51 protein-coding genes, 3 tRNA genes and 2 pseudogenes (1 of these 56 running past the window's edge) are annotated in these 57131 nt (G+C 67.5%); 20 read left to right on the forward strand and 36 right to left on the reverse strand.

Annotated features, from left to right (window positions below):
• Positions 1-159: 159 nt before the first annotated feature.
• Positions 160-235 (forward strand) — tRNA-Cys (locus C461_RS13065).
• 115 nt (positions 236-350) lie between these two features.
• Here C461_RS13065 and C461_RS13070 read toward each other — a convergent pair.
• Positions 351-1154 carry a DUF7839 domain-containing protein gene (locus C461_RS13070; protein ID WP_008001993.1) on the reverse strand — a complete coding sequence of 268 codons (804 nt, stop codon included), beginning with the start codon at positions 1152-1154 and terminating at the stop codon, positions 351-353.
• Between the two features lie 300 nt (positions 1155-1454).
• Here C461_RS13070 and C461_RS13075 point away from each other — a divergent pair, with 300 nt between their 5' ends.
• Together C461_RS13075 and C461_RS13080 are read left to right on the forward strand one after the other, a co-directional pair.
• The gene (locus C461_RS13075) at positions 1455-2261 is read left to right on the forward strand and encodes a hypothetical protein (protein ID WP_008001995.1); all 807 of its coding nucleotides are present in this window, start codon (positions 1455-1457) and stop codon (positions 2259-2261) included.
• Positions 2262-2365: 104 nt separating this feature from the next.
• Complete coding sequence (locus tag C461_RS13080; protein WP_008001996.1) at positions 2366-2575, forward strand: hypothetical protein; 210 nt, start codon at positions 2366-2368, stop codon at positions 2573-2575.
• Positions 2576-2603: 28 nt separating this feature from the next.
• Here C461_RS13080 and C461_RS15885 read toward each other — a convergent pair whose 3' ends face one another.
• Positions 2604-2756 carry a hypothetical protein gene (locus tag C461_RS15885; protein ID WP_008001997.1) on the reverse strand — a complete coding sequence of 51 codons (153 nt, stop codon included), beginning with the start codon at positions 2754-2756 and terminating at the stop codon, positions 2604-2606.
• A gap of 159 nt (positions 2757-2915) precedes the next feature.
• On the opposite strand from C461_RS15885, the gene C461_RS13085 reads away from it, so the two are divergent.
• Both C461_RS13085 and C461_RS13090 read left to right on the forward strand, forming a co-directional pair.
• Entirely contained in the window at positions 2916-3530 is a 615-nt protein-coding gene (locus tag C461_RS13085; RefSeq protein WP_008002000.1) for a VOC family protein, read from the forward strand.
• The gene (locus tag C461_RS13090) at positions 3527-4222 is read left to right on the forward strand and encodes an alpha/beta hydrolase (RefSeq protein WP_008002002.1); all 696 of its coding nucleotides are present in this window, start codon (positions 3527-3529) and stop codon (positions 4220-4222) included. The genes C461_RS13085 and C461_RS13090 overlap by 4 nt, the downstream gene beginning before the upstream one ends.
• 15 nt (positions 4223-4237) lie before the next feature.
• On the opposite strand, the gene C461_RS13095 is transcribed toward C461_RS13090, so the two are convergent.
• Genes C461_RS13095 through C461_RS13110 form a run of 4 tightly spaced genes read right to left on the reverse strand, consistent with a single transcriptional unit; the run spans position 4238 to position 12213 of the window.
• Positions 4238-6313 carry a SpoVR family protein gene (locus C461_RS13095; protein WP_008002004.1) on the reverse strand — a complete coding sequence of 692 codons (2076 nt, stop codon included), beginning with the start codon at positions 6311-6313 and terminating at the stop codon, positions 4238-4240.
• Complete coding sequence (locus C461_RS13100; RefSeq protein ID WP_008002006.1) at positions 6310-7686, reverse strand: DUF444 family protein; 1377 nt, start codon at positions 7684-7686, stop codon at positions 6310-6312. The genes C461_RS13095 and C461_RS13100 overlap by 4 nt, the downstream gene beginning before the upstream one ends.
• Positions 7677-10136 carry a serine protein kinase PrkA gene (locus C461_RS13105; RefSeq protein ID WP_008002008.1) on the reverse strand — a complete coding sequence of 820 codons (2460 nt, stop codon included), beginning with the start codon at positions 10134-10136 and terminating at the stop codon, positions 7677-7679. The genes C461_RS13100 and C461_RS13105 overlap by 10 nt, the downstream gene beginning before the upstream one ends.
• Position 10137: 1 nt before the next feature.
• On the reverse strand, positions 10138-12213 hold the full coding sequence (locus C461_RS13110; RefSeq protein WP_008002010.1) for a PrkA family serine protein kinase: 2076 nt from the start codon (positions 12211-12213) through the stop codon (positions 10138-10140).
• A 346-nt stretch (positions 12214-12559) separates the two neighbouring features.
• Here C461_RS13110 and C461_RS13115 point away from each other — a divergent pair, with 346 nt between their 5' ends.
• The gene (locus tag C461_RS13115; protein WP_049906668.1) at positions 12560-13255 is read left to right on the forward strand and encodes a DUF1028 domain-containing protein; all 696 of its coding nucleotides are present in this window, start codon (positions 12560-12562) and stop codon (positions 13253-13255) included.
• Positions 13256-13263: 8 nt separating this feature from the next.
• Here C461_RS13115 and C461_RS13120 read toward each other — a convergent pair whose 3' ends face one another.
• Together C461_RS13120 and C461_RS13125 are read right to left on the reverse strand one after the other, a co-directional pair.
• Positions 13264-14100: an endonuclease/exonuclease/phosphatase family protein gene (locus tag C461_RS13120; RefSeq protein WP_008002014.1), complete on the reverse strand. Its 837-nt coding sequence runs from the start codon at positions 14098-14100 to the stop codon at positions 13264-13266.
• 87 nt (positions 14101-14187) lie between these two features.
• The gene (locus C461_RS13125) at positions 14188-14670 is read right to left on the reverse strand and encodes an RNA-binding protein (protein ID WP_008002016.1); all 483 of its coding nucleotides are present in this window, start codon (positions 14668-14670) and stop codon (positions 14188-14190) included.
• A gap of 156 nt (positions 14671-14826) precedes the next feature.
• Here C461_RS13125 and C461_RS13130 point away from each other — a divergent pair, with 156 nt between their 5' ends.
• From C461_RS13130 to C461_RS13140, 3 genes are all read left to right on the forward strand, one after another.
• Positions 14827-15438, forward strand: a complete 612-nt coding sequence (locus tag C461_RS13130) for a 2Fe-2S iron-sulfur cluster-binding protein (RefSeq protein ID WP_008002018.1) — start codon at positions 14827-14829, stop codon at positions 15436-15438.
• Between the two features lie 94 nt (positions 15439-15532).
• Entirely contained in the window at positions 15533-15910 is a 378-nt protein-coding gene (locus C461_RS13135; RefSeq protein WP_008002020.1) for a hypothetical protein, read from the forward strand.
• A 165-nt stretch (positions 15911-16075) separates the two neighbouring features.
• Positions 16076-16402 (forward strand): NifU family protein, encoded by a 327-nt coding sequence (locus tag C461_RS13140; RefSeq protein ID WP_008002021.1) that lies wholly within the window; start codon positions 16076-16078, stop codon positions 16400-16402.
• 64 nt (positions 16403-16466) lie between these two features.
• Here C461_RS13140 and C461_RS16310 read toward each other — a convergent pair.
• A pseudogene (locus C461_RS16310) lies at positions 16467-17177 on the reverse strand (DUF402 domain-containing protein); the annotation flags it as partial.
• Between the two features lie 891 nt (positions 17178-18068).
• Positions 18069-18458 carry a DUF7532 family protein gene (locus C461_RS13150; protein ID WP_008002022.1) on the reverse strand — a complete coding sequence of 130 codons (390 nt, stop codon included), beginning with the start codon at positions 18456-18458 and terminating at the stop codon, positions 18069-18071.
• Between the two features lie 135 nt (positions 18459-18593).
• On the opposite strand from C461_RS13150, the gene C461_RS13155 reads away from it, so the two are divergent.
• Positions 18594-19604: a PrsW family intramembrane metalloprotease gene (locus C461_RS13155; protein WP_008002023.1), complete on the forward strand. Its 1011-nt coding sequence runs from the start codon at positions 18594-18596 to the stop codon at positions 19602-19604.
• A gap of 10 nt (positions 19605-19614) precedes the next feature.
• On the opposite strand, the gene C461_RS13160 is transcribed toward C461_RS13155, so the two are convergent.
• From C461_RS13160 to C461_RS13175, 4 genes are all read right to left on the reverse strand, one after another.
• Positions 19615-20595, reverse strand: a complete 981-nt coding sequence (locus C461_RS13160; RefSeq protein ID WP_008002024.1) for an ROK family protein — start codon at positions 20593-20595, stop codon at positions 19615-19617.
• A 70-nt stretch (positions 20596-20665) separates the two neighbouring features.
• Positions 20666-21124, reverse strand: a complete 459-nt coding sequence (locus C461_RS13165) for a universal stress protein (RefSeq protein ID WP_008002025.1) — start codon at positions 21122-21124, stop codon at positions 20666-20668.
• A gap of 272 nt (positions 21125-21396) precedes the next feature.
• Positions 21397-21780, reverse strand: a complete 384-nt coding sequence (locus C461_RS13170; protein ID WP_008002026.1) for a DUF5611 family protein — start codon at positions 21778-21780, stop codon at positions 21397-21399.
• 89 nt (positions 21781-21869) lie between these two features.
• Positions 21870-23051 carry a DUF7093 family protein gene (locus C461_RS13175; RefSeq protein WP_008002027.1) on the reverse strand — a complete coding sequence of 394 codons (1182 nt, stop codon included), beginning with the start codon at positions 23049-23051 and terminating at the stop codon, positions 21870-21872.
• A 207-nt stretch (positions 23052-23258) separates the two neighbouring features.
• Between C461_RS13175 and C461_RS13180 the strand changes: the two genes are divergently transcribed.
• On the forward strand, positions 23259-23573 hold the full coding sequence (locus C461_RS13180; protein ID WP_008002028.1) for a 2Fe-2S iron-sulfur cluster-binding protein: 315 nt from the start codon (positions 23259-23261) through the stop codon (positions 23571-23573).
• Positions 23574-23796: 223 nt separating this feature from the next.
• Here C461_RS13180 and C461_RS13185 read toward each other — a convergent pair whose 3' ends face one another.
• Positions 23797-23991, reverse strand: a complete 195-nt coding sequence (locus tag C461_RS13185; protein ID WP_004048101.1) for a cold-shock protein — start codon at positions 23989-23991, stop codon at positions 23797-23799.
• Between the two features lie 246 nt (positions 23992-24237).
• On the opposite strand from C461_RS13185, the gene C461_RS13190 reads away from it, so the two are divergent.
• Together C461_RS13190 and C461_RS13195 are read left to right on the forward strand one after the other, a co-directional pair.
• Entirely contained in the window at positions 24238-24753 is a 516-nt protein-coding gene (locus tag C461_RS13190) for a hypothetical protein (RefSeq protein ID WP_152418404.1), read from the forward strand.
• A gap of 128 nt (positions 24754-24881) precedes the next feature.
• Positions 24882-26456: an HTTM domain-containing protein gene (locus C461_RS13195; RefSeq protein WP_008002034.1), complete on the forward strand. Its 1575-nt coding sequence runs from the start codon at positions 24882-24884 to the stop codon at positions 26454-26456.
• Positions 26457-26750: 294 nt separating this feature from the next.
• On the opposite strand, the gene C461_RS13200 is transcribed toward C461_RS13195, so the two are convergent.
• From C461_RS13200 to C461_RS13240, 9 genes are all read right to left on the reverse strand, one after another.
• Positions 26751-26824 (reverse strand) — tRNA-Phe (locus tag C461_RS13200).
• 139 nt (positions 26825-26963) lie between these two features.
• Positions 26964-27034 (reverse strand) — tRNA-Pro (locus C461_RS13205).
• Positions 27035-27146: 112 nt separating this feature from the next.
• Entirely contained in the window at positions 27147-28970 is a 1824-nt protein-coding gene (locus C461_RS13210) for an SLC13 family permease (RefSeq protein WP_193365814.1), read from the reverse strand.
• Positions 28971-29141: 171 nt separating this feature from the next.
• Positions 29142-31196: a DEAD/DEAH box helicase gene (locus tag C461_RS13215; RefSeq protein ID WP_008002036.1), complete on the reverse strand. Its 2055-nt coding sequence runs from the start codon at positions 31194-31196 to the stop codon at positions 29142-29144.
• 205 nt (positions 31197-31401) lie between these two features.
• A complete protein-coding gene (locus tag C461_RS13220) occupies positions 31402-31932 on the reverse strand; it encodes a 50S ribosomal protein L16 (RefSeq protein WP_008002037.1) in 531 nt (176 codons plus the stop codon).
• Positions 31933-32065: 133 nt separating this feature from the next.
• The gene (nucS, locus tag C461_RS13225) at positions 32066-32917 is read right to left on the reverse strand and encodes an endonuclease NucS (RefSeq protein WP_008002038.1); all 852 of its coding nucleotides are present in this window, start codon (positions 32915-32917) and stop codon (positions 32066-32068) included.
• A gap of 270 nt (positions 32918-33187) precedes the next feature.
• Positions 33188-34477, reverse strand: a complete 1290-nt coding sequence (locus C461_RS13230; protein ID WP_008002039.1) for an adenosylhomocysteinase — start codon at positions 34475-34477, stop codon at positions 33188-33190.
• A 140-nt stretch (positions 34478-34617) separates the two neighbouring features.
• Positions 34618-35985: a hypothetical protein gene (locus C461_RS13235; RefSeq protein WP_008002040.1), complete on the reverse strand. Its 1368-nt coding sequence runs from the start codon at positions 35983-35985 to the stop codon at positions 34618-34620.
• Positions 35986-36571: 586 nt separating this feature from the next.
• Positions 36572-37906 carry an amidohydrolase gene (locus C461_RS13240; protein ID WP_008002043.1) on the reverse strand — a complete coding sequence of 445 codons (1335 nt, stop codon included), beginning with the start codon at positions 37904-37906 and terminating at the stop codon, positions 36572-36574.
• 120 nt (positions 37907-38026) lie between these two features.
• On the opposite strand from C461_RS13240, the gene C461_RS13245 reads away from it, so the two are divergent.
• Together C461_RS13245 and C461_RS13250 are read left to right on the forward strand one after the other, a co-directional pair.
• A complete protein-coding gene (locus tag C461_RS13245; protein ID WP_008002044.1) occupies positions 38027-38371 on the forward strand; it encodes a dihydroneopterin aldolase family protein in 345 nt (114 codons plus the stop codon).
• A gap of 46 nt (positions 38372-38417) precedes the next feature.
• Positions 38418-38915, forward strand: coding sequence for a hypothetical protein (locus C461_RS13250; RefSeq protein WP_008002046.1), 498 nt, complete (start codon positions 38418-38420; stop codon positions 38913-38915).
• A gap of 65 nt (positions 38916-38980) precedes the next feature.
• Here C461_RS13250 and C461_RS13255 read toward each other — a convergent pair whose 3' ends face one another.
• From C461_RS13255 to C461_RS13280, 6 genes are all read right to left on the reverse strand, one after another.
• Positions 38981-40351: an ABC transporter ATP-binding protein gene (locus C461_RS13255; protein WP_008002047.1), complete on the reverse strand. Its 1371-nt coding sequence runs from the start codon at positions 40349-40351 to the stop codon at positions 38981-38983.
• Positions 40348-41466 (reverse strand): ABC transporter ATP-binding protein, encoded by a 1119-nt coding sequence (locus tag C461_RS13260; RefSeq protein ID WP_008002049.1) that lies wholly within the window; start codon positions 41464-41466, stop codon positions 40348-40350. The genes C461_RS13255 and C461_RS13260 overlap by 4 nt, the downstream gene beginning before the upstream one ends.
• 1 nt (position 41467) lies before the next feature.
• Positions 41468-42448 carry an ABC transporter permease gene (locus C461_RS13265; RefSeq protein ID WP_008002051.1) on the reverse strand — a complete coding sequence of 327 codons (981 nt, stop codon included), beginning with the start codon at positions 42446-42448 and terminating at the stop codon, positions 41468-41470.
• Complete coding sequence (locus C461_RS13270) at positions 42448-43443, reverse strand: ABC transporter permease (protein WP_008002054.1); 996 nt, start codon at positions 43441-43443, stop codon at positions 42448-42450. Before C461_RS13270 ends, C461_RS13265 begins: the two co-directional genes overlap by 1 nt.
• A gap of 267 nt (positions 43444-43710) precedes the next feature.
• A complete protein-coding gene (locus tag C461_RS13275; RefSeq protein WP_049906671.1) occupies positions 43711-45375 on the reverse strand; it encodes an ABC transporter substrate-binding protein in 1665 nt (554 codons plus the stop codon).
• Between the two features lie 284 nt (positions 45376-45659).
• On the reverse strand, positions 45660-47294 hold the full coding sequence (locus tag C461_RS13280; protein ID WP_008002058.1) for a GTPBP1 family GTP-binding protein: 1635 nt from the start codon (positions 47292-47294) through the stop codon (positions 45660-45662).
• Positions 47295-47533: 239 nt separating this feature from the next.
• On the opposite strand from C461_RS13280, the gene C461_RS13285 reads away from it, so the two are divergent.
• Together C461_RS13285 and C461_RS13290 are read left to right on the forward strand one after the other, a co-directional pair.
• Positions 47534-48382, forward strand: a complete 849-nt coding sequence (locus C461_RS13285; protein WP_008002060.1) for an HFX_2341 family transcriptional regulator domain-containing protein — start codon at positions 47534-47536, stop codon at positions 48380-48382.
• Positions 48383-48832: 450 nt separating this feature from the next.
• Entirely contained in the window at positions 48833-49294 is a 462-nt protein-coding gene (locus tag C461_RS13290) for a pyridoxamine 5'-phosphate oxidase family protein (RefSeq protein ID WP_008002062.1), read from the forward strand.
• Positions 49295-49411: 117 nt separating this feature from the next.
• Here C461_RS13290 and C461_RS13295 read toward each other — a convergent pair whose 3' ends face one another.
• The gene (locus C461_RS13295) at positions 49412-50416 is read right to left on the reverse strand and encodes a transcription initiation factor IIB (RefSeq protein ID WP_008002065.1); all 1005 of its coding nucleotides are present in this window, start codon (positions 50414-50416) and stop codon (positions 49412-49414) included.
• A gap of 163 nt (positions 50417-50579) precedes the next feature.
• On the opposite strand from C461_RS13295, the gene C461_RS13300 reads away from it, so the two are divergent.
• The gene (locus C461_RS13300; protein WP_049906673.1) at positions 50580-51107 is read left to right on the forward strand and encodes a DUF7858 family protein; all 528 of its coding nucleotides are present in this window, start codon (positions 50580-50582) and stop codon (positions 51105-51107) included.
• 120 nt (positions 51108-51227) lie between these two features.
• Here the strand turns inward: C461_RS13300 and C461_RS13305 are convergent, their stop codons facing one another.
• The 4 genes and pseudogenes from C461_RS13305 to rnz all read right to left on the reverse strand — a co-directional run bounded on the left by C461_RS13305 (position 51228) and on the right by rnz (position 54291).
• Positions 51228-52004 carry an AAA family ATPase gene (locus tag C461_RS13305; RefSeq protein WP_008002071.1) on the reverse strand — a complete coding sequence of 259 codons (777 nt, stop codon included), beginning with the start codon at positions 52002-52004 and terminating at the stop codon, positions 51228-51230.
• 64 nt (positions 52005-52068) lie between these two features.
• Complete coding sequence (locus tag C461_RS13310; protein WP_008002073.1) at positions 52069-52488, reverse strand: HIT family protein; 420 nt, start codon at positions 52486-52488, stop codon at positions 52069-52071.
• 256 nt (positions 52489-52744) lie between these two features.
• A pseudogene (locus tag C461_RS13315) lies at positions 52745-53245 on the reverse strand (hypothetical protein); the annotation flags it as partial.
• Between the two features lie 113 nt (positions 53246-53358).
• Positions 53359-54291, reverse strand: a complete 933-nt coding sequence (gene rnz / locus C461_RS13320; protein WP_008002077.1) for a ribonuclease Z — start codon at positions 54289-54291, stop codon at positions 53359-53361.
• Between the two features lie 101 nt (positions 54292-54392).
• On the opposite strand from rnz, the gene C461_RS13325 reads away from it, so the two are divergent.
• The gene (locus C461_RS13325) at positions 54393-54704 is read left to right on the forward strand and encodes a DUF7538 family protein (RefSeq protein WP_049906675.1); all 312 of its coding nucleotides are present in this window, start codon (positions 54393-54395) and stop codon (positions 54702-54704) included.
• Between the two features lie 112 nt (positions 54705-54816).
• Positions 54817-56763, forward strand: a complete 1947-nt coding sequence (locus C461_RS13330) for an ABC transporter ATP-binding protein (RefSeq protein WP_008002079.1) — start codon at positions 54817-54819, stop codon at positions 56761-56763.
• Positions 56764-56805: 42 nt separating this feature from the next.
• Here C461_RS13330 and C461_RS13335 read toward each other — a convergent pair whose 3' ends face one another.
• On the reverse strand, positions 56806-57131 hold the 3' portion of the coding sequence (locus tag C461_RS13335) for a DUF5789 family protein (RefSeq protein ID WP_008002080.1). 19 nt of this gene lie beyond the right edge of the window; the window shows 326 of its 345 coding nt (coding positions 20-345); the start codon falls outside the window, past its right edge; it ends in the stop codon at positions 56806-56808.

The raw sequence follows: 57131 nt of genomic DNA on the forward strand, positions 1-57131 counted from the left end.
GCCTACCCATTCATCGGGAGACATCTCCCAGACACAGCCCACGGACATCGCGTCCGTGGGCTGTTTGTATTTATAGAGCGAGCGAGAGCGTAGAGGAGTCAACACACCCACACCGCGACCGCTAGGCTTAAACGCCCAACTGCGGTACGTCCGATAGGCGCCAAGGTGGCAGAGTCTGGTCAGACGCAGCGGCCTGCAGAGCCGCCCAACGCCGGTTCAAATCCGGCCCTTGGCTTTTCACTTCGCGACCAGGACACGAGCGTCCGGTAGGTCGGTAATTACACTTACGTCCGCGTCTTGTGTTTCCATCCGGTAGCGGGTGCCTCTCCTTCTACCGGGAGCTAGTGTGCTCAGAGATCGATCGGGTCGAGCACTTCGTGCGGGATGTTCTCGTCGCGAAGCGTGGCCGTGTGCTGCGGGAGCTGATCGGCGACGACGACTAGCCGGATATCGAGCCCCCGTACTGCCGCCTCGGCGACCCCGTCGACTGTGCCGAAGCGAATATCAGGTCGGCGGTCGCTGCGTGCTACGAGCGCGTACGCTTCCGTGCCGGCGACCGCGAGCAGGGTATCACTCGACAGCCCTTCAGTGACGACTGCAGGGTTGAGAGGTGTGTCGTCGGTGACTGGCGGGACGGGTATCACCGTCACGGATCCCGTCTCATAATCGACCATTCCTTCGAAATCGGCAACGCCAACGGCCTCCCCTGCTGCTGCGCCAGTGACTGTGACTGCCTTCGCGGTCCCGCCTGCGGGATTAGCGTGGAGCACACCGTCGCGCATCACGAGTCCGACTTCGGACCCCTCGTCGATGTCGGCCATCGCAATCGCGGCATCGACGTCGACGCTCCCGAGGACATCGGAACTGACGCGATCGAGGTACGTTTGCAGGCTATCGGTGCGGGATATCAACCAATCAACTCCCTCTTTTGTCACTTCGTATCGACTCCGCCCCCCCTTCTTTACATAGCCGTGCTCGACGAGATCGCGCACGTAATCGCTCACAGCTTGCGAGGTGACTCCGATCGCCTCGGCGATCTCGTGTTGGCTCACCGCGGGCTGGCGCGCAGCGATTTCGACGAGCACCTGGTACCGTGTCGCGTCGCGCTTGCTGTCGAGGACCTCCGGCGGGGCTTCCCCTTCGGAATCTGCCATTGCGGTTATTTTTGGCTCCACAAGTAAAGTGCTATTGTCCCCATCAGCGCTCAGAACTGTCCTACGATACTTCTGAATATATGCTCTCAATGTGGGTTGTACTGACTCAATCATTATTGTAATAAACACGAGCCTGCTTGTTATCGCACCCGGATGCGGTGGGCCGCTCGTACGACGCGTTCTTGTGGGTGATCCTCGACAGCTGCCCGCTCGAATCAGCGATGGTTCGTGCACTGTGAGCGCGGCTTAGTAACCATTATACATCGGGTGACCCACACTAAAACCATGCAACGACGCGCTGTGGCCGTGTACGTCGCACTCTTTGTTCTGCTCGCAGGTGGGGCGGGTGTCCTCACTGTGACGGCCGATACCCCGGAAATTGGGTTTGAGAACCCCGATTTTGAGGTTTCAGAGGGTGACACCGTTGAAGCCGACGGTGAATCGTACACCGTCGCCGGCATCTCGGAGAGCGACGGATCGGTGACTGGTACGCTTGAGCAGGAAGAGTCGGCGCAACTCTCGGAAACGTGGGCGAACGAGTCAACTGTTGAGCTCGGCGATCGTGAGTGGCGCGTGGAAATAACCGGTGAGGACCCGAGTGAGTTCACGCTCGTCGAGGTGCTTGACAGGCAAGCGATTCTCGAAAGTGACGACGCCGCGGACAACGAGACGATCGAACGCGACGACGGCGAGTACGTCGCCGTGACCGAAAACGGCGAGACGACGCTCGTACCGGCAGAAGAATACTTCCCGGCGCCTGAAGAGCAGTCGTATGCGACCGGTGACGCCTTCGAGTACGACAACCAGACTGTCACCGTCGATGAGGTCACGTCGGACCAGGCCGTCCTCGTCTGGGAGGGGACGCAGACCAACACGATCGAGGTCGAACAGGGGGCGACGATCACGATCGGCGAGACGGACTTCATCGCGCACTTCCCCGACGCGTCGACGCTCACACTGTCGAGTGATATGGAGGCGTACGAAGCCCAAACGAATCAGATCGAGCAGTTCAACCAGTACAACAGCGGTCTGTTCCGCGTCGTGATACTCAGTCTGTTCTCGGCGATATTGCTCCTCGGTGTGGCGTTCATTCCGTCGAGATACTGACACATCTACCGCGGTTTTATTATCCCCTTTTACGAGAGTTCCGTCTCCCCAACCGGCCTGTCGACGACCGACAAACTATCGCGTCTAGGGTTCTTGGTGACGGTATGACTTCGACGACGGAGAAGATACGTCAGCTCGCCCCCCATTGGGGCGTGATGTTCGTTGCGATGTTCGTTTCGCTGGCGATCGCCGAGCGGTTTCTGGGCGAACTGGGGATCTTTCCGTCGATGGCGCTTGTCATCGCGATCGCGGTCGCGTACCCTCCCGTGGTCCGTGCGCTCGGCGTCGCACCGCCGGTTTGGCAGCGCTCGTAGGGTCTTCGTCGTGATCTGACGCTCGCGCTCAGTTGGCTTCTTCGGTCGTCTCGGTGAAGCGGTCTGAGACGGTCCGTCCGTATGCACCGATACCGAGGCCGAGTCCGAACGCGATAGTCGCGGAGACGGCGATCCAAAGCGTGTTCGGGTGTTCGATCCCGGAGTGAAGCAGTAGTTCCATACTCGATCTGCTCTAATCGGGTTGATTAAGCAGTTCGTTTTGTGGTCGGCTGGTGCTCGGCCGGAAGCCGTCGCACCGGCGGTCCCGATAACACCAGTGTTAGCTGATCACCCAGTGGTCCCGTTCGTGTTTATTGGCGGCCGTCTCGTATGCGGTGACATGAGCGACGAACCTGCGGCTCCGGTCACTCCGGAGCGGCCGGACGCACCGTTTCACACCACCGGTACCGATCACGTCACCGTGTGGGGAAGCAACGAGGCCGACACGATCGCCTTCTACCGAGACCTGCTCGGGATGCCGCTCGTCTTGCGGCAACCGAACCTCGACGACCCCTCGCAGACGCACCTCTTTTTCGACACGGGCGACGGTCGAATCCTGACGTTCTTCGTAAGCGATGACCGCCCGTCCGCGCGCGGGCAACGTCCCGGAACCGGCGCGGTCCACCACCTCTGTTTCAGCGTCGACCCCGACGAGTACGAGGACATCATGCGCGCACTGGAAGACGCCGGAAAGGGGTACAACGTCTTTGACCGGGGGATATTCCACTCGATCTACACGCGAGACAACAACGGGCTCGTCATCGAACTCTCCTCGGACAAGTACGAGATCCCCGACGATCGCAAGGGGGAGGTACTCGCGACCGCTCAGCGGCTCCGAGAAGAGGACGGCGCCGACTTCGCACAGGACCGGCACATGGAGGCCGCCTTGGAGGAACTCGGCCTTCCGGTCAATAAACACGACCTCCCCGACGCCGACGCGGGAGTCGGCGTATGAGCGGCCGGACGCCGGCTCCCGGACACGACCCGCATGGTGACGAACTGATCGCCACCCACGGGGAACCGGTCGAGGACGCCGACGCCGCGATCGTATTAGTCCACGGTCGCGGTGCGACCGCACGGAGTGTGCTCCAACTCGGTACACAGGTGGTCGGCGACCGCGACGTCGCGATACTCGCCCCGCAGGCGGCCGCGAACACCTGGTATCCGAACTCCTTTCTCTCGCCCGTCACGGACAACGAACCCGGACGCAGTTCCGGACTGCGGGCGGTCGGTCGCGCGGTCGCGACCGCGACGGACGCGGGGATCGACGCCGAGCGCGTGCTCGTCGGCGGCTTCTCACAGGGCGCGTGTCTCGCCGGCGAGTTCGTCGCGCGCAACCCGGCGCGGTACGGCGGACTCGCGGTGCTCAGCGGCGGGCTGATCGGTGATTCGATCGCCGTCGACGACTACGTTGGCACCGCGGCCGACGCCGGGGTCACCGATCCGACCGACGCGCTCGCAGGGACCCCGGCGTTTCTCGGCTGTAGCGACGTCGACCCGCACATTCCCGAGGAACGCGTCCACGAGACGGCCGAGGTGCTGGAGGCGCTCGGCGCCGACGTCGACGTTCGGATCTACGAGGGAATGGGCCACGGGATCAACGACGACGAGATCGAGGCGGTCTCGGAGATTCTCGCGAACGTCTGAGCCCGCGACTGCCGCTCACGCCAACCAGTCGTCCGGCTTCGTGTCGTAGTCGATCTCGTCGGCCGCGATCCGGTCTTTGATCTCCGGGTCGAGGTCGTGTTCTGTCACCTCGCCGCCGTCGTACTGGAATCGGACGCCGACCTCCTTGCCCTCCGGCTCGCGACCGCGACGCTTGGCGCGCCGGATCGCCTCCTCGGAGTACTCAACGCGGATCGTCGCGAGGTTCACCGGTCGGCCCCATAGCTCGAAGACGCGCTCGACGGTCGCTTTCGCGGACGCTTCGTCGAGTGCGACGCCGTTGTACCGGTGGCCTAAGAGGAGCTCGCCGCGGTTCCGGAAGTTGCCGTCGAGGACGACGACCGTCGGCTTCCCGAAGTTCGTGAACCGCAAGAGGAGCTTCCGACGGATGTCGTCGGCGTCGACGCTGGCGACCCGGTACTCCTCGGCCGCTCGGCTGTACTCGTAGGTGAAGTAGTTCCGCTCGCGGACGAACTCCTCCGTGAGGAACTCGTCGATGAACGTCACGTCGTTGTGGCTCGCGCGCACCTCGAGCATCCGCTCCCAGCCGGCCGTCCGGTCCACGTCGGCAAGCGCCTCTTCGACCGTCGCGTATCGGTCCACATCGAACATGTAGCGCGCCCGCTCGGCCAGCGTCTCTCGGGAAACGGATCGGAGCGCGCCGCGGTGTTCGGGCCGCGAGAGGACGTAATGCCGCTCCGCGAGCCCCTCGCGGGTGAGCAGCTTCCACGGATAGCGCTCAATATCTGGCGCGTCGTCGGGTGCGTCCTCGGAAGCGTCTCCGGTCGCGGCGTCTCGCGCCGAGAGCGCCCGGTCGACGGTCTCGGCATCCACCCGTGGGTCCCCCTCGGCAGCGAGATCGGCCAACTCGTCGAGCGTCGCCGGCCCCGCACCGGCGATAGCGGGATGCGGGTCGAGTGCCTCGGCGACCGCATCGAGATCGACCCGCGAGTGGAAGGTCTCCGGCGTCACGCCCGCGACGCGGAGCAGTTTGTCGATCACGTCGCGGCGGGCGGCCTGTAGCTCGACGTGGGTCCACAGCTCGAATCCGAGTTTGTACGGGTTGAGCCCGGGTGAGCCAAGCACTCGCGACATGTGGTCGGCGTACGTGAGGAACTCGTTCGGGCCGGCGAACCTCTCTCCGCCCATCATGATGGACTCCCAGTACGTCGCCCATCCCTCGTTGAGCACTTTCGTCGACTTCTGGCCGGCGAAGTAGTACGCTTCCTCGCGGAGCGCGTCGATGACGGTCGTCTCCCACGGCTCGCGCCCGACCGCCTTTCCGCTCTCGGGGTCGTACCGTTTCCCGTGGTCGCGCAGGAAGGCGAGCACGTCCGGACGGGGGTCTTCCGGTTCGACGTCCTCGCCTCTGGCGTCGAGCCACTCGTCGTCGAAGACGTCTCGGCGCACCGCCTCTGAGAGGTCCAACTCGTCGATCTGCGCTTCGACCGCGGCCAGCGGGTCGTCTCCGTCGTCGTTGACGTCGGCATCGATCCCCGGCCCGTCCGCCGATCGGGCGGCGTCGACCGGGCTGTGCTGGTCGATCGTGTCCTCGAGCGCCGAGACGGCGTCGATCAGCCGCTCGACGGCGTCGCGGTCGACGTCGGGTCGGGCCATGATCGCGGCGATCCGGTCGGCGTTCCGCGCGAGACGCGCCGCGGCGTTCGGGCCCCCTTCGCCGCGGTCGGCGTACAGGCCGAACCACCGGTTGTTCGCGAAGAAGTCGGCGTGCGCCTCGACGTGGGTGATCACGGCTTTCTGGTCGGCGGCCGTGTTCGACTCTTGGAGGAACGCGTGGCTCGGGTCGTCGTTGTTGACGATCTCGAACGCCTTCCCGAGCCCGTGCCGATCCTGTTTGCGCTGGCGGTCGTAGTTCATCCCCCACCGCCAGTGCGGGTACCGCTGCTGGAACCCGCCGTAGGCGATCAGTTCGTTCATCTCGTCGTGATCGACGACCCAGTATCGGACGGGATACGGCGCTAAGCCGAGCCGCTCCGCGAGTTCGCGGGCCTCTTGGGCCGGCTCGTCGAGTGTTCTGGCCTCTCGTTTCGCTTCGGCACGCTCGTCTCTCACGTTCTTTCACCCCCGTCTGTTCGCCCGGCGGCGGCCTTGCCGGCGCTCGTGCCGTCGGCCGCCGACTCGGTGCTGAGGATCTCGTAGATGGCGTCGGTGACGTCTTCCGGCGCCGAGACGCGCGCGACGGCGACGTCGTCGGCGTCGTCGAACGCCGCCTCCACTTCGTCCGCGTGTCGGGCGTTCGAGGCGGCGCCGCCGGGCTGGGTCTCGACGTACGCGTGGAGGTTCGCGTCGATCGACTCCATCAGCGGGATCACCGACTGTGCGGTGTCGCTGCCGGCGTTCTCGGAGTCGCCAGCGGCGAAGACGTAGCGATTCCACTCGCTGTAGGGGTACTCCTCCAGGATCTCCGCGACGAGCTCGTACGCGCTGGAGATCCGGGTGCCTCCGCCCGACTGGACCCCGAAGAACTCCCCGCGGTCGACCTCCCACGCCTCCGCGTCGTGGACGACGTACCGGAACTCCGCGGCGTCGTACTTGCCTGTCAGGTACCAGTCCAGCGGCGTGAACACTCGCTCGACGAGCTCGCGTTTCGTCTCGCGCATCGAGCCGGACGCGTCGCGGACGTTGACGACGACGACGTTGCGCTCGCGCTTCTCGATCACCTCCGGGTGACGGTACCGCTCGTCTTCCCGACGGAACGGGACGCTGTCGATCCCGTCTCGTCGGATCCGGTGGCTCACCGGCTCGGGATCGACCGCGTCGTCTAGCTCGTCGAAGCTCGCCCACCGATCGAGCGCGGCGATCGGTTCGTCTCGCTCCGCGGCCACGGTCGCCGCCGCGTCGGCGATCCACGCGTGAGAGACCGGAACGGAGTTTCCACGCGCCCACGCGAACACGTCGTCGACGTCTGCACCCGCGACGAACAGCCCCTCGCGGACGTACGCCTCGTCGAAGTCCGTCGCGAGGTGTCGCTTCAACCCGCGTTTGAAGAACTCGTCGACGTCGAGGGTTCCCTTCGGACCGGTGCGGGCGGTGTCGGTGAACTCGCCTTCCACCTCTTCGACGACGCGTTTCCCCTTCGGTTCGAGGTCCAGCCCGAGCGCCTCGTCGAGTTCGCGGGCGAACTCCTCGGGGTCCATCTCGTAGTACTCGTGGTCGCCGCCCTCCTCGCCGGGGTCCCCCTCCCCGTCACCCGGCTCGGGAGCGACCGGCTGACCGGGCTGCGGCTGGCCGCCGGACGCCTGTCCGACGCCGCCGGCGTCGCGTCGGTCGTACTCGAAGGACGGGAGGTCGACGATCTTGATCGGGATCCGAACCCGATCCGGATCGGAGCCGCCGAGGTTCCCGTGGGTGATGAACTCCGAGAGATCCTCGCGCCGCTCCTCGCCCACCTCGCGGAAGCGCTCGCGGTCGTCGGTCAGTCCCACGAGAGATCACCTCCGTTCTCGCCCCCGCTCCGGCGGTGATTCCGGCCCTCCCGGTCGGACACCGCGCCGTCGTCGGTAGCCAGCTCGGCCCACTCGTCGCGGGCGTCACGCATCACGGCGCGACTCGTCAGCTCGGCCGACGCGCGGCTGTACCCGCGCTCGACCAGCCGGTCGATCGCTTCGGCCTTCACGCGCTCCGTCTCGGTATCGGCCGGCGGGGCGGCCCACTCGGCGGGATCGAGGTCCGGGAACCGGCGTCTGACGTCCGCGAGCTCGTTCGCGTTCAGCACGGATCGCAGTTCGGGGACCTCCCCGAGGTCGACGTCGTCGACGCTGAACTCGTCCCCGCGATTCCGCCACGCGTAGCGGGTGAGCGCCCGGATAACGCGCTCGCGTCGGAACGTCTCGACCGCCTGTCCGGGCTCGGTCCCGCGGTAGTCGTCCTCGTCGAACCGACCGAGCGTCTCCGTCTCGAACACTTTCATCACGAGCGCGTCTGCCTCCGCGGGACCGCGCTCCGTTTCGACCGGCTCGTCGGCGTCCCACGCGTACACGTGTTCGACGTACTCTGCGACGGTTGCCGGTGACACGGTGGCGTCCGCGAGGATCGCGTCGAGGACGTCCTTGCGCTGGCGCTCGCGGACGCGCTTCGCAACGGGAGCCCGACGGCTCTCGAACTCCGCGACTTCCGACCGCGAGAACACCGGCGCGTCCGCCAGTCCGTCTGCCAGCGCGTCGAGCACGTCTGTCGGGGTGATCACTCGCTCGACCGGGAGCGTGGGGTGGCACCGGTCGGCGTCCGACCCGAGCAGGTCGGCGATCACGTCGCGGGCGTACGTGACCGGGATCCCGTTCCGACCGTCGCCGTCGCCGACGTCGATGTCCTCGATCCCGATCTGCTCTTCGCTCTTGTCGGAGGTCTCGCGGCGGACCGTTCCCGTCTCGTACAACTCTGCTTTCTCCACGAGGTCGATCTCTGTCGGGAGGTCCTCCGCGTCGAGCCGCGTGACGACCGCGTACAGCGCCGCAGCGCCGATCGCGTGCGGGGCGAGCTCGCGTTCGGTCACCGTCCCGTCGTCACCGCGAACGTCAGCGGTGAGGGCCGCGTCGGTCGGATCGAGGTCGGCGGTTCGCCGCTGCCGGCCGTCTTCGACGCCGCCGTCTTTGACGTTGCTGTCGTCGAGACGACCCACTCCGTCGACGGTGGGGGTCCCGTTCACGCCGCCGACCTCCCGGCGGAGCAGCTCCGCCTCCAGCCGGCGGTTCGTGAGGTATCGGAACTCGTGGCGGGTGAGACGGCGTTTGAGCGCTTTCAGCGGGTCCGCTCCCTCGCGTTCGGCGTGTCGGTCCAGCTCAGCGTCCAGATCGGGGTTCGAGATGACGATCAGCTGGGTGTCCAGATCCATGCCGATCCCCTTGTCGAGTTTCACGCGGCGCTCGTCCGGGACGTTGAGCAGCCGTCGCAGGAGGTCCGCGTGCTGGCTGGCGTCCTCGACGATCGTGGCGACGCCGTTCCCCTGCGAGAGCACGCCGTCGTAGCTGAACGCCTGCGGATTCTTCCGTCCGCGCGAGTCGAGCTCGCGAAGCATACCGCCCATCCACGATCCGACGAGCCGCTCTTTCGGGCTTCCGTCGTCTTCGGCGTGGAGCACGCCGATCCCCTCGCCGATGTCGACGATGTAGCTCGTCACCCGGAGATGGGTTCGGTCGGTGATCGCCGAGAACAGGTCCCGGCGTCCCTCCTCGCGGTACGTCGACTCCAAGTGATCGTACGCCTCCCGGCTGAAGGGATCGAGGTCGGTGTCGGCGGCGATCGGGTAGGCGACGTCGTCGACGGCGTCCGCGATCGACTCGCGGACGTCGGCGGGGAACACGGACAGGGGGTGGCTCTGGACCGGGCTGCGGTACCAGGCCGACGCGTCGCCGCCCTCGCCGTACGACAGCGACCGGCCGCTTCCTACTCCGCCGAGTCCGGACCCCGCCCCGGTGACGTTCCACTCGACGGTGTACCGTCGGCCCGTCTCGGTCTTCGAGAACGCTCGGAGCCCGTTCACGAGACAGCGCTTGAACTCCGATTTGCCCGTCGCCGTCGGCCCGTCGATCCACACTATCGTCTCGTCGCCTCCGCGGCCCGCGGCGGCGGCCCGGAGGTCGTCGACGAACCCGTTCAACACGGCGGTGTTCCCCAACACGGCGTGTTCTCCGTCGTTACACGGGTCGTCGAAGAAGCGGTAGCGCGCTCTCCGTTCGCCGTGTTCGCGAACTTCGCGGGTCCCCTGCGACTCGATCGCCGCGAGCATATATCGCGCCCCCGAGGCGGCCGCGACCGGGTTCTCCAGAACACGATCGACGTACTCCTCGAGACTCATCGGGGGATCGTACGCCCCGCGAAGGGTTTCGTCGGCGTCGCGAACGAACGCCTCGCCGTCCGGTCGGTTGCGGTCAGTCATCTCAGCTCCCACCGTCTTCGATCTCAGAGCGGGCGACGGCGGCACCCGCGTACTCCAACACCTCCCCCGCACCCTCCTCGGAGTAGCCGCGATCGACGAGGGCGTCCACCCACGCGCTGTGCTCTTCGTCGTCCATGTCCGTCGCCGAGACCAGCGCGGAGAAGTTGATGTTGTGTTTTTTGTCTTCCCACAGCTTGCGCTCTAAGGCGCGTCGGAGCCGGTCGTTTTCCTGCGGATCGAACCCGCGTCCCTCGCGGGCCCGCCGGGAGACCCAGTTCGACACCTCCTGGCGGAAATCGTCTTTCCGGTCCGAGGGGACGTCGAGCTGCTCTTCGACCGCGCGCATGAACGTCTCGTCGGGCTCCGTCTCCCGGCCCGTCAGCTCGTCGTCGACGGTGGCGTCGTCGATGTACGCCATCACGTGGTCCATGTACTTTTCGCCCTGCCGGCGGAGCTCGTCGACGTCGTACGCGAGCGCGTGCCGGACGTCCTCGATGGCGCGCTCGCGGTACTCCTCGCGAACGACCTCCAGCAGCCGCTCGTAGCGGTCGAGGTCGTCTTCGGCGATCGAGCCGTGCCCGCCGAGGTTCGCCTCGAAGTGGTCGAACACGGACAGCGGAGAGAGGTAGCCGCGGTCGCGGTGGGTGGCGTCCATGATCGCCTCGGCGATTTCGTCGCCGATGAACCGAGCGGAGACCCCGTCCATTCCCTCGCCGATGTCGGCCCGTTCGGCGGCGTCCTCTCGGAGCTTCCGCCGGTCGATCTCGTCGTCTTCCAGCTCGCCGTTATACACCTTCGCTTTGTCCAGCAGGCTCACCGTCTCGTCCGTCGGCTCCTCCAGCCGGGTGAGCACGCCGAAGAGGCCGGCCATCTCCAGCGCGTGCGGCTCGACGTGAACGTTCGGGACGTCGGCGTTATCGAGCATCTTCCGGTAGATAGCCGCCTCGCTATCGTACTCCAACACGTAGGGGTAGTTGATCCGCTTGGTGCGGTCGTTGAACGCCTCCATCTTCTCGTCGCCGGTCTTCTCGCGGTATTCCGGCATGTTCGTCCGGCCGACGATCACCTGATCGATGTCGATCCGAGGGTTGTTCTTCGGCTTGATCGTCGACTCCTGAGAGGCGTGTAAGAAGTCGTAGAGGAACTCCCGCTGGAGTTTTAACAGCTCCTCGCCGGAGAACAGCCCCCGATTAGCGTTACAGAAGGCCCCGGCGTAATCGAACGCGCGCGGGTCGGACTCGCCGTACACCGCGAGCTTCGCGTAGTTGACGTCTCCCGTGAGCTCCGTCTCGTCCTGGTTTTTCTTGTCTTTCGGCTCGAACGTCTCGATGCACTCCCGCCGGTTCTCGTTAGCGACGAGCCGGATGATCTCGATGTGCTCGTCGAGCACCGCCTGCAGGTCGTCCTCGTAGCGCGCGAGGAGTTCGTTCAGGTAGAACTCCGAGGCCGGGTCCGGGTGCTGATCGTTCCGCAGGGTGTACGGGGCGTCGAGCCGCTCGTTCAAGTCCTCGATTACGGCCTCGCGCTGCGGTCGCGGGAGGAGCACGAGCGGGTCCTGGTTCATCGGCGAGCGGACGACGTCGTCGTCGGGGTCCTGGTCGTCTATCACCGAGGTGAGGTTGACCCACCGGAAGGTGTACATCCGCCCGGCGTCCTCGCGCGTGTACGCCTCGAAGTACCGGCGGGTGAGCCAGTCGAAGTGTGACTTCCCCGACCCGACGGGGCCTAAGAGGAGCTTGATCCGTTTCTCGGGGCCGAGCCTGCGGGCGCCCGATTTCACTTTGTTGACGAACTCGTGGATCGATTCGTGGACCTCCCGGCCGTAGAACACGTTCTCGCCGTCGTGGAGCGGGTCGTCGGCGGCGAGCGCGTACTCGACGACGCCGCGCTCCTCGTCGTACCGCGTCCCGTAGTGGTCGAACATGTCGGCGATCCGCTGGTGGGCGTTGCGCGCGACGCGGGGATCCTCGTACAGCTCGTCGAGGTACCAGTCGAACGAGTGCGACTCCCGAAGGTCGTCCGGGACGGTCGTTCGGTACTCCTCGCTGAGCCGTTCGAGCGTGTGTCGGTCTGACATTGTATCGGTCTCTGTGTCGCTCGGACGGGCGCGATCGGACTCGCGGGGCCGCGTCGCGTCGGTGTCCCGGCGCGCGGCCGCACGGCTCGGCGTGCCTGAAACGACGGCTCATCGAGCCGTGATCGCCGCGTCCGTCAAGGTCGACCCGTCGCGGGTCACCGTTCGCCCGTAACCGAGGCTATATGTATGAGAGGGATTCACACTGATAAGCGTGTCGCTGGTTGCCATGCCCCATGCCGTGTCGCTCCGCGACGGCATCGGCTGGTTCTGGGCCTGTGTACCGCCGAAACCGGAACCATCGCCCCCGGTGCGTAGCCTTTTGCGGCCGGCACCCCGAGTCGTGCGCGTGACGTTCAGCATCTGCGTTCGCGAGCGGTACACCGACGACGACGGCGGCGATCAGGTCCGATTCGGCGTCGCCGTGACGACTCGGCTCCCCGGCGTCGGGACGCTGTGTCCGTTCGCCTCGTCGGACGGCGCCGTAGCCACTCAGTCGCTCGTCAACGTCGACCTCGGTCGGAAGGGTATCGAGTACCTCGGCGACGGGGTCGCGGTCGACGACGCGCTGGAAGCCCTCCTGAACGCCGACGACGGCAAGCGGAAGCGGCAGCTCCACGGCGTCGACGCCGACGGGACGTTCGCGTTCTCCGGCGAGGAGTGTAACGACTGGTACGGCCACGTCGTCGGCGAGAACTACACCGTCGCCGGCAACCTCCTGACCGGCGAGTCGGTGATCGACGACACCGCGGCCGCCTACGAGTCGGACGCTCACGGCGAGGCGCCGCTCGCGGAACGACTGATCGACGCGCTCGCCGCGGGACACGAAGCGGGCGGGGACAGACGCGAGGACCTCACGGTTCAGTCGGCGGCGCTCCTCGTGTGCACCACCGCGGACGACGAGACGGACGCGCCCTACTACAATGATCTCCGCGTCGACGCGACGGAGACGCCGATCGCCGACCTCCGGGAGACGTACGAGACGGCCAAGCGCGGCTACGAGACGGTCCTCGAAAAGTACGCGGACGAGTCCGACGCGGAGTAGCGATCGGGCTACGGAACCACTCGTGCGAGAATCGGCAGGTGGTCGGAGGGGTATCGCCCCCGATCGTCGCGGTCGGTGAGGGTCGCGAACGCCTCGACGTCGACGCCCGGAGAGATCAGCGCGTGGTCGATCCGCCGACCGTCGATCAGCCGTGAGAAGTCGGTGAGGCTGGTTTCCGGCCCGTGTCGGAGGTCGGCGACGGCGGCCGCGTCGCGGAGCGCGACGGTTTCGGCACGCTCGTCGCCGACCTCACCGTCTGGGTCGTCGCCGAGGAGGATCCGGTGCGGCGCCGATCCCGGCGTGCAGTTGAGATCGCCGACGAAGACGACCGGCAGCGGCTCGCCGGCCGTCGCCGACTCGCCCGCGGCGAGCGCGGAGAGCCGTTCGCGGAGGAGGCGGGCCGATTCGCGTCGCGCGCGAGCGCTCACGTGATCGAAGTGCGTGTTCACCACGAGCAGCTCCGCGTCGCCCTCGCGCCCTCGAACCCGGGCCCACGTCGCGATCCGCGGGTGGGCCGCGTCCCAGTCGGTCGACGGTTCGGTCGGCGTCTCCGAGAGCCAGAATGTGTCGGCGGCGGCGATCTCGAGGCGATCGTCGCGGACCGCGATCGGGCACCCCTCGCCGCCTCCGCCCGCGTTACGCCCTCGCCCGACGAATTCGTAGCCCGGGAGCCGCTCGCGGAGGTCACGGCGCTGCTCGGGGAGCGGCTCTTGAAACGCGGCGACGTCGGGCCGATGAAACCGGACGAGCCGGCCGACGGCGTCCCGGCGGTCGTGCCACGCGTCGTGATGGTCGCCGCGGTTGGCGTAACGGACGTTGTAGCTCAGCACCCGAATCCCGGTCATTACCACGGAGGTCGCGGGCGAGCCGATTAAAAGGCGCGGAGCGACCGCAGCGACATCGAATTGGCCGTCGCGCGCGCCCGAGCCTGCTCAGGCCGAAAACTCGTACAGCTCGTCGCCGACGTGATGGATCGACTCGACGACCTTTCCGCTGTCTCCAACCATCTCGTCGCCGTCGACCAGCGCGCGACCGACCGCGAGCACCTTCTCGTGTGTCTCCTCTGCGACCACGACGAGGTCGCCCGCTCGGATCGCCGAGTCGGCCTCGACGATGCCGGGCCGCATCACGTCGGCCCCGTCGGAGACGAACGAGATGGCGCCAGCGTCGACGGTGACGATACCCATCTCGGGTTCGTAGTTGTTCGCGCCCCGCACGGTGAGGAACGGCTCGTCGTCGTCGACGTAAAACACCGCGGGCTCGCCGTCGACTAAGACGAGTTCGTAGTTCGCGTCGACGAACTCGACGAGTTCGAAGGCGTCGCCGTCGATGTCCACGCCGAGGTGGTCGCCGACCGCCTCGCGGATCGTGTCGATGTCGTCGCTCCGGAGGTGGTGCCGGGATTTCACTTGCATGGGGGTTTAGTCGACCGCTCGGCCGATAAATGGACCGTTCTGTTTGACGCTGGCGCGTGTCGCGCACGGCGGAGGCCGGATCGAGCGCGACGATCGGGCTCTCACGGCGTTGGACCGATCAAAACGGCCTTAAACCACCTCTTCATATCCGTTCGTATGCTCAACCCACTGGCGATCGTGCTCGTGGCGATCGTGAACCCGCTCGCGATCGTTATTGCGGCGGTCGCGACGCTGACTATCGTCCTCGTCAGTTCGCTGAAGGGTACTGGGTGGGAGCCGACCACCGACATCTCGGACGAGGTGCTCGAACACCGCGCGGCTGCCGTCCCCGAGACAGACTTCCCGGAACCCGGCAACCGAGCCATCGGCGGCGGTGGCGGCGGCGGCGCGATCCCCGCCGGCGGCGACGGTGAGGAGGGCGAACTGGAGGACGGGAGCGCGGCCAGCGCCGGCCCCGCCGACATCCCCGAAGACGAGGTCGAGTACTTCGACGTCGAGTTCGTCAAACAGGGCGAGACGGTCGAACTCGCCAACAACAAGACGGTCCTCGAACAGGGCGAAGACGAGGGGTGGGACCTCCCGTACGCCTGCCGCCAGGGTCAGTGCGTCTCCTGTGCCGGGCACATCACCGACGGCCCGTCTGAAGACTTCGTCGAACACGACAACCAGCAGATGCTCGAAGAAGCGGAGCTGGAAGACGGTTACACTCTGACTTGCGTCGCGTACCCCCGCGATTCCTTCAGTATCGAGACGGGCGAGGCGCCGTAGTCGCTCGGTCTGATCGCCTGTTACGCGCCGCTCGGCCCGCCCGCGCGCCGCTCGCTCGCGACACCCTTTTTCGCCTCTCGGCCGAACACGTCGTATGTCGATTCTCACCGTTCTCGGCGGCGGAGCCGCCGTCGTCGCGACCTTGCTCGTCGCCGGGCTCGTCTACCGCGACGCCGCGCGCGTCGGCGTCGACCTCGGGTCGCCGGCGCTGTGGGCCGGCTTCGTCGTGATCACCGCTGGCGCCGCGCTGACGACTTCGCTTCTCGTCCCGGACGCGCCGCTCCCGGGCGTCCTCGTGTTGGCCGCGCTCGGTCCCCTCCTGTACCTGCTCGAGCGGGACGATTCGATGCACGGCGACGATCCCGCGGATCCGACCCGGCTTCCGAGTGAGGCGTCCGCGGCCGACGGCCCGGACGATCCGGCTGAGCGCGACGCGACCGACCGGAACGAACCGCTCGATAGGGACGGCTAACCGTCGTCTTCGTCGTGGACGCCGTCCGTCCGGTGTCGAGCCGGCGCCGGGCGGCGTCTCGCGCGCTGCCGCTTCAGCCGGATCGACGATGACACAGTTCGTTTCGCCGCCTCGCCGTGCTCGCAAACCGCAAGCTTCCATATGTTCGGGTGCGAAGCGTAGCCAATGAGCGACGAGAGCCTCGCAGAGCGAGTCGAACAGTGGATGGTCGGACAGATGCCGATCATCCAGATGCATGGCGGCACGAGCGTCGTGCGCGAGGCGGACCCCGAGACCGGCGAGGTCGTCGTCGAACTCGGCGGCACCTGTTCGGGCTGTGGCATCTCGAACATCACGGCCGACAACATTCGCCGCGACCTGATCATGGACTTCGACGAGGTCACGAACGTCACCGTCCGAAGCGCCTCCTCGGGCGATCAGGGCGCCTCCACGGTGGAAGGCGGCCGCGGCGGCGAACTCAAACACGAGACCGAAGCCGCGAACCACTTCTGAGTCTGCGAACCGCTTTTGCGCCACAGATCGCGAACCCATTTCCAACCAGCGTACCGCTTCGTCCTCAGAGCGCGTTTTCGAGCGCGGACGCGACGCTTCGAGCCTTCTCGGCGAGCGCTTCCGGGGTGTTCCCGGCCGCCACCGACTCCCTGAGTTCGTCGTCGTCGACCCGCACGACGGTGCCGTCCGGGTGTTTCATCACGTCGACGTGGAGGTCGACGTACCGCGCGGCGTCGGGGAACACCTCCACCGGCGTGCACACGTTGACGTAGGTCCCGCGAACCGTCCCGTCGCGGCCGCGGTACGTCGTCGGGTACCACCACCGGCCCTCTTTGAAGCTCGTCACGGCGACGTCGCCGGCCTCGCGCGGCACGTCGAGCCCGTCGTAGGTGCCGCCGCCGGTCATCTCGCGCTCGACGGTGACCGAGCCGTCGGGGTCGACGGCGGTCACCGCTCCCTCGCCCAGCGTGATGAGTCGCCCGTCGGGCTTGCCGTGTTCGATCCGGATCGCGTCGCCCTCGGCGGGGCCGAACGCGTCGGTCACGACGCCGAAGGGGAACGCGGCGTCGGGAGACGGGTCACACAGCGCCTCGGCGAGGTCGACGCCGGCGGACGCGTCGGCGGCTCCCGCCTTCACGCGGTGATGGCCCGGCATCGTCGCGGTGACCTCTCGCCGCCGGTCGTCGAGCGCGAACCGGCTCTCACGTCCGAACCAGATCCACACGCCCGCGTTCGGGCTCGTGAANGTGATGGCCCGGCATCGTCGCGGTGACCTCTCGCCGCCGGTCGTCGAGCGCGAACCGGCTCTCACGTCCGAACCAGATCCACACGCCCGCGTTCGGGCTCGTGAGCGGCTCGTCTCGCAAGCTGCTCCGATCGTCGAGGACGCCGACGGTTCCCACGCCGTCACCGTCGCGTCCGCTGCTCCCCTCGGCCGCGTCGTCCGCGGCGAGCGCGTCGAGCGCCTCCGCGGCCTCGACCGCCAGCCGGAGCCCGGTTTCGAGCGCGTCGGTCCCGGCGTCGATCGCGGGCGGTTTCCACACCGCGCGCCACCCCTCGGGCGGCTCCAGGCCGAGTAACTCGACCATCCCCGCGAGCTCCCGGGCGGCGTCGTCGTCTCGGACGTCGACGCGGGTGCCAGACCCCGGTTCGAGCGCGACGAGCCCGCCGCCGGCGCGTAGCTCTCCGGACAGCTCCGGGCGCCGGTCCGTCCAGGGCGCCGCGGACTCGCGGACCTGCACTCGGACCGCGTCTCCCGTCTCCACGCGGCCGTCGACGCTACCGTAGGGGAGGTATCCCTCCGCGGTCGCGGTGCCGCCGCTGGAGTCTTCGACCCGGAGGTCGACGACCGCGCCGCCGCCGAGGGTCTCCGATACCTCGCCGTCGAGGACGGCACCCGGTGGGGTCGGATCCGGCCACGCCATCGCGTCGATCCCCACGCCAGTCAACCGGTCGCGCAGCGCGTCGACCGCGTCCGGATCGCCGCTCACGCCGACTCCCTGCCTGTCCGCCGTCGTCGCCACCTCGGCGTCGGGCGGTGCGTTCTCGAACTCGATGTCGAAGCGTCGGCGGATCGGCGGCGACGCGTCGACGACGTCGTAGCCGGCGGCCGACAGCAGTCGTGTGAGCGCGGTCGCGTAGATTCCGCGCACGCGGACGGTCGCGGTCATAGCTCCTCGGGATCGCGCGCGAACCGGACGCGGTCGTGGATCGTCGGCCCCAGCGAGAGCTCGACGAGAACCGGCGTCTCCCCCGCCGACCGCAGTATCCGACCGCCCTCGATCGGAACGCCCCAGCCGTCGAGCGAGAGGTAGCCCCGGAGGTCGCTCCCGTGAGTGAATACGTCGATATCGGCGGTCGCGTGCTCCTGTACCGCGGCCGTGCTGTGAGCCAACTCCATGTCCGAGTGGTACGGGCCGTCGGCGGCGAAGAACTCGCGCAGTCGGTCGGCGTCGTCTGCGACCAGTTCGGCGACGCGGTCGGAAACCGTGGCGATCGCCGCCGCGTCGAGCCCCGCCTCGCGGAGGGCCTGTTGGGTCCGTCCGTCGAAGTGCATACTCTCACTTCGCGGGCCGCGGTTTCAATCCCATCGGCTCGCGGCGATCGACGAGGGCCGCTCGCCGCCTCGCGACCGCCGCCTCCGGCGCCGATCCGGACACGGCTTAAGTCGCCGCGGTTCGAACGCGGGTGTATGTCATCCCCGTCGGACCCGATCCAGTCGCGCGCCGACGACGACCGGGACCTCTACGACATCGCCACGTGGGAGGAGCGAACCTCCCTCGACGGCCTCTCTGTCGCGCTGTACTGGCTCATCACCCGCTCGACGAAAGCGCTGGTAGTGTTCGTCGCGCTCGTCGGGCTGCTTCTCATTCTCGGGTCGTTCGGACTCGGGCTCGTCTTCGACCGCACCGTCGCGATGCTCGTCGGGCTGTCCGCCGTCCCGGCGCTCGGTCTCGCCGCGTACGTCTACGTCTCGGACGTCACGACCGGCGAACCGCTCTCCCTGCTCGTGGCCACGTTTCTCCTCTCCATCCTGACGGCGACGTTCGCCGCGATCCTCAACAGTCTCGCGCAGCCGTACTTCGAGCCGCTCGGCTTCGTCGGCCTCGTCGTCTTCTTTTTCGTCGTCGTCGGTCCCGTCGAAGAGACGGTGAAGCTGCTCGCAGTTCGGCTGTACGCGTACACCGACGACCGGTTCGACGCCGTTATCGACGGCGCCGTGTACGGCGCTATCGCCGGATTGGGCTTCGTCGTTATCGAGAACCTCGTGTACATCGCTCAGACCATCGAACTGGAGGAACTGAACTTCGGTATCGCCGCGCTGGGTGCTGGCGACGGTATCGCTGCGATCCGGGCGTTAGCCGGCCCGGGCCACGTCATCTACTCGGCGTTCGCCGGCTACTATCTCGGGCTCGCCAAGTTCAACCCGGCCGACCGCGGCCCGATCGTGGTGAAGGGGCTCGTTATCGCCGCCGTGATCCACGCGCTGTACAACACGCTTGTCGGCCCGATCACGACTGCGATATCGGCGCTTCTCGGCCTGCCACGGCTCGTCGCGCTGTTCCTGTTCGTCGTCGCGTTTCAGGGCGCGTTCGGGTATATCCTCTTGCGGAAGATCTGGCGGTATCGCGACGCGTACCTCGACACGCGGGACACGATAGATTCGACGGCGAAGCCGGAACTCACCGAGTTCGAGGACTGACGCCGCCGACTCACTTCGACGCCGAGTCGAGACGCGATCGGTCTCCGGTTCCTCCCGTGAGCGCGCTCGCGAGCGCTCCCTTAACGACGACTTCGTCGCCGAGATCCGTGAGCCGGACCTCCGGGACGTTAATAAACACCATCTCCGCGAGCTTCTCGCGGACCGGATCGAGCACCCGTTCGGGGTTGTTGAGCGCCACGGCGCCGCCGACGCTCACCACGAGCGGGGCGTACGCGTGGATGACGTTGGCGATCCCCATCGCGTTCCAGTGGGCGATCTGCGCGATGACGTGGTCTGCGAAGGTGTCCTCGCCGGCCGCCTCGAACACGTCGACCGCGGAAAAGTCCGGGTCCTCGATCGGCAGGACCGTCTCGATCGGGTCCTCCTCGTGAAGCTCTCGGGCGTATTTGGGGATGTTGTTGCCCGAGCAGTCCCCCTCCCAGTGGCCGTCGAGCCCGCAGCCGCAGGTCATGAAGCCGTGCGGATCGACGGTCATGTGCCCGACCTCCCCGGCGTTGCCGTCCCATCCCGAGAGGACGTTGCCGTCGACGGCGACGCCGGCACCGATCCCCGAGGAGATCGTGAGGTACACCATGTCGTCGGGGTTGGCCTCGGCGTGGAACCGCTCGCCGATCACGCCCGCGACGGTGTCGTTGTGGAGGTGGACCTCGTCGGTGTCGAGTAGCTGTGAGACGGGGCCGACGAGCGGAATCCGCTCGACGGTGTCCGGGAGGTTCGCGGGCCCCTGCACGACGCCGGCCGCGAGGTCGAGCGGTCCGATAGACCCGATCCCGGCGGCGACGACCGCGGACGGGTCGACGTTCGCCTCGGCGCACGCGCCGCGAACGACGCTCAATACGGCCTCAGTCACGGCGATCCCGTTCGGTCCGCGGGGGGTCCCCTGTGAGTCACCGCCTAGAACGGTCGCGGTCTCGTCGCCGACGACCGCCCGGACGTTCGTCGCGCCGAGGTCGACGCCCACGTAGTACATCGGGTAAACGCGCGGACCGGCGTTACTTAAGCGGGACGCTTTCGGCGATACCGCACCGTGATCTGCGACCTCAGGCCGCCACTTCGCGCACGAACGTCACCGGACACGGCGCCGAGAGGATGACGTCCTGTGCCACGCTCCCGAAGACGGCCTTTCCGGTCGGCGACCGCTGTCGCCCGCCGACGACCACGCGGTCGGCCTTGACCGCTTCCGCCGCCGCCACGACCTCGCCGGCGTGGTCGCCGACTGCGCCGCGCACGCTGTAGCTGACTCCCGCGGCGTCCAGCGCCTTCGCGAGCTCGCGGATCGTCGTGTGTCGCTCCGCGACAGCGTCCGGCGTCGACCCCTCGCTCGTGTCCTCGACGCCGAGTCGCGATCTGACGCCGTCGAACTCGTCGTCCGTGAACACGTGCGTCAACACGACCTCCGCGCCCGCGGGCTCCGCGACCGCGATCGCCTCTTTCGCGAGCTGTTCGGTCCGCTTTTCGTCTTCGGTCCCGACCGCAAGCAGTACTGTCTCGATGCTCATACTTCCCTTTCGTCGTCTGCACTCTTAAAGTTGCCGAACTATTAACTCGATTCCGAATAAATTTTTATTTGATCGATCCTGACGTTCTCCGACGCTGTCGCTGACACTCGACGTTGACGAGGCGGACTCCGGGTCGCATACCAGAAATCGGACCTCCCTGTGTCTGAAGCGACCGTTCCGGTCGCTACGCGCGATTCACACCGATGCTGCGGGACCGGCCCGGTCGCCCTCGACTGGTGCCGGTCTCGACTGAAACGTAAAAACGGGTCCGCTCAGTAGTCGGGGGCGTCGTCTTCGACTTCGCGCTTCAGCGAGTCGCGGCGCGATTTCGCATCGCGGCCGGTCGCCTCCAGTAAGAATTCGTTCTTCGCGTCGACCGCGTCGGCGGCGGCGTCGGCGTTCCCCTCGGCGATGACGTCCTCGGCCGGGCGCTCCTCGAAATGCACGGCGAGTTTGTCTTTTTTGCTCCCGTACGTTGCGGCGCCGGCGACGATCCGATCGAACACCGGGTTGTCGGGCTCGCCGACCACGTACAGCTCGTGGCCCTTCCATTCTTCAGTGCCCGTGATCTCACCGAAGTACTCCTCGATGGATCCTTTCAGGTCGGGCATGCGGTCGTCCAGATGCTCGCCGCGTCGCATCTTGTACTCCTTCATGTCGCCACCGTTCGACAGGGGTGCGTAAACCAGTTTCGTCACGGCGTCTCCGCGGTGCTCGCGTCGCTTCGGTGCGCGTTCGGCGGCGTTCAGATCGGCCGTTCCGTGACGTAGCCGCGTTTGCACTCCGGACAGATGTCGCCCGCGCGCATGGAGTTGCCGTCGGCGTCGCGGGTCATCTCACACTCCGGACAGTAGTACTCCATCGTCACGTCCGACGTCGACGGCTCCAAATCGGGACTCTCGCCGCGGGTGATTCCGATACCCTCGTCGGCGGCTGTCTCGCCCGCGTCACCGGCCGCCCAGCCGTCGTCCGACCCGTCGGCTCCGGTGGCGCCGACCGGATCGCGGTCCGGCGCTTCCACGTATTCGGCGTCGTCGCCGAGCTCTTCGGGGTTCGCGGCCTCCGGCGTGAGCCCGCCGCCGAACTCGACGCCGCCGCTCCCGTCGCCGTTGCCGACCTCGGCGCTGAATCCCTCGTCGGCGCCCTCCTGCTCCGGCCACGGCGTCGGCTCGGCACCCGGGGTTTCGTCCTCGTCGACCGCGGGCCACGCTCCCCGCTCTCGGTCGTCCCCCGCCTCGGCCGTCTCGTCAAGGATGATACCGTCGTCGGTCTCGGCGCGTTCCTCGTCGCCTGTCGGAGCCTCCGTCGTTTCGGCCTCCGGGTACTCCGTGTACGCCTCTCCGCCACCCAGCCCGCCGTCGTCGCCCTCGGCGTCCGACGGTCCCGCTTCGAGCAGCTCCGCCCCCTCGTCTTCGGGCGTCGCGGTCGGGTCGGGCTGCTCGTCGCCCGCGTCGCTCCGGTCGTCGCTCTCTCCGCTCGCCTCGGCGCCTTCGTCAGCGGCGGTGTCTCTCGCGTCGTCCTCGGCGGCCTCGGGCGCATCGCCGATGATGACGGCGTCGTCACCGTCTGTCTCGGCCGCCGCCGTTCCCACCGCGGCGTCGCTCGTTTCGTCCTGCGACGACGAATCGGCGGTCAGACCGTCGGTCTCCGCGGGCTCGACCGCCGCGCTCGAACCCGCCGCGCCCGCTGTCGCATCGGCGGGAGCATCACTCGCTCCCGTCGATCCGGTCCTCGCGGTCGTCGCTTCGTCGGTCAGCTGTTCCATCGTCGTCACCTCGGTGTTCTCGCTGACGACCTGCGTCTCGCCGCACCGAGCGCAGGTCTTCACCTCACTGACGGTCGTGACGACCTCGTTCCCGTCCTCCTCGCGCTCGCGCCGTAGTTCGGGTTCGCCGAAGTCGTGCCCGAGCAGACACCTGAGTCCCATTATGCTTCTCCTGCGGCGCCGAGGGTAAAAAACGCCCCGTCCAGCGTCCGACGTCCGGCACACGGAGTGGACCGCCCTTCCCGGCATCGATCCGAAACCTGTCTCGGGGCCACGCGGTCTGTTGCTCCGTAGGCCTCGACGACGCGCGCGCCGACCTGTCGACGACCCAGTCTCTTTGTGGTTCGGTCGCGTACCACCCGATCGTCTATGCCGACCGTATCCTACCAAGGCGAGGAGATCGAGTGTGAGAAGGGCGCCGTGCTCCGCGACGTGCTGAACGAGGCCGGGCTGTCGGTGTACAACGGGCGGTCCGCGCAGTTCAACTGCCGGGGGATGGGCTCGTGCGGGACCTGCGCCGTCAAAGTCGACGGCGAAGTCAGCGAGCCCGAATTGAAGGAGAAAGCCCGCCTCTGGTTCCCGCCGCACCACCCGAGCCACGACGTTCGCCTCGCGTGTCAGACCCGCGTCGAAGGCGACGTCGAGGTGACGAAGGGCCGCGGGCTCTTCGGCCAACACGTCTGAGCGGCCGGCTCCGCTGCGTCTTGCGAGTGGTCCCGCGGCTCACGCGTAGCTAACGCGTGGCCGCCGCTGGTCGCCGACCGTCGTCCGATGGGACGCCGGCGGCGCTCTGTGTTTCGATAACGACCCGCAGCGGACGTGAATCCGGGGTGCGGGCAAAAGTCTCGTTGTCTCGTGTCAGAGCCGTGTTCGGCGTCAGCCGGACCGACCCACCTATCGGATCGGCTTACTGCCGAACGACGTTGGACGCGCGCGGGCCCTTGGGCGAGGACTCGATGTCGAACTCGAGCTCCTGGCCCTCTTCGAGGTCCGGCCCTTCGACGTCTTCCATGTGGAAGAACACGTCGTCGTCAGCGTCGTCAGTCTCAATAAATCCGTAGCCGCCAGTGTCGTTGAAGAAATCAACCTTTCCGGTCGCCATTGCATCTGAACACATGGCCCGTTCCGGGATAAGGATTGCGAGTGTAAAGTTACCACGCGTGTAGGCGGACATTTGTTTTGGGTAATGGACGATATCGAGACGATCGGTGACCGTACGGAAGATTCTCCGGACACAGAACGACCGATCCGTCGGTTCCACGCGCAACACCCGCCGGACGGATCGATCGGTCCGGCGGGCGAGCCGTCCCCACCGATCCTTATTGTTCGGCGTCGCGAACCGGTCGTCGTGTTCCGAACTCTCCGTGAGAACGGCCCGGCCCTGCTCGTCCCGGCCGCGTGGATCGTCGCCGGCGGGGCGGTCCTCGACGTCGTCTCGACGCGCGCGCTGTTCGTCGCACACGTGGTCATGAGTCTGCTCCTCGTCGCGTTCGTCGCCGCCTCGTGGCGCGACATGACCGCCGGCGTGCTCCGCGCGTGGAAACTCGTCATCCTCGCGGGGACGCCCGTCACGCTCGCGGGCGTCGTCGGATTCGCCGCGCCCGGTGGTATCGCGGGAATCTCCGCGGACGTCTTCCTCGCAGTCGCGCTGTACGGGTGGGCCCTCCTCCCGGCGCCCGCGTTCGTCTACACCGGAGTCCGCGACGCGGTCGCGCCGCGCGCGTACTACTTCGCCGCCGCCTGCTCGGTCGTCGGCGCGGTCGTCGCCGCGCTCGACGGGGCTCCGGTTGCGGTCGCCGCAGGTCTGTTCGTCGTCGGTGTCGGTCAGACCGCGGGGATCCTCGCGGCGACCGCGTTGTACTGACGCTCCGCCTCCGTTCCGGCTTTGAGTCGCGGACCGCGCGGGCAAAGCGAACGCCGTCGCCTCCAACAAGTATACATGGCCAGTGCTCGTGGCTCGATTCAACCGGCCGCAACGGCCCACCGAATCGCATGCAGCACGGAGACACCCCTACCCCGATCGATCGCTTCGCTGGTATCCTCGCCCAGCTGTGGTCTCGCACAGCACCCGTCCGCGACCGGGTCAGAGCCCGGTTCGAGGTCGACACCCGATCGCTCGCAGCCGTGCGGATCGCGCTCGCGCTCACCCTCCTTTTCGATCTCGTCCACCGCGCGGGCCACATCGAACTGTTCTACACCGATGCCGGCGCGTACCCGCTCAGAGCGTTCGAACTCACCTACACGCAGTACAACGGGCTGTCGATCCACGCGCTCTCGGGCGATCTGTGGTTCCAACAGGCGCTGTTCGCCTGTGCGGGCCTGTTCGCGATCGCCTTCCTCGTCGGGTACCGGACTCGGCTGGTCGGCGCGGTCTCGTTCCTGCTGATGGTCTCGCTGCACGCGCGCAACCCCGCCGTGCTCAACGGGGGCGACCGCCTGTTCCTCGTCCTGTTTTTCGTCGCGCTCGTGGCGCCGCTCGGCGAGCGGTGGTCGATCGACGCCCGCCGTCGCGGCACGGCGCGGGCGACGGTCGTCAGCTTCGGGACGGTCGCGTTGCTCGTCCAGCCGCTCGTCGTGTTCAGCGCCAACGCGATCAAGAAACACGCCGGCGACACGTGGTACGCCGGCGAGGCGCTGCAGATCGCGATGGCGAACGACACGATGACCATCTTCCTCGGGAACGTGATCGCCGACTACCCGACGCTGCTCACCGCGCTCAACTACGGCTGGGTGACGCTGCTGTCCGGTTCGGTCCTGTTTCTCCTCGTTCCCGTCGGTCGAATCCGCATGCTCGCCGCCTTCGCGTACATCGGCGCATTCCTCGGCATGGCGACCGCGATGACCGTCGGGCTCTTCCCGCTCGTGCTCACCGCCTCGATCATTCCGTACCTCCCCGCGGTCTTCTGGGACACAGCCGCGAGATACGTCCCGGCTCGGTGGACCGATCGGCTCCCCTCCGCGACGGCTCTCGGACCGCTCGACCGGCCGCCCGTCGAGCACCGTCTCACTGCGGCCCTGCGCGCCCGCGGCTACGACGACGCCGTCTCGTACGCGTTCGCGTACGGGCGATCGCTGCTCACGGTGTTCGGCTTCATGGTGGTCGTCTGGATCCTGGTGTTCGGCGCCGCCGACGTCGCCGAGGCGGACGTCCCCGACCAGATCGATCACGACCACCTCGACCAGCAGAGCTGGGGACTGTACGCCCCGAACCCCTCGTCGTCGTACAGCTGGTACATCCCGGAGGCGGAACTCGCGAACGGGTCGAGCATCGACGCGCGCGACGGCGGCGCCGTCACCTTCGACCGACCGCCGGACGCCTCCGACGAGTACGACACCTTCCGCCATCGGAAGTTCCTGCAGGCCGTTCGCGACGCCGAACAGGGAAGCATCGCGCAGGGGTACGCCGACTGGATGTGCCGGCAGGCGGCCGACCACACCGGCGCGACCGTCGAGCGGGTCACCGTCTATCGGATGATCCAAGACAGCCCCGTCAACGGCGAGTTCGACTCGGAGCCCAGCCGGCGGACGGTCATCGAGTACGACTGCTCGACTCAGACCGTGGTGTGAGCGCCGGAGCCGTCAGTCGAGCCTCACGGATGCGGATCGATTTATAAGGGTGTGTGCTGTCTCCCCGATTTGAACTCACTCGCTCACTACGTTCGCTCGCTGCTCAAATCGGCTTGGTGTCGTTTCTTCACCCGCTCGCTGTCGCTCGGGGATTCAGAATATGCCGCCTCCCCGATTTGAAACGCGTGAGACTCCCTCCGGTCGTCTCACTGTTCCCCGCTCGCTTTGCTCGCGGGGACGGGGGACAACTCGATCTTCAGCCGAAGCTCGCGATGCAGATCGCGTCGAAAAGTATGCCGCCTCCCCGATTTGAACGGGGGACAGCTCGATCTTCAGTCGAGTGCTCTCCCAGTCTGAGCTAAGGCGGCTCGCATCTCCACCAACGGCGATTCGAGACAAAAGGATTTCGAAAGCCGTCGCCCGATCGGGCGACGGCGAGGGATCGGCGGACGCGGCGCTCGCGGTTGTTGCTCGTGCCGCTCGCGACGTTGCTCGCAGCAGCAGAAATGGGACCGCCCGGATTCGAACCGGGGTCACGGGCACCCAAGGCCCGGAGTATACCACTAACCCACGGTCCCGCATCTCTCTGTACCCGGATGAACCGGTAAAGCGTTTCGTTCGACGGGGCGGTTCGGAGTGACTCGGCGGGACGGTCGACTGTGCTATACCCGCCCCTGCCGGGCCGTGCGGTCACACACCCCAAAAGAACACGATCTCCAGCGTCGTCACGACGGTCAAGAGTAGCTGTAGCGGCCCGCCGAGCCGGACGAAGTCCGTGAACTTGTACCCGCCGGGGCCGTACACCATCAGGTTCGTCTGGTACCCGATCGGGGTGAGCATCGCCGTCGACGCCGCGAACGTTACCGCGAGCACGAACGAGAACGGATCCGCGCCGATCGCCTCGGCCGTGTCGACGGCGACGGGGATCATCAACACGACGCTCGCGTTGTTGCTGACGACGTTCGTGACGAGCGCGGTGAACAGGTAGAAGAGCCCCAACACGATCACGGCGTCGAAACCGCCGGCGGACGCGACGACGACGCTCGCGAGCCACTCGGCGGCGCCCGTCCGCTCCATCGAGACGCCGAGGGGGATGAGCCCGGCCAGCAGGACGATCACGCCCCAGTCGACGGCGGAGTACACCTCGTTCGGCTTCACGCAGCCGGTCGCCACCATGGCGACGATACCGCCGAGCGCGGTCACGAGGATCGGGGCGATCCCCGCCGCCGCCAACCCGACGACGGCGGCGACGATCCCGAGTGCGATTGGGATCTTTCGCGTCCGGAAGTCGGGGCGCGTCAACCGACCGCCGACGATGAAGTGCCGGTCGTTGCTGAGACGCCGGATAGTGTCTTCGGTCGCCTGTACGAGCAACGTGTCTCCGGCACGGAGGTGCCGCTCGTCCATCCGCGCGTGAATGACGCGCCCGCCCCGCCGGATCGCGAGGACGGTCGCGTCGTACCGGTTCCGGAAGTTGAGCGTCTCCAACGTCTCGCCGATGAGCGACGCCTCCGGAGAGATGACCACTTCGACGAGGCTCTGTTCGGTCTCCGCGTCGATCGCCTCGGTCTCGGTCGCGAGCTGCTCGTCGGTCACCTCGGCGTCGGGCGCGAGGTCGAGTCCCTCGGCGTCGACGAGCGTCATGAGGCTCTCGCGGTCCGTCCGCAACACCAACACGTCGCCCTCGCGGATCTCTTTCGGCCCGAGCGGCTCCGTGAACGCCCGATCGTTCCGGACGAGTTGAACGATATCGGCGTCGACGTCGAGTGATTCGAGGCTCCGATAGACGGTCTGTCCGACGAACGGCGAGTCGCCGCGGACGACGACCTCCGTCAGGTACTCGGTCATCTCGAACTCCTCGATCAGCTCCTCGTCGATCCGGATCCGCTCCGGGAGCAGGGAGGGCCCGACGGTCGCGAGGTAGACGCCGCCGGTGAGCAACACGACAAGCCCGAGCTGGGTGAACTCGAACATCGAGAACGGGTGACCGATGAGCCGCGCCGACACGTCCGACGCGAGGATGCTCGTCGACGTGCCGACGAGCGTCAACATCCCGCCGAGCATCGCCATGAACGACACCGGCATCAGGAGCTTCGACGGCGACACCCCCGTCTGTTTCGAGATCGCCAGTACCATCGGGATCATGATGGCGACGACCGGCGTGTTGTTGATGAACCCGGCCGTCCCGCCCGAGAGTCCGAGCACGGCGAGCAGCTGTTTGAACGGACTGTCACCGAACCGATCGGCGATCTGTCCGCCGATGATGTTGATCAACCCCGATTGTCGGATCCCCTCGCTCAACACGAACATCGCGAGGACGGTCACCGTCGCGGAACTGGAAAAGCCCCCGACCCCGGTCGCCGCGTCGACGCGAGTCCAGGGCTCCAGAGCGATCAGCGCGACCATCACGCCGATCGCGGTGATGTCGATCGGCACCGGCTCGGTGACGAAGAGGAAAAGCGCCACCGCGACGATCGCGAACAGCAGGAGAATATCGACGGTCAGCGGCGGGATCGACGCCGAAGCGCCGGTCAACGGCGCTCCCGTCGGTAGCGTTCCCGTGACCAGCGCTTCGGTTGGCAACGCCCCCGTCGAAGGCATACGCAACCCTCCGCTCCCGTCGGCAAAAGCATTGACCCCTTGGTCGGCGCGCGCTTCGCCGGTCAGCTCACCACGGCGCCGCGATCACTCCTCGTCGTCGCGGAGTTCGAGATCGGCGACGATCTCGTAGGGGTCGGTCCCCTTGCGGATCGCATCGAGCATGAAGAACGCCTCGTCCGGCGCGAGAAAGTGGCGCGTGATCCCGCGACCGAGCGGCGTCGGCGAGAAGCCGTCGATGAACCCCCATTCCAACAGCTTCCCGATCGCGTGTTTCGTCGGCACCTCGCCGATCATCCGGTCGTTGAGCCGCTTCGCTTGTTTACCCGCGACGACGATGTTCGCTAACGTCTCCTCGACGGCGGCCGTCTCGTCGTAGTGGGTCGCCACGTCCTCCATCTCGCCTTTGAGCAGGGTAAACGCGACCTCGTCTTCCGTGCGATCCATCGAGTTGTGATAGATCCCGTCGGGTTCGACGAGGAGGTAGACGCGCCCGCGGTCGTGGTAGTCCGGCCGGCCGGCGCGCCCGAGCATCTGCGAGAACTCCTGGACGGAGAGCCACTCGATACCCATCGCCAGCGAGTCGAAGATCACCTGCGAGGCGGGGAAGTCGACGCCGGCCGCCAGCGCCGCGGTGGTGACGACCGCAGAGAGGTCCTGGTTCCCGAACTGCCGTTCCACCTGTTTGCGGCGCTTATAGTCGAGCCCGGCGTGGTACGGCGCGGAGTCGTACCGGAGCTTCCGGCTGATCTCGTGACAGCGCCGCCGGGAGTTCGTGAAGATGATCGTCTGTCCCCGGTACCCCTTCGAGGATTTCGTGTCGAACTCGCGTTTCACGAGTTTGTCGGCGATGTCGGCCTTCTCCCGGCTGTCCGCGAAGGTGACGTGCCGCTCGATGGGGACGGGCCGCTCCTCGTACTCGATCAGCGTCGCCCGCAGTTTCTCGGCGAGCCACTCGGGATTTCCGACCGTCGCGGAGAGGTAGACGAACTGCGTGCCGTCGTATCCCGAGTGCGTCTTCATCCGATCCTCGCTGTAGTACTTCAACCGTGAGATGAGCCCGTCGAGCCGGTGACCGCGCTCGCCCTCCTTCAGGGTGTGGACCTCGTCGATGACGACCGTGCCGACGTCGCCGAGGTCCTTCCCGGTCCGAAGCGCGTGGTCGATCCCCTCGTAGGTGCCGACGATGACGTCCGCGTGCGGATCGAAGCGGTTGCCGTCGTCGTTCACCCGCGAGGAGCCGACGCGGATCGAGACGTCGAGCAGGTCGCCGTACCGGTCCTCGAAGTCCTCGTGTTTCTGGTTGGCGAGCGCGACGAGCGGGACCAGAAACAGCAGCTTCCCCTGTCCGTTGAGTGCGCGGTTGACCCCCGACAGCTCTCCGACGAGGGTCTTCCCAGTCGCCGTCGCGCTCACGACGAGTTGGTCGTCCCCGTCGAGGAGCCCGTTCCGGACCGAGAGGCTCTGGACGGGGAGTAGCTCCTCGAAGCGCCCCTGGAGGTGCGCGGACAGGTCCGGGTGGAGGTCGAGCTCCGCAGTCTGTACGGGACTCACGTCGTCGACGTTGGCCGACACCTCGTCGTACTTCGTCAGGTCGGGATCGAGCCCGCCCTGGAGGAGATTGACAATCCGGTCGAGGTCGCCGGCTTCGTACAGCAGCTCTTCGAGGCGCTCCTCGGCGGCGCCCGTGAACGCGCCCTTGTACGACAGCTCCCGTTCGAGCTCGCGGCGGGCGCAGTCGCGGCAGATCAGCTCGTCGTTGTGCTCGATCGCGGTCTCGGCCGTGATCGGCCCGTACCGCCCGTCGTTCGCGCAGCGCCGACAGGTCCGAACGGTGAGCGACTCCAGTTGGTAGCCGTCGAGCATCGCTGACAGCCGCTCGCGGCCTTCCGGTGAGGTCTGCTCGGAGATGCGGATGCGGTCGGCCGCACGGGCGAGGTCGACGAACTCGTCGGGCTGTCGCGGGTGGTCCTCGCCCTCGCGGATGACGCGGAACTTGCCCGGACGGGGGCCGGCTGACGTCTCCTTGAGTTCGAGCCGCCCGCGGAGCACCCTGTTGCCGTCGCGGTTCGCGACGACGGTGTAGTCGCTCCGCGCCTCGTGGAGAAACAGCGTCTCGACCTCTGCCAACTGCTGTGACACTGCCCGTCGGTACGCGAGGGAGGTATTTCAGGAGTTCGGCTCACCGTGTGACGGCGACGCACCGTACGAACGCGGCCGCTCGGCGGTCGGGTGCGATCGCTCGGCGATCGAGTGCGGCCGCTCGGCGATCGAGTGCGGCCGCTCGGCGATCGAGGTCGACAGACGGCGGTGAGGCCCGCCTCAAAACGTGTCGCGGGGGAGTCGTCTACGAGACGAGCAGTTCCTCGCCGCGGTCGACCGTGATCCGGCACGGCGGCGAGAGCTTGTTGTACGCGCGGCGGAAGGCCTCCTTCACGGCGGCGGCCTGGTCGACGTCGCAGTAGGCGGTGAAGACGACGTCGTCCTTGTTCAGGCGGGCGGCGGTGCCGACCGGCTTCCCGAACGCCTGCCGCATCCCGTCGGAGACACGGTCCGCGCCGGCGCCGGTCGCCTGTTTGTTCTCCCGGATGACCTGGTGGGGGAACTTGCGGAGGGTCATCTTGTAGTTGCCCTCGCCGAGCTCCTTGATGAGGTGTCGGTTCGCCGAGAGGCGCGAGCTCTCCAGCGAGCCGTGCCGGATCTGAAGCTCCTCCTCGACGCGGAGGCTGATCTGGACGGGGTAATCGTCCGGCTCCGCGGACAGATCGCCCATGTTGTGCTGGGCGATCTTGGAGCCGGGAATGCCCGTGATGTATTCGCGGCGGGTGTACGACGGCTTGTCGATCGTCCGATACATAGAGGCGGGTTTGTCAGACATGGCTACTTGTCCGATGTAGCCCCCGCTGCGGCGATAAAGCCTTCGATACCGCGGCGTCATCGGATCTCGGCGGCGAACCGCGGTGCGCGGCGAACGCGCTCGCAACACGCGCTCCTCCGGCACTCCTCCGGGATCAGTCCTCCGGCGTCGGTTCGAGCGCGACGTGATCGAACCCCCGGTCCGCGAGCCGTTCGGCGGCCCGACCCGTGATCGACGGGGCGACGAGGATTCCGCGAACGGCGGGAGAGGGGTCGTCACGGGCGGCATCGGAACCGCTGTCGTCGCCGTCGTCACCGTCGTCACCGTCGTCACCGTCGCCACCGTCGTCACCGTTGCCACCGTCGTCGCCGCCGTCGCCGCGTTCTTCCGCCGTTGCCCCCAGCTCCTCGCGGAGCGCCCGGACGTACCTGGCCAACTGACCGACCGCGTCCGGTCCCACCCGCCGGCGCTTCAACTCGACGACGACCGGGGTGCCGTCGGCGTCGACGCCGAAGATGTCCATCGGACCGGCGCTGGAGGGGCGCTCGGTCGCCGTCGGCTCGAACCCCGGCTCGATCAGGTCCGGTCGTTCGAGGATCCGGGTTCGGAGGTCCTCTTCGCTGCCGTGAAGCGTGAGGTCGCGGCCGCCCGTGACGGCCATCGCGGAGAGCTGGTGGACCCGCTCGAAGCGGACCGTCAGGGTCTCGTCGGGGTTCGTTCGCGTCGAGCGAACCCGGAGCCGTCCCTCGCGGACCGCGGCGCGGTGTTCCGAGCCCGGCGGCTGCCAGTTGACGGGCTGGCGCCCCTCGTCGGTGTGGACGAGGGCGGCGCCGTCGGGCTTCAACACGAGCAGCCGGTCGCCGATCCCGAGATCGGAGGCGGCTCGACCCTCATACGCGACCGTACAGCGGCCGAAGACGCTTATCAGGTCGCCGCGCTCGAAGGCGTCCTCCAGCTCCCAGAGGGCCTCGCGGTGGCTCGGGTCGTGGACGCTCGTGACTGTCACTGAGAGATGTAGGCCGGTGTCGTTGAAAAAGGGCTCGCGGGACCGCAACCTCGCGCCTCTCCAATCTCGCGCCTCTCCAATCTCGCGCCTCCTCAACCTCGTCAGTCGCCCTCCGCGTTGCTCCGGGCGACTGACTCCCTCGCGCGTTACTCCTCGCGCCCGGGGGGCGCTCGGAGGCGCGCAGGGCGAGAGCTTTGCTCTCGCTTGCAGCCGGCGGCAAAGCCGCCGCCGCCGCCACCGCAGTATTCGTTTATAAATGGCGCCGACCGCTTACGTTCCGTGCTCCCAGCTCCCCATGTACTCGCGCTGCTCGTCGCTGAGATCGTCGTGTTCGACGCCCTCGGCGGCGAGTTTGATCTCGGCGACCTCGCGGTCGAGGTCGTCGGGCACGTCGTGGACGCCGGGCTCGTAGCTCTCGCCGTTCTCGGCCAGCTCGCGGACGCAGACGGCCTGTACGCCGAAGCTCTGGTCCATCACTTCGACCGGGTGGCCGAGCGAGATGGGCGCGGCGAGGTTGACGAGCCGCCCCTCCGCGAGCACGTTCAGGACGCGGCCGTCAGCCATCTCGAATCCTTCGACGCCGTCGCGGGCCTCGAAGCGGTCCACGGCTAAGTCGTCGAGGTCGTCGAGGTTCACTTCGACGTCGAAGTGGCCGGCGTTCGCGAGGAGCACGCCGTCCTGCATCTCCTCGAAGTGCTCGCGGGTGATCACGTCGCGGTTGCCCGTCGTCGTGATGAACACGTCGCCTTTCTTCGCGGCCTCGACCATCGGGAGCACCTCGTACCCTTCCATGTGGGCCTCTAAGGCCTTCCGGGGGTCGACCTCGCAGACGATGACGTTCGCGTTCTGGCCCGAGGCCTTCTTCGCGACGCCCTTGCCACACTGACCGTACCCGCCGACGACGACGTTCTTGCCGGCCCACGAGAGGTTCGTCGTCATCGCGATGGTCGCGAGCGACGACTCGCCCGTGCCGTGGACGTTGTCGAACAGCTGTTTCATCGGCGTGTCGTTCACGGCGAAGACGGGGTAATGGAGCTCCCCGTCGGCGTCCATCGCGCGCAGGCGGTGGACCCCCGTCGTCGTTTCCTCGGCGCCTCCCACGATGGAGTCGATCAGGTCCGGGTACTCCTCGTGGACGAGTTTCACCATGTCCATCCCGTCGTCGACGGTGATCGTCGGTTCGTGGGCGAGACAGGCGTGCATCGCGTCGTAGTACTCCTCGTCGTCGACGCCCCGGACCGCGTAGGAAGTGATCGACTCGTGGGTGTCGAGCGCGGCCGACACGTCGTCGTGCGTCGAGAGGGGGTTACACCCGGTGATCGCGACCTCGGCGCCGCCGTCGGCGAGCAGCTCGACGAGATTCGCCGTCTTCGCTTCGACGTGCATCGCCATCGCGATCGTCTCGCCGTCGAGCGGCTGTTCCGCTTCGAACTCCTCGCGCAGCGCGTTCAGAATCGGCATGTGCTGGAGCGCCCAGTCCATCTTCCGGCGCCCCTCCTCTTGGGCCGTTTCGAGGTCCGAGAGGTGCTGTGACACCGGCGAGTACGCGGTTTCGCTCATGGCGTTCAGTTCGCTCACGGCGCACTAAACCCTGCCGACAGCGGTCGCGCGGAAAATAGGCCGTACCGCGTCAGAGGGGACCTCGATCTCGTTCGTCGCGTCGTCTCGCGTCTGTGGGTCGGCGACCCCGCGTCAGTCAGTTACGGCGGGCCGCCGCCGTTGCCGTTTCCGTTTCCGTTGCCGTTTCCGTTGCCGTTGCCAGCGTTGCCGTTGCCGGCGTTTCCGTCGTCGTCTTCGTCGCTACCGTCGTCATCGCCGTCGGATTCGGCCGCTCCGACCTCGCCGTCGTCTTCGTCGGTGTCGGTCGTGTCGCTGTCGTTACCCTGTCCCGCGTGGTCTGGGGGACCCTGCTCGCCGCTGCCGTCGTTACCCTGTCCCGCGTGATCGGGGGCGTTTCCATTCCCGTTGCCGTTTCCGTTTCCGTTCCCGTTCCCGTTCCCGTTGGCCTCGGCTCCGGCCTCGCTCGCGTTGCCGTTCGCGTCGTCAGGGCCGCCCGGGTTCCCGGCGTGGTCGGGGGCGTTACCCGGGTTGTTCTCCGTTACGAAGTCCGAGACCGCGGCGCCGATGCCGCCCTCGCGGTCTTCGAGCCCGTCGATGAAGTCCTGCACGAGCTGGCCGAACGGCTGCTCTTCGGTCGACTCCTCGCCGCCGACGGTCAGGTCGACGGTCTCGGAGGCGGTCTCGTTGTCGTACGCGGCGGTCACGTCGACCGTGACGTTCTCCGTGGCGGCGGCGAGTTCGACGGTGCCGTTCTCGTCGGTCTCGTACTCGCCCTCACCGACGTAGGTGACGTTCTGCCCGTCTGCGGTGGTCACGTTGACGGAGGCGTTCTCGACGGCGTCGCCGTCGTTCGTGACGGTGACGAGCGGTTCGCCGTCGGTGTTCGTCACGTCCACGTCGAGGCCGTCGGGGGCTTCGAGGTCGGCCGTGGTGGTCGCCGTCTCGTTGTCGTACTCGGTGGTCACGTTGACCGTGACGTCCTCTTCGGCGGCGGCGAGAGTCACCGTCCCGTCCTCGCCGGTCACGTAGTCGCCTTCGCCGGTGTAGGTGACGTTCTGTCCGTCCGCGGTCGTGACGTTGACCGAGGCGTTCTCGACCGCGGTGCCGTTGTCGGTCACCGTCACGACGGGCTCGCTGTCGGTGTCCGACACGTCGATCTCGAGGCCGTCGGGGGCTTCGAGGTCGGCGGAGGTGGTCGCCGTCTGGTTGTCGTACTCGGTGGTCACGTTGACCGTGACGTCCTCTTCGGCGGCGGCGAGCGCGACGGTGCCGTTCTCGTCGGTCTCGTACTCGCCGGCGCCACCGTAGGTGGCGTTCTGTCCGTCCGCGACGGTGACGTTGACCGTGGCGTTCTCGACCGCGGTGCCGTTCTCGGTCACGGTGACTGTCGGTTCTCCGTCCGCGTCCTCGACGGCCACCTCGAGGTGGCCGTCGGCGGCTACGGCCCCGGTCATCGCGCCGAGCGCGACGACCGCGACCAGCAGGATGCTTATCGTGCGTTCTCTCATGTCCACTCGGGTCGTGACGCGGATACCCTATAAAAAGGGAACTCGGTTAAGCCGGATTTACTCGGATTGTAACCGGCTTAACGCGCCGCTATCTCCGGATTCGCTGTTTCGGCCGATCGACCCGGCGATCGCCGTCGGTCGGGTGCAGATTCGCCGTCGAACACCCCCGGCCCGCGGCTCGGGCGCGGTCGGATGAAGCGTGCCAAGTGAGAGCGTGGTTGAGTGAGAGCGAGAGTGGGTGACTCGATCCGGTGGCGCGAACGTTTATAAACGAAACCGTGGTGTTGCTGTCGGTTATTTATAAGTGACTGACGGCTCCGCGGTGAACGTTTCCAAAGCCCCCACCCGACCCACAACGACAGCCTCACGCCTCCCCAGCCTCGTCGCTGGCGCCGACGGCGCCAGCGACTCCCTCGCGCTCGGATTCGCGCCGCGTTGCGGCGCTCACCGGAGCGCGCCACCGCATTTATTTATAAACAATCGCCGCCGCTCTCGGTTATCTATAACCCACGTCGTCGGCGCTCTGCGATACTCACCCCTGCTCTCAATCGCGCTCGCCCGATACCCGCGATTTCGCCCTCCGCGCTTAGTCGTCGACGCGCGCGACGAGGTCCGCGGCGGCGTCGGCGGCGCGTTCTTGGACCGCGGCGGCGTCGAGCGTCAGCACCTCGCGGTCGCGCATGAGCACTTCGCCGTCACAGACCGTGTGGCGCACGTCGCTGCCGCGGGCCGCGTACGCGAGGTGCGAGACGGGGTCGTGGACCGGCGTGAGGTGCGGCGCGTCGAGGTCGACGACCGCGAGGTCGGCGGCCGCGCCCGGCTCGATCCGGCCGCCGGGCAGCCCGAGGGCCTCGGCGCCCGCCGCGGTCGCCATCTCCACGACCGCGTCGGCGGGCACCGCGGCGGCGTCGTCCGCGGCGAGTTTCCCCAGCATGGCGGCGTCGCGCATCTCGTCGAACACGTCCAGATCGTTGTTCGAGGCCGCCCCGTCGGTGCCGAGCGCGACGGTGACGCCCGCCTCGCGGAGCCGCTGTACCGGGGCCATCCCGCTGGCGAGTTTCATGTTCGAGGCCGGACAGTGAACGATCGCGGTCCCCGCCTCGGCGAGCCGCTCGATCTCCGAGTCGTCGAGGTGGACGCCGTGCGCGAAGAAGTCGTCCGGGCCGAGCGAGTCGATTTCGGCGGCGTAGGCGATCGGCCGCACCCCCCGTTCGTCGACGATCGGGTCGACCTCGTCGACCGTCTCGTTCGCGTGGAGGTGGATCGGCACTCCGGCCTCGCGCGCCGCTTCGATCCCCTCGCGGAGGTACGTCTCCCCGACCGTCGTCAGCGAGTGCGGCATGAACGCAGTTCGGATCCGACCGTCCGCGGCGCCGTCCAACTCGGCGGCCACCGCGAGGCTCTCCTTGACGTCCGCGCGGGCGTCCGCCTCGTCTTTCCCGACCGTCACGACGCCGTGCCCCAGCCTCGCGCGCACCCCCGCGCGGTCGACCACGTCGGCGACGCGGTCCATCGCGAAGTACATGTCCGCGAACGCGGTGGTCCCGGATCGGATCATTTCGAGGACGCCGAGGGCCGTGCCCGCCTCGATGTCGTCCGGAGTGAGCGCCGCCTCGATCGGCCAGATGTCCTCCTGCAGCCACGCGTCGAGCGGCTTGTCGTCGGCGTACCCGCGGAGCAGCGTCATCGCGGCGTGCGTGTGGGCGTTGACGAGTCCGGGGATCACGAGCGACCCCTCGGCGTCGAGGGTCTCGTCAGCGCTCGCCGACTCGTCGCCGTCCTCCGCCGGTTCATCCTCTCCCGCCGTTTCGTCGCCCACCGCGAGGATCGTCCCCGCGTCGCTGTCGATCGTCACGTCGGCCGCCGTCACTCGGCCGTCCGGGTGGAGCACCCGGCCGCCCGTCACGCGAAGCGTGTTCATACCCGGCGTTTACCGCCCCGGACCTAACGCCTTCCGTTCGATGGAGGCCGTCGTCGGTGACACACCCGCCCGCCGGTCGTCCTCCGAACCTTCTTAGGCCGACGCCGCCCCCCTACGACCATGGCAACCGACGCCCAGCAGGCGTGTTTCGAGGCCGGGATCAAGTTCGGCTCGCTGTATCACCAGTTCGCGGGGACGCCGGTGAGCCCGTCGAGCGCCCGGAGCCTGGAGACGGCGATGGCGGAGGCGATCGAGAACCAGCCGTTCTGCGAGTCGGTGACCGTCGAGATCCACGACGACCGCGTCATGGACGCGATCGACCACGAGAACGGATACACGGAGCTCACCGGGTCGCTGATGGACGTGGAGATGCGCGTTCGGTACGAGGGCGTCCGGATCGACACCCGGATGGCGATGGCCGACGGCTACCCCCTGATGGAGCTCGTGGATGTTCGCGACGAGTGACGACCCCGTTCGAGACGGCGACTCCGTCCGGCTCCGGTGATCGACGATGGTCAAGCGACGCTACGGCGACGACACGGACCGGACCGGATTCGACGAGACGAGAAACTACCTCACCGATGCGGTTTCGCGGGTGGTCCCCCAGTGGCTGGCGCGCCGAGCGGTGACGATCGAGGTCGACACCGACCGGACGACCTACGACGCCGGCGACCCGGTCGAAATAACGGTTCGCATCCGCAACCGGCTTCCGCTGCCCGTTGAGGTGGTCACCGCCACTCGCCGGCGCTGGGGCTGGCGCGTCGACGACGTGCTCGAAGCCACCGACGAGCAGCGGTACCTCCGCGACGAGCCGACCGCCGTCGCGTTCCGCGCCGGTGAGACGAAGACGGCCACGGTGACGTGGAACGGTCACTTCCGTCGAAAGGGCCCCGACGGCCTCGATCGCTCCGTTCCCGCCGACCGAGGCGAGCACACGATCTCGGTGTTCCTCCCCGTCACCGACCCTCGGCCGGCACACGAGGACTCGATGCGGATTCAGATCCGGTAGGGCGGACGCTCCCGATATCGACGTTCAACAAAAACCGATCCGAGACCGGTCGGCGTCTCCGCCGGTCAGTCGTCGGCGCGGACGTCGCCGCCCGCGTGGGGCGTCTCGACCGCGTTGAGCTTCGCGGCGGCGTCCGCCGCGATCGCCGCGTCGCGGGTGCGGTGACACGCGGTGTAGTGCCGCCCGTCTCCGTACTCGGGGGCGACCTCGTACGCCGGCTCCTCGGTCGCACAGACGCTCGCGTCGGCGAACGACTCCGTGAGCAGTCGCTCGGCGTCGCCCCACTCCTCGGCCGCGATGTGGCCGAGCGCCTCGTCGATGAGGGTCCCGGCGTCGCCGCCGGGCGTCGCGTCGTCGAAGTAGCGACGACGGATCTCGGTGCGGTCCGTCGTCTCGAACGCCCGTCGCTTCACCGCCCGCTGGAACGCGAGGACGTTCGACCACTCCGCGTCCGTCATCTCGAACGCCTCGGGCTGGATCAACACCGGACAGCGGGTCCGGAACCGGCAGCCGGACGGCGGATCGATCGGCGACGGCACGTCGCCGGTCAACAGCGCCGTCCGTCCGTCGCTCCGGGGATCGGGGACCGGAATCGCGTCGAGCAAGGCCTGCGTGTACGGGTGCTGCGGGTTCTCGAACAGCTCCTCTTTGTCCGCGAGCTCGACCATCTGCCCGAGGTACATCACGGCGACGCGGTCGGAGATGTGCCGGATGACGCTCAGGTCGTGCGCGATGAAGAGGTAGGTGAGGTCGAACTCGTCTTGCAGCTCCTGCATCGTGTTGAGCACCTGCGCCTGGATGGACACGTCCAGCGCGGAGACGGGCTCGTCACAGACGATGAAGTCGGGGTTCACCGACAGCGCCCGCGCGAGGTTCACGCGCTGGCGCTGCCCGCCGGAGAACGCGTGCGGGTAGCGGTTGTAGTGTTGCGGGTCGAGTCCGACCTTCTCCAACAGCTCCTTGGCGCGCGCCTCGCGGCCCTCGTCGTCGAGCATCCCGTGGGCCTGCATCGGCTCCTCGACGATGGGACCGACCTTCATCCGCGGGTCCAGCGAGGACTGCGGGTCCTGGAAGATCATCTGCATGTCCTGTCGCTTCTGCCGAAGCGGCTCGCCGGAGATGGTCGCGAGGTCCTCTCCCTTGAAGTAGACGCTCCCGGAGGTCGGCTTCAGGAGTCGGAGCACCGTTCGGGCCAGCGTCGACTTCCCGCAGCCGGACTCGCCGACGAGCCCGAGCGTCTCGCCCTTCTTGATGTCGAAGCTCACGTCTTCGACCGCGCGGACGTTCGACGGGTTCCGCTCGACGAAGGGGAACTCGCTGTCGAGCGTCATCCCGCCGAACAGCCCGCCGTCGTTGTCGAAGTACTTACACAGGTTCCGGACTTCGAGGAGGGGTTCCCCCTCGGGCACGTCGTCGCTGCCAGTCAAGCCACTCATTCTTCGGCCTCCGTCTCGGTTAACCCGGCCGAGAACCCGCCGGTCGCCTCGGTCTCAATCGGTCGGCTCTCGTCGTAGCCGACCTCGAACGCGTCGTACTTGACGCACGCCGCGCTGTGTTTGGGCTCTCCGTCGGCCGCGAGGTTCCGCGCCTCGGGGTGCACCTCTCGACACACCTCGCGCGCGTCCGGACACCGCGAGTGGAACCGACAGCCCGACGGCGGGTTGATCGCTTCCGGCATCACCCCCTTGATCGGATCGAGCTCGTGGACCGTCTCGTCCGGTCTGGGCATCGAGTCCAGAAGCGCCTGCGTGTACGGGTGTTTCGTGTCGTAAAACAGGTCGTCGACCTCGGAATGTTCGATGATCTCGCCGAGGTACATGACGTTCACGCGGTCGCATATCTCCGCCACGACGCTCATGTCGTGTGTCACCCAGATGAACGAGGTGTCGTACTTCTCTTGTAAGTCCGTCACCATCTCGAGGATCTGGCCTTCGACGGTGACGTCGAGTGCGGTCGTCGGCTCGTCGGCGATGATGAGGTCGGGCTGACAGGCGAGCGCCATCGCGATGAGCACGCGTTGGCGCATCCCGCCGGAGAACTGGTGCGGGTACTCGTCGTACCGCGACTCCGGCGCCGGAATGCCGACCTCTCGGAGCATCTCTATCGCCTCTTCTTTGGCCTCGTCGGCCGACAGGTCCCGGTTGATCTCGATGAACTCCCGGAGCTGTCCCCCCACGGTGAAAACGGGGTTCAGCGACTCCATCGGGTCCTGGAAGATGATGGCGATCTCGCGGCCGCGGATCTGTTCGCGCATCTCCTCTTCGGAGAGCATCTCGTCGCGGGGCCGCGGCTCGCCGTCCGCGCCCTCTTCGAGGCCGAATATCGTCTCGCCTTTGAACGTGATCTCGCCGCCGACGATCTCGCCGGGGCTGTCCACGAGACGGAGGAGACTCGACGTGGCGACGGACTTCCCGGCTCCGGACTCGCCGACGAGCCCGACGATCTCTCCTTCGTAAACGTCGAAGGAGATGCCGTCGACGGCCCGCACGGTGCCGTCCTCGGTGAAAAACTGTGTCTTCAGATTCTCGACGCTGAGTAGTGGTTCGCTCATGTTAGTTGTTTATCCGCGGATCGAGTGCGTCCTGTAGCCCGTCGCCGAGGATGTTGAATCCGATAACGGTGACGAGGATGGCCATCCCGGGCCAGAGGCTGAACGTCGGCGCCGGGAGCATGTAGTTACGGGACGCCGAGAGCATCTGTCCCCACGAGGGCGTCGGCGGCTGCGCGCCGAACCCGAGGAACGAGAGCCCGGCGACGATGAGGATGCTCACGCCGATCTGGAGCGTCGCCTGCACGAGCACGGGGGCGAAACTGTTCGGAATGATGTGCCGGAGGATGATGTTTCGGTCCTTGACGCCGGCCGCGCGGGCGGCCTCGATGTAGTCCTCCTCGCGGATCGAGACGACCCGCGAGCGGATGAGCCGGTTGAACACCGGGATCGACGTGATCCCCACGCCGATCATCGCGAAGGTGAGGTCGCGACCGAACGCGGTCATGAACGCGATGACCAACACGAGGAACGGGATCGCGTAGATGGTCTCCGTGATGCGCTGGAGCACGTCGTCGATCCAGCCGCCGTAGTAGCCGGAGACCGCCCCGATCAGCGTCCCGCCGACGAGGCCGATCCCCGTCGCCATGAACCCGACCGTGATCGCGATCCGCGTGCCGTAAAACAGGCGCACGAAGATGTCGCGCCCGCGGTGGTCGGTCCCCATCGGGTGCTCGATGACGCCCGCGCCGAACTGGTTTTCCATCCCGACGGGCGGGAGGAGGCGCTGGACCTCATCCGGGTCCTGAACCGGGCTGTACCAGAACATCTCCGCGACCGCGTAGTCGAAAATGTAGTAGTCGATCGCCGCGAGCACCGCGATGAGCGTGACGAAACCGACGGTGTAGATCCCCATCAGCGCCGTCGTGTCGCGCTTGACCTGTTTCAGCGTGTACCGAAGCCCGACGCGGGCCTCGACTTCGCCGGCGCCGCTCTCCGAACCGTCCGCCGTGGTATCCGTCTGTGGGTCTGGTTCCGTTGCCATTATTCGTCACCGTAGGCGACGCGCGGGTCGATGTAGGCGTACGCGACGTCGGTGACGATGACACCGACGACGAACGCGACGCCGAACATGAACGTCGTCCCCATGATCAGCTCGTAGTCCTGGTTGTTGATCGCCGTGATGATCAGCCGACCCATGCCCTGTATCTCGAAGACGGTCTCGGTCAGCACCGCGCCGCCGAGGGCCGTCGAGAGCCCGAGTCCGATGATCGTTATCACGGGCAGCTGTGCGACCTGGAAGGCGTGCTTCCGAACGATCTTCGACTCCGAGACGCCGTACGCGCGGGCGAGCTTGACGTACTCGCCCTGCAGCGACTCGACCATCGACGACCGCTCTATGCGCGTGATCTGTGCCATCTGGAGCGTCCCGAGCGCCACCATCGGCATCGCCAGGTGGTGCAGCGACGTTCGGATCACCTGTAGTTGCGTCTCCGCCCCGCGGATGTCGGCGGGGTCGGCCCACGGCAGCGGCAGTCCCCGCGCCGGGAACCAGCCGAGGTAGAACGCGAAGATGATGATGAGCATCAGGCCGATCCAGAACGACGGCGTCGACACGCCGATGAGCGAGACGATCCGCGAGACGTGGTCGGCCGGCTTGTTGCGCCGCTTCGCCGAGATGACGCCCAGCGGGATCGCGGTCACGATCGCGAACAGGAACGCGGACACGGTGAGGTACAGCGTCACCGGCAGCCGGAGCAGGATCATCTCTAACACCGGTCGGTCGTAGTAGATGCTGTGTCCCAGATCGCCCGACGCGACGCCCGAAAGGTACGTCAGGAAGCGTTCGTGCGCGGGACGATCGAGCCCGTACCGGGCCTGAATCGCCTCGACCTGCTCCTGTGCCGGGGTCGGCCCCAGCATGATCTCGACCGGATCCCCGGGGATCTGATTGGCGAGGAAAAACGTGATCGTAATGATACCGATCAGGACGGGAATTGACTGTGCGAGCCGCCAGAGTGTGTACCGTAGGAGCCCCATTTCTTGGCGTGTTGTTACTGTCTACTTTAGACTGCGTTGTTATACTTGACTGATCGCCGTCGGACCGTCTCTGACCGAATTCGACCGTTTTCGACCGGAACTGTTGTACATCTGATCGTTGTTGGTTGCATCGGCGCAGGCCGGTGGTTCGCTCATCGCTCCGAGTGGAACGATCCCTTCTCGCCCGACTGGAACGGCTGGTAACCGACGCGGAAAACCGGCACGCGGCCGGATGTGAGTGTCGTACTGTTCGCCGCCGGGTCCGGATTACTCCACCGAGACGTTGTTGTGCCCGGTGAAGATCTGCACCTCGGTCGAGATCGCGTGCGCGCTGAAGTCCGAGACACGCTCGTGGATACCGTAGGAGTTGTTGAGGTTGTACGCCGGGATGTGGACGCGTCCCTCCAGCAGTTCCGTGGTCGCGTCGATGTAGAGCTGCCGACGCTCCTCGCGGTCGGCGCTCTCGCGGGCCTGCGTCAGCATCTCGGAGGCCTCGTCGTAGTCGTGGAACGTCCCGTTGGTGACGCCCTCCGTCTCCTGGCTCAACAGCTGGTACGCGAACGCGTCGGGGTCGGGCGAGCCGGACCAGCCGAGCGTGTACATGTTGAAGTCCTCTTCGCTCCCGCTGGTGTACGCGTCGGTGAACGTCCCCCAGTCGAGTCGCTGGACTTCGACGTTCTCGAAGCCGGCGTTTTGCAGGCCGTCACCGATGGAGACGCCGATCTGCTCGCGCATGTCGTCCGGCGGGACGATGATGCGCCAGTTGTAGTCCATGTCCACGCCCGCCTCCTCGAACAGCGCCGTCGCCTCGTCGAGGTCGCGGTCGTGAGAGATGTCGCCCCACTCGTCGAGCGGGAAGTCCCACTCGTCGGCCATCGTCTCCGGGTACGGGCTCACTTGCCGGACGCCAGCCGGCGCGACGAAGTTCTCGATGGCCTGATCCATCGAGAAGCAGTAGTCGACCGCCTCGCGCACGAGGGGGTCGGACGTCGGGCCCTCGCCGCAGTTGAACGCGAGGTAGAAGTAGCCGACGCCGGGTTCTTCGTCGATCGTGGCGCTCTGGTTGTTTTGGACGGTCTCGTACAGCTGCGGCGGGATCGTCTCGATGATGTCGACGTTGCCGGTCTCGAGCTCGGTCACTCGGGTCGTCTGCTCTTCGATCGGGTCGAACTCGATGGTCGCGACGTTCGGTAGCCCGTTCGAGTCGTCCCAGTAGTCGTCCCAGCGTTCGAGCGTCGCGTAGCTCTCCGGCTCCCACTCGACGAGCTGGTACGGTCCGGAGCCGACCGGATCCGTGTTGTACGCCTCCGTGTCCTCGGTCCGCACCGACTGGTTCACGACGTTGCGAACCAGCGCGACCTCGAACGCGCCGTACGGGTACGACAGATCGAACTGAACGGCCGACTCGTCGATGACCTCCGCGGACTCGACCATGTTGACCTCGGCGGCGTTCTCGGTTTCTTCTTCTGCGGGGGCCACCACGGTGTGCATGACGTCTTCGGCCGTCACGGGGTCGCCGTTGTGGAACTCCGCGTCGTCGCGGACCGGTACGATGAACCGGGTACCCTCACGCTCGACGGTCGGCGCCTCCGACGCGATCTTCGGCACGATGCCGACGCCCTCGTCGTACTCGTAGATCCCGTCGAACATCTGGTTCGCGATCTGCAGGGAGGGGACGTCGTTGATGACGACCGGGTCCATGTCGAGGGGGCCCTTGACCTGTGCGAAGTACAGCTCCTGGTTCGGGAGGTCGCTACCGCCGTCGCCGCCGCTGCCGCCGTCGTCGCCGTTGCCGCCGTCGCCGCTGCCGCCGTCGTCGCCACCGTTACCGCCGGTACAACCGGCGAGGAGGAGCGAGGATGACACCGCCATACCACTCGCCAGCGCCTGCCGGCGAGTGATGCCTAACGTCGTGTTGTGTTCGCGTGGCATACACAGACGGTATTGGGTGGTGGTGATAAATCTTGCCACCCGTCCGCGGTGATCGACGGCGTTCGTGCCATTCTCACACGACAGTTGGTCGATTCATGTCGAAATCAGAGGATGATTCTCTCGATATTCGCTACTGAACCGACGATCTGCAACATCCCCTCTGACTCTCGAACAACTGTCCACTAGTTGATCGGCCTCGTCACGTATCGCGGTCGTGACCGCGATGTCCACCGATGTCCACAGGGTTGCGACGCCCACCGCCCACCACCCGACCGCGACGCTCGTTACTCGGCGTCCGGGGTCGTGTCTCGGACCGTTCCCACGCCCTTGCTCGACCCCTCTCGGAAGACGAAGCGCTGCCCCTCCTCGATCAGATACGGGCGGAACTTGAACCGGACTCGCGTTCGGCCCGTATCGCCGGGGAGCAGCTGTCCGCCTTCGGGGGCGAAGACGGCGGCTTCCGAAACGGTCTCGACGTGGACGACCGGCTCGTATCCCTCACCGATCCGGGTCGGGTGGTTGAGGACCATCACCTCGGCTTCGAACTCGCGGACCGGCTCGGGCTCGCTCCCCCTCGGGACGAGCGCCATCCCGCGTTTGATTTCCGCCTCGTCGACGCCTTTCAACGCGATGCCGACGATCCGACCGGCCGTGGCCTTGTCGACGCGGTGGTAGTGCATCTCGATCGACCGGACCTCGACCGGGCGGAACGAGCCGTCGGCCATTGGTCCCAGCAGCAGCTCGTCGCCGGCCTCGACGGTGCCGGAATCGACCGTTCCGGACGCGACCGCCCCGACGCCGGTCACCTTGTAGCTGCGGTCGATGTACATCCGGAACGACTCGCGTTCGGGCGTCGCCCGCTTCGGGAGCGCCTCGAACAGCCGGTCGAAGGTCTCGATACCCGCTTTCGACACCGCGCTGGTGCGCACGAGCGGGACGATGCCGTCGCCGACCTCCGAGACGGCCGTCTCGACGCCGTGCCGGTCGACGAGCAGCGGCGTTTGGCCGGCGTCTCGGAGCGTCGACTCGATCTCGCGTTCGACCGCGGCGACCCGGTCGTCGCTCACGGCGTCGGCCTTGGTGATCGCGACGATGGTCGGCAGCTCCGTCGCTAACAGGATCCCGAGGTGCTCTCGCGTCGTCTTGGTCGGCCCGTCGTCCGCGGCGACGACGAGGAGCCCGTAGTCGAGCTTCTGACCGACGAGCCCCCGGATCGTCGTCCGGAGCCACGGCTCGTGACCCACCGTGTCGACGAACGAGACGAGGCGGTCGGCCTCCTCGACGATGCGCGCGCGATCGGATTTCCGGTGCGGGTTGTCCATCCGAACCGGCTCCTCGCGGTCGTCCGCGAACCCGTAGACGGCGTACGAGAGGTCCGCGGAGAGCCCCCGTTCGACCTCGTGAGGCTGGACATCGAGGAAGCCGCGCGTGCCGCCCTGGCCGTCGTCCCGCCGCCCCGTGACGAGCGTGCCGACGAGCGTCGACTTCCCGTGGTCGACGTGGCCGGCCGTCCCGACCACGAGATGGTCGTCGTCCGCCTCGAACAGCCCGCCCTCGCGGAGCGTGGCGAGCCCGACGAGCCCCGCCTCGCTCCCGTTTCCGTCGCCGCCGGCGCTCCACGTCTCGACGTCGGCGATGTGCGCGTCCGCCTCCTCGGCAAGTAGCGAAAGCACGTCCATGGTCTCGGAGAAGGCCGCGGGGGCGACCCCGGCGAGCCCGCCGTCGTCGGTCACACCGAGGACGTACGTCGCCTCGCCGTCGCCGGAGAGCACGCGGTGGCGGAGTTGGGCCACGAGCGACTCCATGCGCCCCTCGGCCAAGTGGACCTCGCGTGTCAGTCGCTCCTTGAACTCGATCGCGCCGCCGTCTCGTTCACCGCGCTCGATGGCCCGCCGTAGCGCGGACCGGTCAGCGCTCATACCCGTTCGTAGGCGGCAGCCGGGCTTAACGGTTTTCGTGCGACACGTCCCCACGCCACGTGATCGGTGTCGGGCGCTCGGGAGCCCTCCCGAGCGACGCAGTACGTCGCCGAGCGGCTCCATCCCTCTATCCCTCGTCCCTCCATCCCTCCATCCCTCGTCCCTCCATCCCTCTATCCCTCCGCCCCGATCTGAGCCCGCTACGCACCTTTTAAGCGACCGCCCCGGACAACGGCAGTATGGACACCTCGGTCCCCAGCGTCGCCGAACGCCGCGTCCACGTCGCGCCGCTCGGACACGAACACGACCGGATCGTCGACCCCCTCCGTCGCCACGGCGCCGACGTGGTCTACCTGCTGGCGGACGAACCGGACCGCGACGCCGCACGCGGCGCCGTCGACTTCGAGGCGGCCGCCGCCGCGGATCCGACGGAGACTCGCGTCGACGTCGACCGGCTCGCGGACTACCAGCGCGACGTGTGGGAGGCGATCGAGTCGTTCGCGTCGGTTCGGGCGCTCCCCGTCGAACTCGCGGACGTGTACGACGTGCTCGGCGTGACGACGACGATCGCCGCCCGCCACGGCGCGGGCGACCCCGACGGCGACCGCCTGTTCGCGAACGTCTCTACCGGCCCGCGGATCGCCGCCGTCGGCGTCGCGATGGCGTGTATGATCGTCGGCGCGCGCCCGTACAGCGTCGAGCCGGAGACGCACCGTCACGACCTCGACGAGGCACCGCTCACTACCGGCGTCGAACGGACCGTCGACCTCCCGCTCTACCCGATGGACGCGCCCACCGCAGACCAGGTCGCGGTGCTCGGTCGCCTCCACGACCGCGCCGCCGACCACCTGACGACGGACAAGTGGAACCTGATCGAGTGGGCGCGCGGTCGCGAACTGGCCTTTCTCCGGGAGGCCGGCGAGAGTCGGACGGCGAAGTACCGCGCACTGGAGACGCACGTCCTCGGTCCGCTGCTCGATCGCGGTTACGTCGAACTGGAAGACGTCGGTCGATCGGACTCGGTCCACCTCACCGAGACGGGCCGGCGGGTGTACTTCGCGTTCCAACACAAACTCGGCGGGACGTAGCCGACCCTCGCGCTTTCGTCCCGTTCGGACGATCCTCGCACCTCCGGCCCCCATTCGCACCTGACTCACTCGTTCGCCCGCCACTCGGCTCAGCACGGATCAGTCAGTCCGTTCGTACTGTACGGTTCGTCCGGACTGTTCACGGCGAACGTAGAATATCGGACCGGGCCTCGATTCAAGTGCGTGACGCCCGGGCGGCCGCGGTTCCTCCCTCCGCCCTCCCACGGCTTCGACTCGTCGGTCCACTGCGGCCCTCGCCGCGGTCCCCGCTGACACCGTCGCGGCCGCCCGGAGCGTCACGGACGGCGGTTCTCGCCGTCGTTTCTTCCGACACCGGCCCGTCGGCGTCCACCCGATCGCTTATAAACCACCGACAGCGAGACGAACGCCGCCACGCTCGAACCCCGGACCACCCCCTCGCTTTTGTCATTTGACTGTCTACATATGCCTATGGTCGAGACTGGTCCAAAGAAGGTTCAACTGAGCGATTCGGAGAGAGACGCGTTCTTAAACAGCGTCGATACCGGGGTTCTTTCGCTGTCGACGCCGTCCGACGAGCCACCGCACAGCGTCCCCGTTTCGTTCGGATACAACGCCGCTCAGACCGCCTTCTACTTCCGGATCGCGGATCTGCCTCCCGAGTCGAAAGGCGAGCTGGACGGCAGGTTAGTGACGTTCGTCACGTACGGGATGGACGAAGCGATCGGCGGCTACGTCAGCGTCGTCGCGCAGGGGGCGCTCGAACCGACGACGGGCGATGAGACCGACACGGAAGCGCTCGCGGGACTCGAAGGGGTCACGATCCCGTTCGTGGACATCTTCGGCGAGCGCCCCGCGGATCTCAGTTTCTCGTTCTACCGGCTCGTTCCGGAGACGCTCACCGGACGCAAGGAAGTGGCAACGGAGTTGTAGCGTCCCACACGGCCGTACTTTTCATCTGCGTTCGTCCGTTCGTGTTCACTTATCGGCGTTCATCGGTCCGCGTTCATCGGTCCGCGTTCGTCCCGTTCGCTCCGCGAATTCCGCCGCTCACTCCGCTGTCAGGTCGACGTACGTCCGGCGGACGGTCACCGGCGTCACGTCGGCGACGTCGGCCGCCTCCCGTTGGGTGCAGTCGGCGTCCAGTTCGCGGGCCGCGGTGTACAGGCAGGCGGCGGCGACCCCGACCGGGTTGCGACCGTTGGCGATCCCCTCCTCGACGGCGCGGTCGGCCAACGCTCCCGCACGACGCTCGATATCGGCGTCGACGTCGAGGTCGCTCGCGAAGCGCGGGAGGTACTCTGCCGGCCCGGTCGGACCGATCGGGAGTCCGAGCTCTCGGTTCATCGCGTCGAAGGCGGCCCGGTGTTCGTCCTCCGTCGCCTTCGCGGCGTCGCAGACCTCGCTCACCGTCCGCGCCACGGCGGCGGTGCGGCAGGCGACGTAGACGCAGGCGGCCGCGAACCCCTCCAGCGACCGACCGCGCAGCAGGCTCTCGTCCTGCGCGGAGTCGAACAGCGTGCAGGCCGTGTCGCGGACGCTGTTCGGGAGGCCGAGCGCACCGGTCAGCCGCCGGATCTCGGTGTACGCGTACACCTTGTTGCGGTCGCGCTTCGTCGAGATCCGCGCCCGGTTGTGCTGGGTCCGCATCCGGGCGAGCCGCCGGCGCTTGCGCCCCTTCACGCGGGTGGACCTGCCGATCTCCGTCGACAGTCCGCGGTCGTGTCGAGAGCGCGTTAGCGGCGCGCCCGTGCGTTTGGGATTCGTGTCGTCGTCCGCGAACGAGCGCCACTCGGGCCCGTGGTCGATCCGGTCGGCGTCGACGACGAGCCCGCAGTCGGTACAGACGCGCTCCGACGAGTCGACCCGCGTCCGACCGCCGCACTCGGGACACTCGTCGACGGCGACGGTCGCTGTCTCTTCGGTGCGGTCGGCGGTTTCAGTGCGGTCGGCCGTTTCGGTGCGGTCGGTCGTTTCGGTTCGATCGGCCGTCTCGGTTCGATCGGCCGTCTCGGTGCGGTGCGAACGGACGCGGGTCGGGTGTACCTCGGTCATCACGTATCGAACTCGGGCCCGATACCTTACTTAAACCCGGGTGGATCGGGGGTCGATCGCGCCGATCTGGACCGTCGAACCGACCGGTTACCGATCGGTTATTTTGGCCGTTTTCCCCGCGCAGTACGGTGGTTTTAACACGTCGAACAAGCGACTTATTCGCATGACGCTGTCGGAGATCGCGGACGGCCTCGAAGTCACGTCGCGCCAGCGCGACCGCGGTGTCGCCGTCGCCGACGACACGGAGACGCCGCTCGTCGACCGGCTGGAGTCGCACGCCGACGACCTCCCCTGCACGCCGGCGGCGACGGCCACGCTCGTCGACGCGTACACCGCCGGTCGGAGCATCGGCGACGCCGCCCGTGAGGCCGGTGTGGCGCCGATGACCGGCGCGAAGGCGCTCCACCGCTGCGGGGTCTCAGGGATCTGCCCGCTCGCGCCGAGCCGTCGCGGCGTGGTCCGCGACTGGCTCGACGGTCGGATCGCGCGTAGCGAGGCGGTCGCGCTCTCCGGCGGCGACGACGCGGACTTCGCGCTGGCGACGTACGTCGAGACGCACGATCCCGTTCCCGCGGTCGCCAACGCCGTCGACGCGCACGTCGCCGGTACCGCACCGCTCGGGGGCGGGCGCGGCGACCGCGACGACGAGGCGCTCGGCGGCGCGCTCGGATCGCCCGACGGGCTCCGCTGAGCGCGTTCACGCTTCCGGGCGCGTCAGACGTTCTTCGTTCTCACGGTCCATTCGATCTGCCGACCCCCGTGTCACCGACCGCTCCGCCTCTTCATCCGGTCGACCACCGCGCGGCGTCCGCTACGGCGCCAGCCGATCGATCAGTCCCGACTCGTCGAAGTCGACCCCGACCGCCGTGTCGAACGCGGTCGCGTACGCGTCGGCTATCGCTTGCGCGTACGCTCCGCCCCCGGTCGCCGTGACCGGAGCGCCCGCGCCCGTCTGCTCGGCGGGCGGGAGAACGGGATCGGCGTCGTGGCGAGCGGCGTCGCCGTCGGCGCCCTCGGTGCCGCCGACCCCTTCGACCGCAATCGCCCCGTCGACACTGCCGCCCACGTCGGCGATCCGTCCGCGGAGCCGCTGGAGGGCGTCCCGCCCGTGCGGCGTCGCCGGGTGCACCGCTTCCACGCGGTCGGCGGCCGTGACCGCCGCGACCGCCTCGTTGGAACCGACCGGAGCGGTGTCGACGATCACCGCGTCGTAGGCGCTCGCCGCCTCGTCGATCCGGCGTTCGAGCTTCTGTGCAGCCTCCGCGGTCTTCGCTCTCGCGAGCCGCTCGAACGGCGCGCGGGCCGGGATCGCGTCGAGCCGACCGGGTAGCTCGACCGCGTCGTCTCCGCCGACAACCGGGTACGTCGCCGTCGACAGCGATGCGCCGGTCTCGTCGGTGAGAAGCGTCGTGAGATCCGTGCCGATCCGACCGGTCACGTACTCGGAGAGCCCCTGCGTCGTGAACGCGGCGTCGACGACGGCCACGTCGCGGCCGTCGCGAGCGCCGAGCGCCGCCAGCTCGACGGCGGTTCGCGTCGTCCCCGCGCCGCCGGTCGCCCCGACGAGCGCGAGCGTCGTCGCGTGCATACGGTCGGCTACTCGCGGTTTGGCGGTTAACGCTGTCGAACGATGGTCGTACTCTGCCGGCCGCTCACTCGGCTATCGCGTCGGCGACGGCGTCGAGTTCGTCATCGGACAGGTCGGGTCGCTCCCCGCCGACCGCGTGTAGCGGCGCGCCGCCGTCGCCCTCGAATCGCGGGATGATGTGGACGTGCGCGTGCGGGACCTCCTGACCGGCGGCCTCGCCGTCGTTGATGCCGACATTCGCCCCGTCGGCGCCGACGGTCGACTGGACGTGCGGGGTGAGTTCGGTCACGGCCGCGAACAGGGCGGCCGCGAGGTCGTCGTCGAGGTCGCCGACGTGCTGGGCATGTGTCTTGGGAATGACGAGCGTGTGTCCGCGCGCGAGCGGGTTGGCGTCGAGGAAGGCCACCACGTCGTCGGTCTCGTGAACGATCCGGGCCGGGATCTCCCCGTCGACGATCGAACAGAAAATGCAGTCGTCGGACATACGCGAGGGGTCGACGCGGTGACCTATCAAGGTTTCCCGGCACGAGCCGTCGTTCGGGCGCCGCGGCTTGCTCTCCCGTCTACTCCTTGGCGTCCTCGCGGACGATCTCCTCGGCGTCCTCGCGGACGATCTCCTCGGCGTCCTCGCGGACGGTCTCGTCGTCGGCCTCGCGAACGGTCTCGTCTCCGTTCGCGCGCACAGCGTCGTTGACGTCCGTGCGCACGGGCTCTGTGGCGTCCTCGGGCCCGGCCTCGCCGGCGTCTTCGCGAACGGTCCCGCCGACGACGAGCGCGGCGCCGATGATCACGAGGTTCTTGATGATGTACTGCCCCTCGACAGTCAGTTCGTGCGGGAACGTGACGAACACGACCTCCGGCAGGAGGACGACCGGCAGGAAGGTGCCGGGCATCTGGAGGAACAACAGCAGGATCCCGACCCTGATGAGCGGCCGGTACAGCAGACACAGCCCGATGAGCACCTCCCAGACGCCGAGGATCGGAACGAACACCTCGGCCGGCACCACGTACACCGTCGCGGCGACGAGTTCGGCGGCCGGGCTTCCGCCGACAACCTTCAGCCCGCCGAACCAGATGAACACGATCCCGAGCGCGACGCGGAGGACGGGGATCCCGAGCCGGTTCATCTGCCGCGTGATCTCGCGGTCGATCCGGTCGAAGCGCTCCCGGGCCGCGTCGAATCGGTCCGTCGCGTCGGGATCGCCCTCGGTCTCGGTTTGGGTCGGTTGTGAGGCGGACATTGGCTCTCGCGATCGATAGGGGCTCGATACGCAAAAACCCTCGTCAGGAGCGCTCACGCGCCGGTAAAAGCGCTTTTCGATCGTGAATAATCCCCCGCCGCCGGGGTCTTCGATCACTCCTCGGCGTCCGGAAACGGCACGTCGACGAGCGTGCCGTCGTCGGGGAGCAGACACTCGCCGTCGAACGCCGCCCGCGCCTCCCGCAGAATGGGCGAGGCGTCGCCGGCGTACCGGGAGGAGACGTGGACGAGCGCGAGCCGTTTCGCGTCCGCTCGCGCGGCGATCTCACCCGCCTCGCGGCCCGTCGAGTGCGCCGTGTCGCGGGCGCGGTCGGCCATGTCGTCGGCGAACGTGGCGTCGTGGACGAGGAGGTCCGCGTTCTCGGCGACCTCGACGGTCCGCTGGCGCGGACGCGTATCGGCGGTGTACACCAGCTTCCGACCCGGCCGCGCCGGGCCGACGACCTGTTCCGGCTCGACGACCGTTCCGTCCTCGGCCTCGACCGGCTCGCCCGCGTGCAGCCGGCCGAACTTCGGGCCGACGGGGACCCCGAGCTCCTCGGCTTTGGGGCGGTCGAACCGGCCGGGACGGTCCGCCTCGTCGAGGACGTACCCCTGTGATTTGGTCCGGTGTGTCGTCTCGAAGGCGCGGACCGCGTAGCCGTCGGCGTCGAGGGCGACCTCGCCGGGCGCGACGGGCTCGATCCGGACGTGGAAGGCGGGGTCGTGGCCGACCGCGTGCACGAGCTCGTGGAGGTCGTCGGCGGTCCCCGGGGGACAGTGGATCGTCAGCGGCTCCGCGCGGTCGTTGAACCCGAGCGTCTGGACCAGCCCCGGGATCCCGAGTACGTGGTCGCCGTGGAGGTGCGAGACGAACAGGTGGTCGATGCCGAACCCGGTGCCGTACCGCATCATGCCGCGCTGGGTCCCCTCGCCGCAGTCGAAGAGGAGGCGGTCGCCCTCGCGGTTGACGAACAGTGCGCTCGGCGCGCGCTCGGTGGTCGGGACGGCGCCGCCGGTCCCGAGGAAGGTGACGCGAAGGGACATACCCGTCCTGCGTCCGGCGGTGATAAACTCCTTTCGAGGCGTCGTCGCGCAGCGCCGATTGCGGTCGAAGCCGACATGTGGCCGGCGCGCCGAACCCGACTATGCACGACTCCATCGCCGCGCTCGTTCGACAGGAGGGATGGCGCGCCGAGGGCGACGCGGCGCGCGTCCACTACGACGGCGGCGGCGACCGATTCGCGGTGGAGTTCTACGCGGGGCCCGGTCTCGTCCTCTACTGGACTGTCCCCGAAACGCCCGGATCGACGTCCCCGTCCTCGGCCGACGACACCCCGGAAGCCGGAACGGCGGCCCCGGTTCCGCGCCGGACCGTCCCCGACCCGCTTCGACGGCGGATCCGCGAGGACCTCGCCGCCGCCGACGTCGATGCGAGCGTCGAGCGTCGCGAGATCTGATAGCCCGTGATCCCCCGTGATCGCCGTCTAAACCGCCCGATACCGGTGATTTACGCCGATATGTTTCGGTTCGAAGGAAACCTATTTGCGGCGCTGTCCGATAGGAACGGCAATGAGTAGCGTCGAGTGGGAAGACGACGATCCCTTCGAGGAGCAGCGGGACAAAATCGATAACCCGATGAAGCGGCTGTTCCTCGCGTACGGTCGCGACTACCTCCCACAGGTCTCCGTCGGTATCGTCGCCAGCGTCTTCGCGCGCCTCCTCGATCTCCTCCCCCCGCTCATGCTCGGGATCGCCATCGACGCGGTGTTCTACGAGGACGCGCTGTTCAGCGAACAGATTCCCCTCGTGCTCCTCCCGGACGCGTGGCTCCCGACCGGACAGACCGAGCAGTTCTGGTTCACCGTCGCCGTCATCGGCGGCGCGTTCGGCATCGGCGCGGGGTTCCACTGGGTCCGCAACTGGGGGTTCAACTCGTTCGCCCAGCACATCCAACACGACGTGCGGACCGACACCTACGACAAGATGCAGCGGCTGAACATGGAGTTCTTCTCCGACAAGCAGACGGGCGAGATGATGTCCATCCTCTCGAACGACGTGAACCGACTCGAACGGTTCTTAAACGACGGGATGAACTCGCTGTTCCGCCTCTCCGTGATGGTCGTCGGTATCGGCGTCCTGCTGTTCTGGATCAACTGGCAGCTCGCCTTAGTCGCGCTGCTGCCCGTACCGGTCATCGCCGGGTTCACCTACATGTTCATCAAGATCATCCAGCCGAAGTACGCCGAGGTGCGCTCCTCGGTCGGGAAGATGAACTCCCGGCTGGAGAACAACCTCGGCGGCATCCAGGTGATCAAGTCGTCGAACACCGAGCCGTACGAGTCGGACCGCGTCGACGACGTCTCGATGGACTACTTCGACGCCAACTGGGACGCGATTCGCACCCGCATCAAGTTCTTCCCGGCGCTCCGCGTGCTCGCCGGCATCGGTTTCGTGTTCACCTTCGTCGTCGGCGGGCTCTGGGTGTTTCAGGACGCCCCGCCGGGACCGTTCACCGGCGACCTCTCGGTCGGGATGTTCGTCGTCTTCATCCTCTACACGCAGCGGTTCATTTGGCCCATGGCGCAGTTCGGGCAGATAATCAACATGTACCAGCGCGCCCGCGCCTCGTCCGCACGGATCTTCGGGCTCATGGACGAGCCCTCGCGACTCGCCGAGGACCCCGACGCCGAGGAGCTGGTCGTCGGCGACGGCGAGGTCGTCTACGACGACGTCAGCTTCGGGTACGACGAGGAGACGATCGTCTCCGGCATCGACTTCACCGTCGCGGGCGGCGAGACGCTCGCGCTCGTCGGCCCCACCGGCGCCGGCAAGTCGACCGTCCTCAAACTGCTGCTCCGGATGTACGACGTCGACGACGGCGAGATCCGGATCGACGGACAGGACGTCCGCGACGTGACGCTCAAGTCGCTCCGCCAGTCCATCGGCTACGTCGGCCAGTCCTCGTACCTGTTTTACGGCACCGTCCGCGAGAACATCACCTACGGCACCTTCGACGCCACGGACGAGGCGGTCCGCGAGGCCGCCCGCGCGGCGGAGGCCCACGAGTTCATCGAGAACCTCCCCGACGGGTACGACACGATGGTCGGCGAGCGCGGCGTCAAGCTCTCCGGCGGGCAGCGCCAGCGGGTCACCATCGCGCGGGCCGTGCTGAAAGACCCCAACATCCTCATCCTCGACGAGGCGACCTCCGACGTCGACACGGAGACGGAGATGCTGATCCAGCGCTCGCTCGATCGGCTCACCGAGGACCGCACGACGTTCGCCATCGCGCACCGCCTCTCGACTATCAAGGACGCCGACACGATCCTCGTGCTGGAGGGCGGCGAGATCGCCGAGCGCGGGACCCACGCGGAACTGCTCGACAACGACGGACTCTACGGTCACCTCTGGGGTGTGCAGGCCGGCGAGATCGACGAGCTCCCACAGGAGTTCATCGACCGCGCCCAAGAGCGCACCGCGCAGCTGATCGAGGACGCCGAGAGCGACGACGACTGACTCGGTACGGACGACGCTCCCGGATTCCGGCGGCCAGCGGTCTCAGCCCGACAGCTGGCTCCAGTCGCCGGCGGCGTCGATCGTCGTGGCTTCGGTTTCGTCGCCGTCGGAGTCGTCGCCCGTCTCGTCGGAGTCGCTGCCCCGGTTGTCGTCCGGGTCTCCGTGATATCCCACGACAGCGTCGTCGCCGAGCCCGCGTAAGATCGCGTCTCGGACCTCCCACGGTTCGGTGAACGTCGACGTCGAGCACTCTTCGAGCGCCGACTCCAACCGCTCGCTGCCGGCCGCGGTCGCGAGTTCGAACCCGCCGTACTGCTCGATCAGCTCCGCGGCGGTCACCGGGTACTGGTGCTCCCGGAGCGCCCGTT

It is taken from the genome of Halorubrum aidingense JCM 13560, from assembly GCF_000336995.1.
Classification (GTDB): domain Archaea; phylum Halobacteriota; class Halobacteria; order Halobacteriales; family Haloferacaceae; genus Halorubrum; species Halorubrum aidingense.

Coding starts and splice junctions, on each gene's coding strand:
- C461_RS13070 (WP_008001993.1), bottom strand. CDS start 1,154: ATGGCAGATTCCGAAGGGGAAGCCCCGCCGGAGGTCCTCGACAGCAAG.
- C461_RS13080 (WP_008001996.1), top strand. CDS start 2,366: ATGACTTCGACGACGGAGAAGATACGTCAGCTCGCCCCCCATTGGGGC.
- C461_RS15885 (WP_008001997.1), bottom strand. CDS start 2,756: ATGGAACTACTGCTTCACTCCGGGATCGAACACCCGAACACGCTTTGG.
- C461_RS13085 (WP_008002000.1), top strand. CDS start 2,916: ATGAGCGACGAACCTGCGGCTCCGGTCACTCCGGAGCGGCCGGACGCA.
- C461_RS13090 (WP_008002002.1), top strand. CDS start 3,527: ATGAGCGGCCGGACGCCGGCTCCCGGACACGACCCGCATGGTGACGAA.
- C461_RS13105 (WP_008002008.1), bottom strand. CDS start 10,136: ATGACTGACCGCAACCGACCGGACGGCGAGGCGTTCGTTCGCGACGCC.
- C461_RS13110 (WP_008002010.1), bottom strand. CDS start 12,213: ATGTCAGACCGACACACGCTCGAACGGCTCAGCGAGGAGTACCGAACG.
- C461_RS13120 (WP_008002014.1), bottom strand. CDS start 14,100: ATGACCGGGATTCGGGTGCTGAGCTACAACGTCCGTTACGCCAACCGC.
- C461_RS13125 (WP_008002016.1), bottom strand. CDS start 14,670: ATGCAAGTGAAATCCCGGCACCACCTCCGGAGCGACGACATCGACACG.
- C461_RS13130 (WP_008002018.1), top strand. CDS start 14,827: ATGCTCAACCCACTGGCGATCGTGCTCGTGGCGATCGTGAACCCGCTC.
- C461_RS13135 (WP_008002020.1), top strand. CDS start 15,533: ATGTCGATTCTCACCGTTCTCGGCGGCGGAGCCGCCGTCGTCGCGACC.
- C461_RS13140 (WP_008002021.1), top strand. CDS start 16,076: ATGAGCGACGAGAGCCTCGCAGAGCGAGTCGAACAGTGGATGGTCGGA.
- C461_RS13150 (WP_008002022.1), bottom strand. CDS start 18,458: ATGCACTTCGACGGACGGACCCAACAGGCCCTCCGCGAGGCGGGGCTC.
- C461_RS13155 (WP_008002023.1), top strand. CDS start 18,594: ATGTCATCCCCGTCGGACCCGATCCAGTCGCGCGCCGACGACGACCGG.
- C461_RS13160 (WP_008002024.1), bottom strand. CDS start 20,595: ATGTACTACGTGGGCGTCGACCTCGGCGCGACGAACGTCCGGGCGGTC.
- C461_RS13165 (WP_008002025.1), bottom strand. CDS start 21,124: ATGAGCATCGAGACAGTACTGCTTGCGGTCGGGACCGAAGACGAAAAG.
- C461_RS13170 (WP_008002026.1), bottom strand. CDS start 21,780: ATGAAGGAGTACAAGATGCGACGCGGCGAGCATCTGGACGACCGCATG.
- C461_RS13175 (WP_008002027.1), bottom strand. CDS start 23,051: ATGGGACTCAGGTGTCTGCTCGGGCACGACTTCGGCGAACCCGAACTA.
- C461_RS13180 (WP_008002028.1), top strand. CDS start 23,259: ATGCCGACCGTATCCTACCAAGGCGAGGAGATCGAGTGTGAGAAGGGC.
- C461_RS13185 (WP_004048101.1), bottom strand. CDS start 23,991: ATGGCGACCGGAAAGGTTGATTTCTTCAACGACACTGGCGGCTACGGA.
- C461_RS13195 (WP_008002034.1), top strand. CDS start 24,882: ATGCAGCACGGAGACACCCCTACCCCGATCGATCGCTTCGCTGGTATC.
- C461_RS13220 (WP_008002037.1), bottom strand. CDS start 31,932: ATGTCTGACAAACCCGCCTCTATGTATCGGACGATCGACAAGCCGTCG.
- C461_RS13230 (WP_008002039.1), bottom strand. CDS start 34,477: ATGAGCGAAACCGCGTACTCGCCGGTGTCACAGCACCTCTCGGACCTC.
- C461_RS13235 (WP_008002040.1), bottom strand. CDS start 35,985: ATGAGAGAACGCACGATAAGCATCCTGCTGGTCGCGGTCGTCGCGCTC.
- C461_RS13240 (WP_008002043.1), bottom strand. CDS start 37,906: ATGAACACGCTTCGCGTGACGGGCGGCCGGGTGCTCCACCCGGACGGC.
- C461_RS13245 (WP_008002044.1), top strand. CDS start 38,027: ATGGCAACCGACGCCCAGCAGGCGTGTTTCGAGGCCGGGATCAAGTTC.
- C461_RS13250 (WP_008002046.1), top strand. CDS start 38,418: ATGGTCAAGCGACGCTACGGCGACGACACGGACCGGACCGGATTCGAC.
- C461_RS13255 (WP_008002047.1), bottom strand. CDS start 40,351: ATGAGTGGCTTGACTGGCAGCGACGACGTGCCCGAGGGGGAACCCCTC.
- C461_RS13260 (WP_008002049.1), bottom strand. CDS start 41,466: ATGAGCGAACCACTACTCAGCGTCGAGAATCTGAAGACACAGTTTTTC.
- C461_RS13265 (WP_008002051.1), bottom strand. CDS start 42,448: ATGGCAACGGAACCAGACCCACAGACGGATACCACGGCGGACGGTTCG.
- C461_RS13270 (WP_008002054.1), bottom strand. CDS start 43,443: ATGGGGCTCCTACGGTACACACTCTGGCGGCTCGCACAGTCAATTCCC.
- C461_RS13275 (WP_049906671.1), bottom strand. CDS start 45,375: ATGCCACGCGAACACAACACGACGTTAGGCATCACTCGCCGGCAGGCG.
- C461_RS13280 (WP_008002058.1), bottom strand. CDS start 47,294: ATGAGCGCTGACCGGTCCGCGCTACGGCGGGCCATCGAGCGCGGTGAA.
- C461_RS13285 (WP_008002060.1), top strand. CDS start 47,534: ATGGACACCTCGGTCCCCAGCGTCGCCGAACGCCGCGTCCACGTCGCG.
- C461_RS13290 (WP_008002062.1), top strand. CDS start 48,833: ATGGTCGAGACTGGTCCAAAGAAGGTTCAACTGAGCGATTCGGAGAGA.
- C461_RS13295 (WP_008002065.1), bottom strand. CDS start 50,416: ATGACCGAGGTACACCCGACCCGCGTCCGTTCGCACCGCACCGAGACG.
- C461_RS13300 (WP_049906673.1), top strand. CDS start 50,580: ATGACGCTGTCGGAGATCGCGGACGGCCTCGAAGTCACGTCGCGCCAG.
- C461_RS13305 (WP_008002071.1), bottom strand. CDS start 52,004: ATGCACGCGACGACGCTCGCGCTCGTCGGGGCGACCGGCGGCGCGGGG.
- C461_RS13310 (WP_008002073.1), bottom strand. CDS start 52,488: ATGTCCGACGACTGCATTTTCTGTTCGATCGTCGACGGGGAGATCCCG.
- rnz (WP_008002077.1), bottom strand. CDS start 54,291: ATGTCCCTTCGCGTCACCTTCCTCGGGACCGGCGGCGCCGTCCCGACC.
- C461_RS13325 (WP_049906675.1), top strand. CDS start 54,393: ATGCACGACTCCATCGCCGCGCTCGTTCGACAGGAGGGATGGCGCGCC.
- C461_RS13330 (WP_008002079.1), top strand. CDS start 54,817: ATGAGTAGCGTCGAGTGGGAAGACGACGATCCCTTCGAGGAGCAGCGG.